The following is a 49,705-nucleotide window of genomic DNA, read 5'->3' on the forward strand; positions in this document are numbered from 1 at the left end:
TAGTTGGGGGATTCCCCCTGTGAGAGTAGGACGCTGCCAGGCAATCCAAAAGAACAGCAGACGCTGTTCTTTTTTTTGTTAAAAACATTCCTGATAATCGCTAGATTCGTATATTTTTAACCTATCAAGGCCATACTAGCTTTCAGGAGGTGGAGAAAATGGGGAATTTATTCAAAGGTAGTAAAACGTGCATCGTTTGTGAAAAAGAAAAAAATGAAGGGATGCATGTGTACACAGCATTTATTTGTTGGGAGTGTGAAAGAGAAATTGTCCAGACAGAGCCTGAATCTGAAAAGTATGCGGAATTTGTAAAAAAGTTGAACAAAATAAGAAAGCCCTCTGTTTTTTCGTGATCCCGTCGCTTTAGTGTGTTAGGCTAAGAGAAAAGTATAGAAAAGGCAGGATATTCATTGAAACAAACACGTACCCCACTCGTTGATGCATTACAACAGCATATTAAACGGCAGCCTTTGTCTTTTCACGTACCGGGCCATAAGAACGGCTCGTTGTGGAAGGAAGGGCTGCCTGCTGGTTTTCAAATTTTTTTAGCTTATGATGTGACCGAAATATCCGGGATGGATGATCTCCATTCACCCGAAGGCTGCATTTTAGAAGCCGAGCAGCTGTTAACGGATTTATACAATACAAGAAAGAGTTATTTTTTAATCAATGGGAGCACAGTTGGAAACTTGGCTATGGTTATGTCTACTTGTAAGGAAGGAGATACCGTTTTTGTCCAACGCAATTCTCACAAGTCTATTTTTCATGCATTGAAGCTGGCAAGATTAAATCCCGTCTTTCTAGATCCAGAGTATGATAGCTACGTACAGTCGGCAGGGCAAGTGAGTCTACATACATTGACCGAAGCATATAACCGTTTTCCTGCTGCAAAAGCGGTCATTTTAACGTATCCTACTTACTATGGCATGGCTAAGGAAATGGAAGAATTGATTCAACTGGCAAAGCATCATGGATCATTTGTTCTTGTCGATGAAGCCCATGGCCCTCATTTTATTCTGCAAGAACCCTTTCCGAAAACTTCTTTAAAGTCAGGGGCTGATATCGTTGTTCATTCAGCTCATAAAATGCTGCCTGCCATGACAATGGGTTCTTACCTTCATGTACAATCCGAAAACGTACTGCTGGAGAAGCTAGAATTTTACTTGCAGGCTCTTCAATCCAGCAGTCCTTCTTATCCAATCATGGCCTCATTAGATATGGCTCGCGCGTATTTAGCTAGCGTAACAGCAGAGGATCAGGCCTTTATCGTTCATATGAGAGAAAAGCTAGCTTTGCAGTTATATGAGAAAGGAATAGAAACGGTTTTTCCGGATGACCCTTTGAAAGTGCTGCTTAGAAAGCCAGGATACACTGGATATGAACTGCAGAAGAGACTGGAAGATGTGAATATTTACACAGAACTGGCTGATCCTGTACAGGTTTTATGTACGCTCCCTTTAGTTAAACAAGGAGATCATACTTTTTTAAACCATGCCGAAAAAAGGCTGTCAGAGATTATAATAGAAGAGAGACAATCGCATGCTTCTAACAGCATCCCTATTCTCCAACAGGAGAAAATATCTCCACTAGTCTTGCCCTACACAGCACAGGAGAAATGCCAAATAGAATGGATAGCTATCCAGGAATCGGCAGATAGAATAGCAGCTGAAACGGTTATTCCTTATCCTCCGGGGATTCCTTTGATTATAAGTGGGGAAAAGATATCCAAGGAACAAGCTGTGGCGATAGAGAAGTTACACGCCCAAGGGGTACATATACAAGGGGGACAGCGGTTGCGAGAAAATCAATTGGCTGTTTTTACAAAGGAAACGGCTACTAACTAACCAGGTGGAGGACTGTATGAGAAAAGGACTATTTATTACCATTGAAGGCCCAGAGGGAGCTGGCAAGACAAGCATTATCCAAATGCTTGCGCAAAGGCTTGAGGAAGAGGGGCAAGTCGTTATGGCCACACGTGAACCAGGCGGCATTTCTATAGCTGAGCAAATACGGAAGGTCATTTTAAATAAAGAAAACATCTCAATGGATGGGCGGACAGAAGCACTATTATATGCTGCAGCAAGAAGACAGCATCTCGTGGAAAAGGTGAGTCCTGCTCTTGAGGAAGGTCATATCGTGCTTTGTGACCGTTTCATCGATAGTTCTCTTGCTTATCAAGGATATGCGAGAGGATTAGGCGTGGAAGAGGTCTATGAAATCAACCGGTTCGCGATTGGAGAACTAATGCCTCATCTCACTTTATTATTTGATGTTCGTCCGGAAATTGGTCTGGATCGGATTAAAGCGCATAAAGAGCGGGAAGTGAACCGTTTAGATTTAGAAGCTTTATCTTTCCATAAAAAAGTAAGAGAAGGATATTTGCAGTTGGCGGACAAATTTCCAGACCGAATTGCCGTTATAAATGCAGAAGCTTCTATGGAATCTGTGTATCAGGAGAGTCTAAAGTTAATTTTGGCTAAGATTAAGGAGCGATCTCTTTGCCAGTAATGATGAAAGAATTCCTGAGAAAGGGGTTCTTTTTTCACAATATTGTTTGTACAATTCAAAAAAACAATCTTTTTCTTGGTATAATAGAAAAAAGAGGATAGAGGAGGAAGAGGAATGAAATTAATTTTGGCAGTGGTACAGGATCAGGATAGCCATCGTTTATCACAAGCTTTAATAGAGAATAATTTCCGTGCAACAAAACTTGCTACAACAGGCGGCTTTTTAAAAGCAGGAAATACTACATTTATCATCGGAACAGATGATATTCGGCTTGATCGGGCACTCGCTATTATTAAGGATAACTGCCAGTCACGTGATCAGATGGTAGCACCTGTTTCACCAATGGGAGGCAACGCTGATTCTTATGTTCCTTATCCTGTAGAAGTTCCGGTGGGTGGAGCCACAGTATTTGTCTTGCCAGTAGAGCAATTTCATCAATTTTAATAGGGGAATAGATGATGAAAATCAACAAAGATATAAACTTTAATATAGATAAGCTACGGACAGATCAGAAGCTAGAGCAGACAGGACAGTCGAAATTTGCAGGACTTGTGCAGCATCAGAGCCAGCAAATGAAAACAGAGCAGCTGACAAAATTGTTGGCTGATATTGAGGGAGCGGGAGAGAGATTGGCCCGCTCGCGAACCTTCCAGGATATGGCTAAATACAAGACGCTCGTACGACGGTTTATTAAAGAAGCAGTAGATTTTGGCATGAATTTGAAGAATTCGCATACGTGGAATCAATTCGGCGAAGGGCGCAAGTTAAAAACTGTTGAAACCATCGACGAGAAATTAATTCAATTAACAGAGGATGTAATGAAGCAGGAAAAGTCATCCGTTGATTTATTAGGCCAAATTGGCGAGATCAAGGGATTAATTATAAACTTATACACATAGGCGGGGATGAAAGTGTCCGATATATGGAAAGATTTAAATGAAATGCAGCCTATTGTGCTCAAAATGATTACAAACAGCCTGGCAAAAGACCGGGTGGCTCATGCTTACCTGTTTGAGGGGGATCCGGGGACAGGTAAGAAAAAGACCGCCTTTTATTTTGCCAAAAGTTTGCTTTGTAAAGAAGGGACCATGCCTTGCAATGAGTGCAGCAATTGCCGGCGGATTGACAGCGGCAACCATCCTGATGTTCATATGGTAGAGCCTGACGGCTTATCGATCAAAAAACAACAGATTGTATTCCTTCAACAAGAATTTAGCAAAACAGCTGTAGAAGCGAACAGGAAAATATACATTATCAACCACGCAGACAAGATGACTGCGAGCGCTGCTAATAGTTTGCTAAAGTTTTTAGAGGAACCAGCAGCAGACACAGTCGCCTTGCTTTTGACTGAACAGGCGCAGCGAATGCTTCCAACGATTATTTCTCGTTGTCAGCTCCTCTCTTTTAAACCGCTGCCCCCAGCTCTCCTAAAAAATAAACTCGTTGAAAAAGAAGTTTCCCTGCCAATGGCTGCACTGGTTTCAAGGCTGACAAACAACTTTGATGAGGCGTTTCGTCTGGGTACCGAGGAGTGGTTTGCACAGTCACGCAAGATAGTGTTAAAATTATACGAAGTCCTACTCAAAAATCCATTGGAAGCAATGGTAAAATTGCAGGAGGACTTTAATGGGCATTTTAAAGATAAACAACAAGTAAGTCTGGCACTCGATCTTTTACTGCTGCTTTTCAAAGATTTGTTGTCCATCCAAACAGGAGAAGAACAAGGTCTTGCTTATCCTGACCAGCTTGCCTTGCTTAAGAACACAGCTCTTCATTCTTCCATTGTAAATACAACAGAGCAGATAACTGCTATTTTAGAAGCAAAGCGGAAACTTGATGCTAATATGAATCCACAGCTGCTAATGGAGCAGCTTGTGCTAAAATTGCAGGGGGGAGCATCCTTTGTATGACGTAGTAGGAGTACGTTTTAAAAAAGCGGGTAAAATATATTATTTTGATCCAATGGATCTGGGCGTTGAAAAAAACGACCATGTAATTGTAGAAACAGCGAGAGGCGTAGAACACGGTGAAGTAGTAGTAGGGCCGAAAAAGGTAGAGGATGATGATATCGTCCTTCCTTTGAAGAAAGTCATCCGTAAAGCTGATCAGAAAGACCGCTTAATTGTTGAAGAAAACAAAACAGCTGCAGAAGAAGCTTTCGAGATCTGCTGTGAGAAAATTTCTGAACATAAGTTGGATATGAAGCTTGTTGATGTTGAATATACGTTTGATCGCAATAAGGTTATTTTTTATTTTACGGCAGACGGAAGAGTCGATTTCCGGGAGCTTGTAAAAGATCTCGCTGCCATTTTCCGAACAAGAATTGAACTTCGGCAAATCGGTGTTCGTGACGAAGCCAAAATGCTTGGCGGGATTGGTCCATGTGGCAGAATGCTTTGCTGCTCGACTTTTCTGGGAGATTTCGAGCCAGTTTCAATAAAAATGGCGAAGGATCAGAACCTCTCATTAAACCCGACTAAAATTTCAGGTTTGTGTGGTCGTTTAATGTGCTGCTTAAAATATGAGAACGATGAATATGAAGCAGCAAAAGAGATTCTTCCTGATATAGGTACAAAAGTAAACACCCCTCATGGTGCCGGAAAAGTTGTCGGTTTGAATATTTTAGAACGGGTGCTTCAAGTAGAAGTATTCAATCACGAGCGGATCCTTGAATTCACCATTGATGAAATTGGGGCGGAAGGTGCCGTGTCAGTACAAGCCACAGAGTAATGGGGTGGAACGGGTGAAAAAAAAAGAATTTCTTGATTCGGTCAGTGATATGGAAATGCAAATCAGCCAGTTGTATAAACAGCTTGGAGATTTGAAAAAGGGTTTAACAAAAATGATGGAAGAAAATCATTCATTACGGTTAGAGAATGATCATTTACGACGCCGGCTTGAAGAGATTGAGCTTTCGCATAATCAAGTTGGACAAGAGATGGACAAAGAGGCCAGCAGTAAAAACTTTTCAAAGCTGATGGATATAGGTGAAGGCTATGATAACCTTGCCAGACTTTATCAAGAAGGTTTTCATATTTGCAATATTCATTTTGGAAGTCCGCGTAAAGACGAAGATTGCTTGTTTTGTTTATCATTTTTAAATAAAAAGTAATAGAGCATGCTAATGAGGCTGTCCATGAAGGCTAATGCCGGAGCTGTCAATCATTTAAGGAGAGATGACATTCTTCCTAAGTGAAGTGACAGTCGGGCCTGCCTGGACAGTCTTTCTTTTTTGTAAAAACAGGAGGAAAGAAAGAATGGTACTATTAAAGGATGATGAAAGGCTCGATTATTTATTGGCGGAGGAGCTGCGAATTATTCAAAGTCCGTCTGTTTTTGCTTTTTCCCTTGATGCAGTCCTTCTCGCGAGGTTTGCCTATCTTCCAACTAAGAAGGGTTCCATTGTTGATTTATGTTCTGGAAATGGAGTCGTGCCACTATTAATGAGTGCGAAAACAAGCGTTCCAATCATCGGTGTAGAAATTCAAGAGCGGCTATATGATATGGCTGTCCGCAGCATTGCATACAATGGTCTCGAAGACAGAATCTCCATGGTACATGGAGATTTGAAAGAGGCACCAGCACAATTAGGATATGAAAAGCACAGCGTCGTGACCTGTAACCCTCCCTATTTTGTCACACCCTCTCATAAAGAATTAAATATGAATGAACATTTGGCCATTGCCCGTCATGAAATTCACTGTACACTAGAGGATTGTATCCGCTCAAGCAGTGAGCTCTTGAAACAAGGTGGAAAAGCAGCGTTCGTTCATCGCCCGGGAAGGTTATTGGATTTAGTGACGTTGATGAGGAAATATCGTCTAGAGCCTAAGCGACTTCGTTTTGTTTATCCGAAAATGGGAAAAGAGGCCAATACGGTTCTCATCGAGGGTACGAAAGATGGGGCGCCTGATTTGAAAATATTGTCGCCATTATTCGTATATGATGAGCAGGGTGAATATACAGCAGAAGTAAGAGAGATGTTATATGGAGAAAAACACTGATCATTTTTTCTACGTGTTGGAGTGCAAGGATCATTCGTTCTATGGAGGGTACACGACAGACTTAGAGAAAAGACTGAAGGCCCATAACTCTGGTAAAGGGGCAAAATATACACGAGGCAGAGGGCCGGTGCGACTGATTCATTGGGAAAAATTTCATACAGTAACAGAAGCCATGCAGGCGGAATATGCCTTTAAACAGCTGACACGAAAGCAAAAAATTAATTATTTGCAAAGGGAGGGCAGCCGCTATGATAGTTAAGCAAAAAAGTTTTATTGATGAGCAAGGAGCTCTTTACCTCGTTCCTACACCAATCGGTAATTTAGAGGATATGACTTTCCGGGCCATTCGAATCATGAAAGAAGCTGATGTCATTGCTGCCGAAGATACACGCAATACAAAAAAACTCTGTAATTACTTTGAGATCGCTACTCCGATAACAAGCTATCATGAACATAACAAAGAAACGAGTGGAAAGCAGCTTCTCGAACGCATCAGACAGGGGGAAAAAGTAGCCTTGGTCAGCGATGCGGGAATGCCATCTATTTCAGATCCGGGTTATGAGCTAACTTCCGCTGTTATAGCCGAGGGATTAACGGTAGTTCCTCTGCCTGGAGCAAATGCCGCACTAACAGCTCTCATTGCTTCAGGACTTGCTCCCCAGCCATTTTATTTCTATGGCTTTTTAAGCCGATACAAAAAAGAAAAGAAAGCACAGTTAGTCGAGTTGAATAAAATACGCAGCACATTTATTCTGTATGAATCCCCACACCGGTTAAAGGACACACTCGCTTTCATGGCTGAAATATTGGGAGAGGACCGAAAAATTGTATTGTGCCGGGAATTGACAAAGAAGTTTGAAGAGTTTTTGCGAGGTACGATAGCAGAGGCAATTGTCTGGTCAAAAGAAGAGGATATCCTTGGGGAATTTTGTTTAATCGTCGAAGGAAATGAAAAAGCAGAAGAAGAGGAAACTGAAGAATGGTGGTCTTCTTACTCTGTCGTTGACCATGTTCATTATTATATCAACGAAAAAAATTTCTCTACAAAAGAAGCTATTAAGCAGACGGCTGTTGATCGAAATATGGGAAAACGGGATGTGTATCAGGCTTATCACATAGAATAAAGGGAGTTTTTACAAATTTGGTTGCTATGAGGTATTGATTTCTATTTTCCAGAAAAGAGCCAAAATAAAAACGAGCCCGTTGGCTCGTTTTTATTTTGTAGAAGCAAATGACTCGGAAATTTCTTTCATCAATTGTTCTGCACCTTCGCGGCTAAGAATTAATTTTCCGCCTGCAAGCTTGATATTGTCATCAGAAACTTCTCCTGTAATGTGACAAGTCATGCTAGGTTTGTATTTTTTAAGAATGATTTTATCATCATCTACGTAAATTTCTAGAGCATCTTTCTCCGCAATACCTAATGTGCGGCGAAGTTCGATTGGAATAACCACCCGTCCTAATTCGTCAACTTTACGAACAATACCTGTTGATTTCATTTTTTTTGCTCCTTCCAAACTTGTTTATTTAAAAAATATAAAGTTTAATCGTCAATTTTCGACATATTTTTCACTTATGATCTTATCATACCAGCTATTCCCAACATCGTCAACAAGAAAATGTAATTTTACCAGGGAATGTAAAGCGCTTAAAATACTGATATATTAAGGTTTTTCAAAGATTAGTAACAAATTGGAAAAAGAGAAATAAAAAAAATGTCGAATGACCTAGTATTGATGTCGAATCCATTAAAAATCAAAGAGATAAGAGAGTTTAATATTTACAATTGCTACGGAATAAGAGAAAATAAAAGAAGTGGCTCTTTAACGGCGTCCTATGTATATTTTTTTTGTATAATAGTCATAATGTCAATAAAATTTAGTATGAATTGTCCGCTAGGGGCATGAATGTAAAAGAAAGCTCTCAACCGCCGGGTGAGGGCTTTTCTACATAAGAATCAGCGTTTCAAGGAGGGGTACAAGATGAATGATCAAAAAAACACATTTTATCTAACGACACCGATTTATTATCCGAGTGGAAATCTCCATATTGGACATGCTTATACAACGGTAGCAGGTGACGCTATGGCGCGTTATAAGAGACTGCGCGGATTTGATGTCATGTACTTAACAGGTACCGATGAACACGGACAAAAAATTCAACGGAAAGCAGAAGAAACAGGAGTAACTCCACAGCAGTATGTCGACAATATTGTCTCTGGCATTCAAGAGTTATGGGACAAGTTAGATATTTCTTATGATGATTTTATCCGTACAACGCAAACTCGTCATAAGGACATTGTTGAAAAAATCTTTAAACAGTTATTAGATCAAGGGGATATTTATCTAGACGAATATGAGGGCTGGTACTGTACACCTTGTGAATCTTTCTTTACAGAGCGCCAGTTGGAAAATGGCAACTGCCCGGACTGCGGTCGCCCTGTTGAGAAAGTAAAAGAACAGTCTTATTTCTTTAAGATGAGCAAATATGCTGACCGACTGCTTGAATATTATGAAGAGAACCCGGACTTTATCCAACCGGAATCCCGCAAAAATGAGATGATTAACAATTTTATTAAACCGGGACTAGAGGACTTGGCTGTCTCACGTACAACGTTTGATTGGGGCATTAAAGTACCGGGTGATCCTAAGCATGTTATTTACGTGTGGATCGATGCGCTCTCTAACTATATTACAGCCCTTGACTATGGCACCGATCATGATGAGAGATATCAAAAATATTGGCCGGCTAATGTCCATCTTGTCGGCAAGGAGATTGTCCGTTTCCATACGATTTACTGGCCAATTATGCTGATGGCGCTTGACTTGCCGCTTCCTAAAAAAGTATTTGCTCATGGATGGCTGCTCATGAAAGACGGGAAGATGTCGAAGTCAAAAGGTAATGTAGTAGATCCCGTTACGTTGATTGACCGTTATGGATTGGATGCCCTTCGTTATTATTTACTTCGTGAAGTACCATTTGGTTCAGACGGCGTCTTTACACCGGAAGGCTTTGTTGAACGGATTAATTACGATCTAGCCAACGATTTAGGCAACTTGCTAAACCGGACTGTTGCAATGATCAATAAATACTTTGACGGTGTCATTCCAACATATAAAGGATCGAATGGGGAATTTGACAAGCAGCTTCAACAGTTGAACATGGAAACAGTCAAGCAGTATGAAGAAGCGATGGAAAAAATGGAGTTTTCCGTTGCGTTGTCAGCTCTCTGGCAGCTCGTTAGCCGTACGAATAAGTACATTGATGAAACACAGCCATGGGTGCTTGCTAAAGAGGAAGAGAAAGATAAGCTTGGCGATGTCATGGCACACTTAGCAGAATCGCTCCGCCGAATGGCTGTTCTTTTGAAGCCATTTTTAACACAGACGCCAAAGAAGATTTTTGAGCAGCTGAATATTCAGGATGAAAAACTGCAATCATGGGATAGTCTGTCTCAATTTGGACTAATACCGGAAGGAACGACAGTAGTAAAAAAAGGAGAACCAATCTTCCCTCGTCTGGATATTGAGGAAGAAATCACTTATATTAAAGAAAAAATGCAAGGGACTCCTGAGAAAAAAGAAGAGCCGAAAGTAGAGTTAACAGAGGAAATAAAAATTGATGATTTCATGAATGTCGATCTGCGTTCAGCAACAGTTATTGCAGCGGAACCAGTTAAAAAAGCTGACAAATTGTTAAAGCTGCAGTTGGATCTCGGTTTTGAAAAGCGTCAGGTCGTTTCAGGTATCGCTGAATTTTACAAGCCAGAAGAGTTGGTCGGCCGCAAAGTAATCGTTGTCGCTAACTTAAAGCCTGTTAAATTGCGTGGAGAACTGTCACAAGGCATGATTCTTGCTGGTAAGGCTGATGGCGTATTATCATTAGTAAGTGTAGATGAAAGCTTGCCAAACGGTTCACGGATTAAATAAATGAGTCGATCGAAAAACATAGAATGTTTCACGTGGAACGATTATTCGACGGGAACGTCTATGTTTTTCTTTTAGAAAGGATGAAAAGAGTGCTATTCGATACGCATGTTCATTTAAATGCTGAACAGTATAATGAAGATATAGAAGAAGTAATTGAGCGGGCTAGAGCAGCTGGAGTAGAAACCATGGTCGTTGTTGGTTTTGACCGTCCAACGATTCAAAAAGCCCTTGAACTTATTGAAAAATATGAATTTCTGTATGCCAGTGTCGGATGGCATCCAGTAGACGCCATCGACATGGAAGAAGAGGATATTGCTTGGCTGGAAGAGCTGGCGGCACACCCGAAAGTCGTAGCCTTAGGAGAAATGGGGCTTGACTATCATTGGGACAAGTCGCCTAAGGATGTTCAGAAAGAAGTATTTCGTAAGCAAATCCAGCTCGCTAAAAAAGTAAAGCTTCCTATCATTATTCACAATCGGGAAGCCACACAAGACATCGTTGAGATTTTGAAGGAAGAAGGAGCCGAGGAAGTCGGTGGGATTATGCACTGTTTTAGCGGCAGTGTAGAAACCGCGCGTGAATGTGTAGCGATGAACTTTTATATTTCCCTTGGCGGCCCTGTTACATTTAAGAATGCTAAAAAGCCAAAAGAAGTAGCGGTTGATATTCCGCTTGATAATTTGCTCATCGAAACGGACTGTCCATATCTCGCTCCTCATCCTTATCGTGGCAAACGGAATGAACCGGCTTATGTAAAATTGGTTGCAGAGCAAATTGCTGAGCTAAAAGGGATGGATTACGAGGAAGTCGCACGCATAACAACTGAAAATGCCCATAAGCTTTTCTCTATTGAGCGGTGATCGATCATATGAAAATAAAAGAAATCATCGTAGTAGAAGGAAAAGATGACACAACAGCGATTAAGAGAGCGGTAAATGCGGATACGATTGAAACAAACGGCTCAGCCGTTTCAGAAGCTGTTATTGAGAGAATTAAATTGGCACAAGAAACAAGAGGCGTGATCGTCTTCACAGATCCCGATTATCCAGGAGAACGGATTAGACATATTGTTGCTGAACGTGTGCCGGATTGTAAGCATGCTTTTTTGCCGAAGCATGAAGCGATTGAGAAAAGAGGAAGAGGTGTCGGCGTGGAGCATGCTTCTATCGAGGCAATCCGCAAAGCATTAAAAGACGCCCAGACTGTTGAAAAAGAAGCAGTAGAGCAAATTTCCAAAGAGGATTTGGTCGATGCCGGATTAATTGGAGGAGCGCAAGCAAAGGAAAGAAGACAGAAGCTTGGTGAAAAGCTGCGAATTGGCTATACGAATGGAAAGCAGCTGTACAAACGGCTACTCATGTTCCAAATTACACGGGAACAATTTGCCCGTGCCTTAAAAGAAGTGTTGCAGGAGGAAAAGACATGAAAGATATTGCTACTCCTACGCGAACGAAAGAGATATTAGAAAAGTACGGTTTTTCTTTCAAAAAAAGCTTAGGACAGAATTTTTTAATTGACCCGAATATTTTACGCAGAATTACGGAAACAGCCGAGCTGACAAAGGAGACCGGAGCGATTGAAATCGGTCCGGGAATTGGTGCTTTAACGGAACATTTGGCCCGGAGTGCAGGAAAAGTGGTTGCATTTGAAATTGATCAGCGTCTTCTTCCCATTTTGTCGGATACGCTTTCTCCTTATGACAATGTAAAGGTCATTCACGAAGATGTTCTAAAAGCAGACGTTGCTCAAATAGCTGGACAGGAATTTGAAGGCTGTGAACAGTTAATGGTAGTGGCAAACTTGCCTTACTATGTGACAACGCCAATTATTATGAAGCTGCTTGAGGACAAGGTTCCTTTTAAGGGGATTGTTGTCATGCTTCAAAAAGAGGTAGCCGATCGTATCTCAGCCAAGCCTGGTACGAAAGACTACGGTTCTCTGTCAATTGCCATTCAATATTATATGGAAGCAGAAACAGCTTTTATTGTGCCTAAAACGGTCTTTATGCCGCAACCGAACGTTGATTCTGCTGTTATTAAATTGCTGAGACGAGAGCAGCCGGCTGTAGAAGTAATTAACGAAGAATTTTTCTTTACAGTGACACGTGCTTCTTTTGCCCAGCGACGAAAAACAATCTTAAATAATCTAACAAACCAGCTGCCTGCAGGGAAAGAAAAGAAAGACCAGATTATAGAGGCGCTTAGCCAAGCAGAAATCGAGCCTTCTAGAAGAGGAGAGTCTCTTTCCCTAGAGGAGTTTGCTCGGCTCGCCAATGCCCTTTGCCCAGTTTTTTGTTAACAGAGTATCCGCCTCAATTTGCAGGCGGATATTTTACTTTGAGAGTTTTTCTTTCATAAATATAGAAGTACATTCCCCAATTGGGCATTTCCTGCATAAGATAATCGGAAGAGTAAAAATTAACGGGGATGATCACATGGTGATTCGTATTAATTCTATTGTCAGCCGCCCGTCTTATGGGAACGACATTTTGTTTAGAGTAATGGAAATCAAAGATACGGAAGAAGGCAAAATAGCTATTTTGTCAGGAGAAGATTATCGGCTGATTGCAGACGCCCCGTTCTCCGATTTGTTAGAAGTAGACCCTGATGAACAAAAAAGAATGACACGCGCTACGAGAATGCGAGAAGAGCAGTCGCTGCACCTATTTAGACAAGAGCTAGAATTAATTAAAGAAAAGCAGGAGTACAGGGCAACAGATTGTTATCGGAATGAAAATGATGTTTTTCAAATACCAGGCAGAGTACTACACATGGATGGTGACCCCAATTATTTAAAAAAATGCTTGGCCGCTTATGAAAAAATCGGTCTTCCGGTTTATGGCATACACTGTCTGGAAGAAGAAATGCCCAAAAAAATCTCAGCATTAATCGACGAATATCGCCCCGATATCTTAGTCATAACGGGGCATGATTCATATTCAAAAACGAAAGGAAGCAAATCAGATATAAAGGCCTACCGACATTCAAAATATTTTGTACAAACGGTTCGATTGGCGAGAAAGAAAGTCCCTCACTTAGATCAATTGGTTATTTTTGCTGGAGCGTGCCAGTCACATTTTGAATCTTTAATACGGGCAGGAGCCAACTTTGCTAGTTCTCCCTTCCGTGTAAATATTCATGCACTGGATCCGGTCTACATCTCCTCTAAAATTGGCTTTACACCTTTCAATGAGCTTGTCGATGTCAGAGAAGTGTTGAGAAATACACTGACAGGTAATAAAGGGTTGGGGGGAGTTGAAACAAAAGGAGTGCTCCGCATTGGCATGCCGTTTAACCAGTCTGAGGAAGAATAAAGAAGGCGAAAAACAATTTTGTCATGGTTATTGGATTATTGGGAACGCTAAAAATATGATGAAAAAAGCAGGTTTTTGTAAAATAAAAAACGTTGACAAAAGGGGGCGCGGGTTGATAAAATATTTTATTTATTTGACTTGCTATTTAAATCATGTTATTATAAAAATAGTGAGGTGGAAGCGGATGCCAAAAACATTAGCCGACATTAAAAAATCCCTTGATTCAAATTTAGGAAAAAGACTCTTGTTGAAAGCGAACGGGGGACGCCGTAAAACTATTGAGCGATCTGGGGTTCTAGCTGAAACATATCAAGCAGTCTTTGTTGTAGAATTGGATCAAGATGAAAACGCATTTGAAAGAGTATCGTACAGCTATGCAGATGTGTTAACAGAAACAGTAGAATTAACGTTTGAAGACGCAGCAGGAAGCGCCGTTTAATTTTGCAGTAAACAATATTGTTTACTGCTTTTTTATTGGTTTAAAGTTAGTCACCTGGGAGACACTTAACTTTTCCCCGACCAAAAGAAAAGCAAACTTTTTAATAAATAGTATTTCATAGAGGCCAAACGAGCGCTCTCTGCTTTTGATGCTGTCCAGCTCCAAGCGCTAACACGTACGGCAGTTTCGGCCTGTCTGCAGAGCCAAAGAACGGGCTCTTTCAGTCAGCCCTCCAACTGCCTATCGTGCTAAACGAGCGCTCTCTGCTTTTGAAGGCTTCCCTTCATTTTCCGCTAATCGTTTTAAATAGGCTGGTTAAGCTATAAATGGCGGCAAAAGGAGGGCAACTAATGGGCAGAAGAAGAGGAATTATGTCTGACCAATTGAAAGAAGAGCTTGCGAAGGAGTTAGGGTTTTATGACACTGTTCAACGGGAAGGCTGGGGCGGAATTACAGCCCGTGACGCGGGTAACATGGTCAAACGAGCAATTGAACTGGCAGAAAACCAGCTCGTCAACAAGCGCTGACACTTTTAGCTAACTTCTAATTAAAAAGCCGCTAAGGGATCGGGGAAACCCCGATCCTTTTTTACATAGAAAATTGCTCCATCACACATCATATTTACAACTCCTAATCGACTTTATGATAAAATAAGCTAAACTGTAATGTGCACAAAGTAGGTGGCCTATTGTGAAAATAATGATGAAAGCACCGGCGAAGATTAATTTAACGCTCGATGTGCTACATAAACGTGCGGATGGATATCATGAGGTAGAGATGATCATGACAACAGTAGATCTGGCAGACCGAATTGAATTGGAACCACTCGCAAAAGATGAAATTAAAATTATATCCCATAACCGTTTTGTTCCGGATGATAAACGTAACTTAGCTTACCAGGCAGCGATGCTGCTTAAAGAAAGGTACGGCATTCGTTCAGGTGTAGCGATTGGCATTGAAAAGGTGATCCCGGTAGCTGCTGGTCTAGCAGGCGGCAGCAGTGACGCCGCTGCTACATTGAAGGGGCTAAACAAGCTATGGGATCTAGGGTTAAGTCTAGACGAACTAGCGACTCTCGGAGCGGAGATTGGTTCCGATGTTTCTTTTTGTGTATACGGCGGCACCGCTTTAGCCAAGGGACGGGGAGAAAAAATACAGCACCTTCCAGCTCCCCCGAATTGCTGGGTGGTTCTTGCTAAACCGACAATCGGTGTGTCCACAGCTGAAGTGTACAAAAATTTAAAGATTGACGGCTTGCGGCATCCTAATACACAGGCAATGATGTCTGCCATTGAAACGAAGGATTATCATAAAATGTGCGCTCATCTTGGCAATGTTCTGGAGTCTGTGACATTAAAGCTCTATCCGGAAGTGGCTCAAATTAAAGAACAGATGGAACGATTTGGAGCAGATGCTGTGCTGATGAGTGGAAGCGGACCAACCGTTTTTGGACTAATGCAGCATGATTCTAGAATGCACCGGGTTTGCAACGGCTTAAGAGGCTTTTGCGACCAGGTATACGCAGTCAGAATGCTAGGAGAAGGGATTCCTGTTGATTGAACCCGTATGTTAAGATATATTTAAAATTAAATATTCGGATTTACTCCTTAGGAGGGTCGAACAGAACATGAAGTTTCGTCGAAGTGAACGGTTAATTGACATGACACATTATTTACTGGAGCATCCACAGCAGCTTGTTTCACTTACTTTTTTTGCCGAACGGTACGGATCGGCAAAATCATCTATTAGTGAAGACTTGTCTATTGTGAAGGAAACGTTTGAACAGCGCGGCATTGGCTCTCTTCAAACCATTCCGGGAGCTGCTGGTGGGGTTAAATATTTCTCAAAAGTTAGTGAGATAGAAGCACGAAAATTTATCGCAAATCTTTGCGAACAAATTGAAAGCCCCGAGAGACTTCTTCCTGGCGGCTATTTATACATGATGGACCTGCTTGGTCATCCGCAAGTTATTCATCAAGTCGGCAAACTTCTTGCCTCTGCTTATGCAGGCATGGAGATTGATGCCATCATGACAGTAGCAACAAAAGGCATTCCCATCGCCCATGCCATTGCCTCACATTTGAATGTTCCGGTTGTTGTCGTTCGTCGGGACAGCAAAGTAACAGAGGGCCCGACTGTCAGCATTAATTATGTATCGGGTTCTACAAAGCGCATACAAACGATGGTGCTCGCAAAGCGCAGTTTGAAAGAAGGATCCAAGGTGTTGCTTGTAGATGATTTTATGAAGGCTGGCGGGACGATAAATGGAATGATCAGTCTGTTAGCAGAGTTTAATGCTTCTGTAGCAGGAATTGCTGTCCTCGTTGAAGCAGAACATGACGAGGAAAGACTCGTAGAGGATTACATATCACTTGTTAAGCTGCAAGATGTAAATGTTCGCACGTCTGCTATTTCTGTAGTAGAAGGAAATTATTTTTCCAAAAACATACAGTTTTCATAAGGAGAGGTTAAAATGAAAGTAGTAGCGACAAATCAAGCACCAGCGGCCATTGGCCCATATTCTCAGGGGATTATTGTAAATAACATGTTTTATAGTTCTGGTCAAATCCCATTAACACCTGCAGGGGAATTAGTAAATGGAGATGTAACCGAGCAAACTCATCAAGTATTTAAAAATCTTCAGGCTGTTTTAGCTGAAGCTGGAGCTTCCTTGGATACAGTCGTGAAGGCTACAGTCTTCATCGCTGACATGGAAGAATTCGGGGCAGTGAATGACGTGTACAGCCAATACTTTGGTGAACATAAACCAGCCCGTTCCTGCGTGGAAGTGGCAAGGCTGCCTAAAGATGTGAAAGTCGAAATTGAAGTAATTGCCCTCGTAAAATAATACGAGTAACCAAGAGTTGGAAACGCTTTTCTTCGCCAGCATGTTGATTGGTAGAAATGGTGGTTTTGACTGGCATATCCATCTCTAAAATCAGTTTTTTCCGTTTCGAAACACTCGTGAAATCATCACGGGTGTTTTTTTATACAAAATAAAGTAAAATTTTTTCAAAAAAAAGAAGGAATATTTGAAATATTATTGAATAGTTAGTTTAAGCTTTTTATATAGGGGAAAAAGGGGTGAACAGAGTGGAAGTAACTGATGTGAGACTAAGACGCGTAAATACGGATGGCCGCATGAGAGCGATTGCATCAATTACGTTGGACAATGAATTTGTTATTCATGATATCCGTGTAATTGACGGCAACAATGGTTTGTTTGTTGCTATGCCAAGCAAACGTACGCCAGATGGCGAGTTTCGTGATATTGCCCATCCAATCAACTCCAACACACGCGGTAAAATCCAAGATGCTGTTTTAGCTGAGTATCACCGTCTGGGAGAATTGGAAGAAGTGGAATTAGAAGAAGCAGGAGCTTCATAAATTTACATGCAACAAGAGCCTACTTCAAATGTATGGCTCTTTTTTCATTGAAAAAAACACCTCCATTTCCACTCATATTTCCCTTTTGGCATCTTCTTTCTTACATTCCTTTAAAAATCCGAATATTCATTGACAAAAATTTGTCGTTTTTTAAGCTGTCTTGAAATAAGAGCCCTTTTAAGATATAGTCAATAAGGATAAAAAGTTATAGGGGGACCCTCAATGACGAATATTTATGCTGTCATTCTTGCGGCAGGAAAAGGCACACGGATGAAGTCTAAGCTTTATAAAGTGCTTCACCCTGTCTGTGGTAAACCGATGGTAGAGCATGTGATTGATCAAATATCTGATTTACATACAAATAAAATTGTTACAATTGTTGGCCATGGAGCAGAAAAAGTAAAAGGCTATCTTGGTGAAAAGAGTGAATTTGCTTTGCAGGAAGAGCAGCTTGGTACTGCTCATGCAGTCATGCAGGCAGAAGCTATTCTTGGAGAAGAAGAGGGCTGCACACTCGTTGTTTGCGGTGATACACCACTTATTAAGTCTTCTACTATGGAGCAGCTTGTTCATTATCATACAGAACAGCAGGCGAAGGCAACAATTTTAACAGCTTATACAGAGCAGCCAGACGGCTATGGACGGATCATTCGAAACGAGCAAGGAATGGTCGAGAAGATCGTTGAGCATAAAGATGCAACAGACGAAGAACGGCAAGTAAAGGAAATCAATACAGGCACTTATTGCTTCGATAACCGCTATCTATTTGATACGTTGAAAAAAGTATCGAATGATAATGCTCAAGGTGAATACTATTTGCCAGATGTAATTGAAATTCTTAAGAAAGCTGGAGAAAAAGTAGCAGCTTATCAAACAGAGGATTTTAATGAAACATTAGGTGTAAATGATCGCGTGGCTTTAAGTCAGGCAGAGAAGATTATGCGTGAACGTATTAATGAGCAGCATATGCGCAATGGTGTCACGCTCATCAGTCCAGAAAACACATTTATCGGTCCGGATGTTGTCATCGGTTCGGATACAGTGCTTTACCCTGGAACCGTCTTATCGGGAAATACAGTGATCGGTGCTGACTGTGAAATTGGACCAAATAGTGAAATCACTAATTGCCAAGTCGGAGATCATACTGTTGTTCGCCATTCTGTAGCGGCCGATAGTGAAATTGGTTCTCGCGTGGCTATTGGGCCATTTGCACACATTCGCCCGGCTTCTCAAATCAGTGATGAAGCAAAGATCGGTAATTTTGTTGAAATTAAAAAAACTGTCTTTGGCAAAGGCAGCAAAGCTTCCCATTTAAGTTATATCGGGGACGCGGAAGTAGGAAGCGGAGTAAACATCGGCTGTGGTTCCATTACAGTTAACTATGATGGAAAAAATAAGTTTTTAACAAAGATTGAAGATGATGCATTCATCGGCTGCAATTCTAATCTTGTAGCCCCAGTTACAGTAGGCAAGGGAGCATATGTAGCAGCAGGCTCTACGATTACAAACGACGTACCTGGTGAAGCTTTATCTATTGCTCGTGCCCGTCAAGTAAACAAAGAAAATTATGTAGAAAAATTAAATCTTAAAAAATAAAGGCGGAGGTCCACCCATGCATAATCAGTATTTAGATCCGAAGTTGAAAATCTTTTCTCTTAATTCTAACCGCAAACTTGCTGAAGAAATTGCTGAAACGATCGGCGTAGAATTAGGGAAATGCTCCGTGAAGCGTTTTAGTGACGGAGAGATACAAATTAATATTGAAGAGAGTATTCGCGGCTGTGACGTATACGTTGTTCAATCAACAAGCGCACCGGTCAATGAAAATCTAATGGAATTACTCATTATGATTGATGCTCTAAAAAGAGCCTCTGCTAAAACGATTAATATTGTCATTCCTTACTATGGTTATGCACGTCAGGACCGCAAAGCCCGCGCTCGTGAGCCAATCACAGCTAAGTTGGTAGCAAACTTACTTGAAACGGCTGGAGCTACTCGCGTGATTACGCTTGATCTACATGCACCGCAAATTCAAGGATTCTTTGATATACCAATCGATCATCTAATGGGTGTACCAATCTTATCTGATTACTTTAAAGGAAAGAACTTCAGCGGAGATGATGTCGTTATTGTTTCTCCAGATCATGGCGGAGTAACACGCGCACGTAAAATGGCTGATCGCTTAAAAGCACCGATTGCTATTATCGATAAGCGTCGCCCAAGACCAAACGTAGCTGAAGTGATGAATATTGTTGGTAACATTGATGGAAAGATTGCCATCTTGATCGATGATATCATCGATACAGCTGGCACAATTACACTTGCAGCAAATGCTCTTATCGAAAATGGAGCAAAAGAAGTATACGCTTCTTGTACGCATCCTGTACTTTCAGGTCCAGCGATCGAGCGCATTCAAAACTCTAACATTAAAGAACTGGTTATTACTAACTCCATTGCCCTGCCTGAAGAGAAGAAGACTGATAAAATTGTAGAGCTATCGATTGCACCATTGATCAGCGAAGCCATTATTCGCGTTCACGAAGAGCAATCTGTCAGCACTCTATTTGATTAATAGAAAAGCGGAGGGCGCTTGTTCAGCGGCGTAGGGACTGGACGGTTCTGCATGAGATAAAGGAAACACGAAGAGCGTTAGCGATTCGATGTTGATTTATCGCAAGAAAGGGCAGGGAGTCAACTAGCCGCTAAGCGCCTCCAGCTGGACAATAGAAAAGCGGAAGGCGCTCGATTAGCGACGACAAGCATAGGTCAAGCCGTCTGGAAGGTTGTTCTTTAACCTTCTGGGCGGCTTAGCTTATGACCTTGGGTCCCAAGGAGGCGCAGTTGAGCAAAGAAAAACAGAAGGTGCTCAATTCGCGTGATAGAAGGTTGGAGGGATTTCTGTTAGAGTCACTCTTAGCTCGAGCGAGATTTTCCAAACCGCCAGCCCCTTAATAAAATAGCCTTTTCCCAAAAAGCTGTTTTTTCAGTTTTAGAGGGAAGGGCTTTTTTATTTAGGCAGGCAGACACTGGTTGCTATAAAGTGACTATGAGCAAGTCGGCGGGTCTTTCATTCAGAGATAAAAAGAAGTCATTCTGCCCTTTTATGTTTAAGTATGACGAAATCAGGGAATAGATGATTTAGGACAAAAATTTTAAACAGAGATCATAATACAGGAAGGTGAGTTTCTCTAATGAATTCAGTACTTGAAGCAAAAAAGCGTCAAGAATTTCAACGTTCTGCTAAAACTGAGCTTCGTGAGGAAGGAAATTTCCCTGCTGTCGTTTATGGAAAAGATATGGAAGCAGAATCCGTCTTCGTCAATGAAGGAGATTTCATTAAAGTCATTAAAGAAGTTGGCCGCAATGGTGTGATTTCTTTAGCAGTGGATGGAAAAGAACATAACGTTATTCTGCATGACTATCAACAAGATCCCATTAAAAATTACATTGTCCATGCGGACTTCCTTGCGGTAGATTTATCATCCGAGATCACTTCAAATGTCCGGATAGATTTAGAGGGAGAAGCAGCTGGAGCGAAAGAAGGCGGAGTTGTCCAACAACCGCTATTTGAGCTTTCAGTGACAGCCAAAGTTAGTGAATTCCCTGAAAATCTTACAGTCGATGTTTCCCACTTAAACATCGGTGATAGTTTGTCTGTTGGAGAAATCCGTGGTAATCATCCGTTTATCATTAATCATGAAGATGATGAGGTCGTTGTATCTATTCTTGCTCCGCGTGTGGAGGAAGCCGCCGAGGATAGCAATCCTGAAGCAGCAGAAGAAGGCAGAGAGGCAGAAACAAATACAGCGCAAGAATAATATAATTAAAGAGGCCAGCCCAGTTTTTACTGGAGCCGGCCTCTTTTTTATGGGAGAAAGAAGTGATGGAATAGAATTAGGCGTATAATTTCTTATGCATGTGCGTTATACTTAAATTAATTTATTGAAGAAAAATTTGAGGTGCAAAACATGAAGCTAGTTGTTGGTCTCGGCAATCCGGGGGCAAAATATGCAGGTACGAGGCATAATATCGGTTTTGATGTGATTGAGGAGTTAGCTGAACGTTTCAATTCCCCCCTCACAGAGGCAAAGCACAAAGGGGTTTATACGATTGTGCGAAAGGGAACAGAGAAAGCGATTTTGCTTAAGCCGCTTACATACATGAACCTGTCCGGAGAAAGCATCGGGGAGGTTATGCGCTATTATGATGTGGCAACAGAGGATGTTGTTGTGATTTATGATGATCTAGACTTGCCAACCGGCCGTATCCGCCTTCGACAAAAAGGCAGTGCAGGCGGGCATAATGGAATAAAGTCAACTATTGCTCATCTTGGTACGCAAAACTTTAATCGCATCCGTATTGGGATTGACCGCCCAGTTCCTCCGATGAAGGTGGTTGATTACGTATTAGGCAAATTTACGGAGGATGAGCAGGAAAAAATGAAACAGGCTGTTTCAAAGAGTGCGGATGCAGTAGAAGCATGGTTGGAAAAGCCGTTTCTTGAAGTAATGAACGAATATAACATTCAAACGTGAATAAATGCTTTCTTCTTTGCCTATACTAACGTTAACTACATAGTAGAGGTTAGCAGCAAAGGAGGAGGCACATGGCCATTCATTACGTTTGCCGCCATTGCGGAACGACAGTTGGGAGTCTTAAACAGCCAGTTGTTTCAAGCCGGCAGCTTGGCATTCACGCACTGACGGAAGACGAGAGAATAGAGATGGTTCAATACGATTCTGAAGGTAACGTGACAATAACAACAATATGTGAAGATTGTGAGGAGTCTCTTCAAAGAAACCCTGATTTTCACCAATACGATTATTTTATACATTAAAGCAGCTTTGGACAGCGATCCAAAGCATTTTTCTGTTTTCCACCAGGGCAATACACAGACAGCCTTGGCTGAACGGACAGCAAAGCGTCCATTTAAGGGGAGGAAGAAAGTGTGAATAGTTTACAGAAAATTCTCTTACAAAATAATGATATTCAATCTATTTTTGATGGGGTAACAGGAGGGCTGAAGGAGCAACTGGCCGCAGGTCTTTCGGGATCATCAAGAGCCCTTTTTATTTCGGCTGCCTATGAAAAAACAAGCAAGCCGATCATTGTAGTAACATACAACTTACTGCAAGCTCAAAAGTTATATGATGATTTGCTGCAATTTGTAGACGATCAAGAAGTGTATTTATACGCGGCTAATGAGTTAATAGCAGCAGAAATTAGCGTGGCCAGCCCTGAATTGCGTGCCCAGCGGATTGAAGTGCTGAATCATATGGTCCATGAGGCAAAGGGGATTTATATCGTTCCTGTTGCCGGATTGCGAAAGCTGCTTCCGCCTAAAGAAGTATGGGCTGGCTTGCAAAAAACCATTAAAGTTGGAGAAGAAATCGATCTAGACAATATGATTCATCAGTTTGTGCAAATGGGCTATCAACGTACAGATATGGTGTATGCTCCGGGGGAATTCAGCTTACGTGGTGGCATTATCGATATTTATCCGTTAACAATCGAACATCCTGTGCGAATCGAACTATTTGATACAGAGGTAGATTCGATTCGTACCTTCTCCATGGAGAATCAGCGTTCTATTGAAAATAAGTCTGCTATTGAAATCAGTCCAGTAACAGAAACACCTTGTTCTTCTGAGCAGCTCGTCATCCTATCGCGGCGGCTGGAGGAAGCTTTACAAGACTCACTAAAGAAGGTAAAGAAGGCTGAAACGAAACAGTTGATGAAAGAAAATATCAGCTTCGAGATCGATCGACTAAAGCAAGGGATAGCAATAGACGGGTTATCCAAATATACAGCTTTACTGTATGAGAACCCAATGAATTTAACGGACTATTTACCGGAGAATGGCCTTGTCTTTTTTGATGAAATCAGTCGGATCAATGAAATGAATGATTCTTTGCAGCAGGAGGAAGCTGAATGGTATGTTGCCTTGCTCGAAGAGGGGAAAATTATTCATGATATTAAGCTCTCCTATCATTTTACAGAGACACTATCAGCTATCCGACAGCCCATCATTTACCTTGCGCTGTTTTTGCGTCAGGTCGCTCATACGAGACCCGAAAACATTGTGAATTTCTCTTCACGGCCAATGCAAGATTTTCACGGGCAGATGAACGTGCTTCATGCAGAGGTGGAACGGTGGAGAAAGCTTGGCATGACAGTTGTATTTCTCGGTGAAAGCGAAGAGCGAATAGCTAAAATTCAGCGAGTTCTAGCAGATTATGAGATTGAAGCCACTAGTTCACTAGAAAAAAATAATATTATCGAACGAGTGGTACAAGTCGCTCGAGGCTCTTTGACAGCAGGATTTGAATTTCCTGCCCTGCATCTAGCGGTTATTACAGAACAGGAGCTTTTCAATAAGAAGCCAAAAAGAAGCAAGCGACGACAGAAACTGTCTAATGCAGAGAGAATTAAGAGCTATTCTGAATTGAAGCCGGGCGATTACGTGGTGCATGTGAACCATGGGATTGGGAAATATTTAGGAATTGAAACGCTCCAAATTAAAGGAGTGCACAAAGACTACTTAAATATTAAATACCAGGGAACAGACCAACTTTATGTTCCGGTCGAACAAATCGAACTCGTGCAAAAATATGTAGGTTCAGAAGGCAAAGAACCTAAAGTATATAAATTAGGTGGCAGTGAGTGGAAGCGCGTAAAAAGTAAAGTTCAATCTTCTGTCCAGGATATTGCCGATGATCTGATCAAGCTTTATGCAGAAAGGGAAGCAGCTAAAGGGTATGCATTCTCACCTGATGGGGAAATGCAACGAGAATTTGAAGCCGCTTTCCCATATGAAGAAACGGAAGACCAGGTTCGTTCTATTAATGAAATCAAAATAGATATGGAAAAAGAACGGCCGATGGATCGTTTATTGTGTGGAGACGTCGGTTATGGAAAGACGGAAGTCGCGATTCGGGCAGCTTTCAAAGCGATTGCTGATGAAAAACAAGTAGCGTTTCTTGTGCCGACCACTATTCTTGCTCAGCAGCATTTTGAAACAATGAGCGAGCGCTTTCGGGACTTTCCTGTAGAGATTGGATTGTTAAGTCGCTTTCGTTCTAGAAAGCAACAGACAGAGACGATTAAAGGCCTTAAAAATGGCACGGTAGATATTGTTGTTGGAACCCATCGCCTTTTGTCGAAAGATATTCAGTACAACGATCTAGGGTTGCTAATCGTGGATGAAGAGCAGCGTTTCGGGGTAACACATAAAGAAAAAATTAAACAGCTGAAAACAAATATAGACGTTTTAACGCTAACGGCGACTCCGATCCCGCGAACTCTTCATATGTCGATGCTCGGTGTAAGAGATTTATCTGTTATTGAAACGCCACCGGAAAATCGTTTTCCAGTGCAAACATATGTGGCAGAACTCAATCCGGCTTTAATTCGGGAAGCTATTGAACGAGAACTGGCCCGTGAAGGACAAGTGTTTTATCTGTATAACCGTGTAGAAGATATTGAGCGGAAAGCGGACGAAATTGCCATGCTTGTGCCGGATGCGAAAGTTGCTTATGCCCATGGCCAAATGACGGAACGAGAGCTCGAAAATGTGATCTTAGGCTTTCTGGAAGGAGAATTTGATGTTCTTGTCACGACAACGATCATCGAAACGGGTGTCGATATTCCAAATGTAAATACACTCATTGTCCACGATGCCGACCGGATGGGCTTGTCCCAGCTTTATCAAATCCGTGGCCGTGTCGGACGTTCTAACCGAGTAGCCTACGCTTATTTTATGTATCGCAAGGATAAGGTATTGTCAGAACAAGCAGAAAAGCGCTTGCAGGCGATCAAGGAATTTACCGAGTTGGGCTCTGGCTTTAAAATTGCCATGCGAGACTTATCCATTCGCGGGGCAGGAAATCTGCTTGGTTCTCAGCAGCATGGGTTTATTGATTCTGTCGGTTTTGACTTGTATTCTCAAATGCTGAAGGAAGCAATCGAGCAAAAACAAGGAACGGACAAACAAGAAACAGGCCCTTCGTTTGAAGCAGAAATTTCTATTGATGCTTACATTCCGGATACGTATATTAAAGACAGCCGCCAGAAAATTGAGATGTATAAGCGTTTTAGAAGTATAGAATCATTAGAAGAAGTGGAAGAACTTAAAGAGGAAATGGTTGACCGGTTCGGTGATTATCCACATGAGGTAGCAGATCTGTTTAAGGTAGCAGAGATGAAGGTATATGCCATAGCTGCTCAATTGGAGTTAATCAAGCAGGAAAAAGAGTCGGTATATATATTGATGAATGAAGCTGGAACAAAACAAATCGATGGCTCAAAAGTGTTCAATATCTGTAATAAACATGGCCGTTCAGTGGGTCTGGGCATGGAGGACAACAAACTCAAACTCACCATTGATATTAAGAACATGGCCACTAATACATGGTTCGAAATTGCCTTTGATATTATAAAGAACTTGGAGACGGCGAAAAAATAAAGGGAAAAACACAACAAAATGTATAGAACTTCCCAGATGATAAATAATAACAATCACAGGGGCAATATCATCGAGCTTGCATCGTTGAACTATTGTCAATTAATCATCTGAGGAAAGTGAGGCAACATGAGATGAAAGCAACTGGTATCGTTCGTCGAATTGACGATTTAGGTCGGGTTGTCATTCCAAAGGAAATCCGCCGTACGTTAAGAATTAGAGAAGGAGATCCATTAGAGATTTTTGTCGATCGTGATGGAGAAGTCATTTTAAAAAAATATTCCCCGATTAGCGAGTTAGGAGACTTTGCTGACGAGTATGCAGAGGCATTGAATGACAGTTTAAACACGGCTGTCTTGATTTGTGACCGCGATGCCATTATTGCTTCTGCCGGAGTATCTAAGAAAGAGTACGTTAATAAAAGTATTGGGGAAGTCATTGAAAAAGCGATGGATGACCGGCAGAGTGTTTTACATCACCCACAATCAAAGATCTCATTCGTGGATGGCCGTGAAGAAAAGGTGCAATCCTATACGCTAGCCCCTATTGTGGCAGGTGGCGATCCAATCGGTGTAGTTGTCATTTTCTCTGATGAACGCTCCATAGGAGAAGTGGAGAGAAAATCAGCAGAAACCGCCGCCAGCTTTTTAGCTAAACAAATGGAAAGCTAATCAGACAAGGAAGCAGAGGCAAAACTGCTTCCTTTTTTGATGGATCAAACATTTGTTTGTATATAGATGAAGAGGGACTTTTTATTAAATTTCTTGCGCTTTTCTATGCAAATATATTAAGTTGGAAGCAGTATGTTTAGAAGGGCAGAGTGTTATATGTTGCCATTAAGGAAGAAAAATTCATTGATACAAGGAGCCGCCATTTTAACGATTGCCGCTATTTTCGTAAAAATCTTAAGTGCTGTATATAGAGTTCCCTTTCAAAATATAGTCGGGGATATCGGCTTTTATATTTATCAGCAAATATATCCTTTTTACGGAATTGCTAATGCATTAGCTACATATGGGTTTCCGGTCGTTATTTCAAAATTAATCGCGGAATCAGCAGGTGATGGGCAGCGCAGGCAGGAAGTGGTTCGACTTTCTTACTATGTAACAAGCTGCACGGGCATTTTGCTCTGGGCCGCTGTCTTTTTCGGAGCTGGATGGATAGCAGACAAAATGGAGGATCCTTCTTTGCGGCCACTCCTTCAGATTGTAGCTTTTTCTTTTTTACTGATTCCGTTTTTAACTGTATGGCGCGGTACATTCCAGGGTGAAGGAAATATGGTCCCGACAGCGGTTTCTCAGACAGTGGAGCAATCTGTCCGGGTTGGAGCTATTTTATTATTCTCTTATATTTTAATTGGAAAGGGAGCCTCTCTTTATACGGCCGGTGCAGGAGCATTTGCAGGATCAATAGCCGGCAGCCTTGCTGCACTGGCAGTTTTATTTTACTTTATAAAGAAGAGTGTTTCTATCTCTGAAAAAAAGGTGAAGAGGGGAAACACATTGGCTGGAAAAGAAATCCGAATGCTCTTTATCCAGGCAGCGGCTATTTGTCTGTCTAGCATAGGAATTGTATTGTTCCAGCTTGTCGATTCATTTAACCTATATAGTGGATTAATTCAATCGGGTATGGGCGAATGGGAAGCTAAAATGGCCAAAGGAATTTATGACCGTGGCCAGCCCCTCTTGCAGCTTGGCACTACAGCGGCTGCTTCTCTTGCTTTAACGGTTGTGCCACTCGTAACCTCTGTTTATCGCAGAGGGTTGTATCAGGAGCTAGATAGCTGTATCCAGCTGGCGCTGAAGGTTAGTTTTACATTTGGACTGGCAGCAACAGTGGGGTTAATCAATATTATGGGAGAAGTAAACACGATGCTGTTCGAAAATGGAAGTGGGTCGTTTGTTCTTTCGATTTTTTGTGCATCGATTCTATTTAGTTCACTTGCTCTGACATTGACGGGTATTCTGCAAGGGTTTGACAAGGATTTCATTCCAGCTCTCGCTGTGTTAACAGGCATTCTTTTTAAGTACATGGGGAACATTCTCTTTATTCCTCGTTTTGGAACAGCAGGGGCTGCAGCGGCTACGTTGCTCTCATTTGTTTGGATGGCGCTTTTTTTAGCCGCCTTTCTTCGAAAACATTGGAAGACAGCTTTCCTGAAAAAGGAGGCTGCTGGTAAAGCAGTATTTGCCGTTCTTTGTATGACAGGTGTATTGCAGGTTTGGAAATTACTCATAGGATATATCTTGTTTAAGGAAGCTCACAGCCGGCTTATTATGGCCGGGACGGCATTAAGTAGTGTCATTATTGGCGCATTTGTTTTTATTTATCTCATTTTTAAGCTAAAAGTGTTCACAGAAGAAGAGTTGCAGCAGATCCCTTTTGGCAGCCGGCTGAGCAAGAAACTTAGTTAGGTTGCCTATTTAAAAATCATAGTAGAAAGAGAGAGGGAACATGATACCATCTATTACTATTGCCGGTCTCGGAGCCGGAGATATTAACCAACTGCCGCTTGGCATATACAGATTGTTGTTACAGTCGAAGCACGTATTCACCCGTACCCTTGATCACCCGGTCATTAATGATCTTCAACGGGAGGGTGTCCGCTTCGAAAGTTTTGATTCTATTTATGAAAAACATGATCAATTTGAAGCGGTCTATGAAGAAATTGTTTCCTTGTTAATAGAGAAAGCCAAAGATCACGGTGCGCTCATTTACACAGTTCCCGGCCATCCTATTGTCGCAGAGAAAACAGTTCAGCTTTTGCTTGAGGCAGCACAGCCAGGCAAATTGGAGGTAACGATCGCTGGCGGTCACAGTTTTCTTGACGATCTGTTTGCCGCTGTTGGGGCAGACCCGATAGAAGGCTTTCAATTTCTTGATGGAACATCCTTAAGAAAAGATGATATTAACATTTTCCAACACATTGTCATTGCACAAGTATACGATGCCTTCGTCGCCTCTGATGTGAAATTGACACTAATGGAGAAGTATCCGGATGACTATGAGGTAACTATCGTTACGGCAGCAGGGAGTGGAAACCAGCACACCGTAAAGCTGCCTTTATATGAATTGGATAGACAAGTAACACTGAACAATCTAACATCTTTATATGTGCCGCCTGTACGGAAAGAAGAAGATACATATAAAGAATTTGCTGTTCTGCGACAAATTATCGCAACGTTGAGAGGGCCGGGGGGCTGTCCTTGGGATCGTGAGCAAACGCACGAATCGTTAAAGAAATATTTAATTGAAGAAGCCTATGAGTTACTTGACGCTATTGATCAGCAAGATGATGATCACATCGTGGAGGAGCTGGGGGACGTGCTGTTGCAAGTGATGCTTCATGCGCAAATTGGCGAAGACGAAGGAATGTTCTCCATTGAAGATGTCATTGAATCGATTTCTAGTAAAATGATTCGCCGCCATCCGCACGTATTTGGCGATGCAACAGCTGAAAATGCAGAAGCAGTTATTTCAAATTGGCAAAAGATTAAGAGCGAAGAAAAAGGAGAAAGACAAGCTTTCCGGCTTGATGAAGTAGCGAAAGGATTGCCCGCGTTGTTGCGCGCCTATGAATTTCAAAAGAAAGCAGCAAAGCTGGGCTTTGATTGGGATGATGCCAATGGGGCCATGGAAAAGGTGCTGGAAGAGTGGCAGGAATTTCTAGAAGAAGTGAAGAATGAAGATAGCAGCAAACAGCTTGATGAATTCGGTGATGTTCTTTTTGCACTCATCAATGTTGCCCGCTTTTATCACCTTCACCCCGAAGAAGCGCTGGCTAAAGTAAATGAAAAATTTTACCGCCGTTTTTCTCATGTCGAAAAACGGGTAAAAGAGAGCGGCCGGCCATTTAATGATTTCACACTAGATGAGTTAGATGCATTCTGGGACGAAGCGAAAAATATAGGTTTATAAAGGGAGAGAGAAACATGTCGACAATGAGACTCGATAAGTTTTTAAAAGTATCACGTTTAATTAAACGGAGAACACTGGCAAAGGAGGTAGCGGATCAAGGAAGAATCACCATTAATGGAGTAACTGCGAAAGCGAGCTCTAACGTAAAAGAGGGCGATGAGTTATCTATTCGGCTTGGCCAGCGCATTCTTACTGTGAAAGTGGAAAAGCTGCAGGAAACGACAAAAAAAGAAGAAGCAGCTGGCATGTATCAGTTGCTGAAAGAAGAGAGAGTGAACGAATAAAAGAGAGAGTCAATGAATGAACGTTTAATGCCTATTTAGAAAGTGCTCAAAAGCTATGCTTTTTGAGCACTTTTTTATAAGATCTAATGCTTCCTCTATCTTTATTAACATCCGTCTAGGGTCTTTGAAACGTGTGTGCGTCTTTTAAATTTTTGGCTTCTCCTCATAGTTTTGCTATTGCTCGCATACATTTAGTGGCAAAGCTTGTACTTTGCAGTGAGGGGGAGAAAGATGAATCAGATGCATGATTCTACTAATAGTCGCTCAGCTGACGGTCATGATATTGTTATGCAAGGTAGAAAGATAATGGAAATTACTGGTGTCAAGCAGGTGGAAAGTTTCGACAGCGAGGAATTTTTGCTGCTCACTGTGATGGGAATGCTCGTTATTAAAGGTGAAAACCTGCAAATGAAAAATTTGGATGTAGATCGCGGCTTGGTAGCGATTAAAGGCCGCATCTCCAGCCTTATTTATACTGACCAATCCGCCGGGGACAAATCAAAAGGATTATTCAGTAAGTTGTTCAAATGACATTAACTGTTCAATTTGAAACGTTGTTGTCAATGATAGCTATGGGAATAACATTTGGAGCCTTCCTCGACACCTACCAAAGGTTTTTAAAACGGCAGACCCGGCCGCGAGCCGTTTCTTTTTTCACTGACATTATATTTTGGTGTCTATTTGGATTGCTCATCTTTTATTGCTTATACCGGGTTAATTACGGTGAAATCCGTCTCTATCTTTTCCTCGCCTTACTTTGTGGTTACTCGGCTTATCAAGCCTTATTTAAGCGGCTTTACCTTCGGCTTCTTGAGCAAATGATTTTAGCGGTTGTAAATATTTTCTTATTTTTAAAGAAGTGCGGTTATTTTCTTATTATCCTCCCAATTAAGTTAATTATAAAGGCGATAGTAATTGTTATAGGTTTAATCGGGAAGACTTTGCTAGTCCTTGCCAAAAGTACCCTTTACCTATTATTATGGATAGGAAAGATTGTTTTTTCGCCTATTCTCTTAATTTGGCGCTTTTTTCCTGACAGCATAAGGAAAAGAGCAACCGCCTTAAAAGAGAAGCTGGCAGGATTTTTCTTATTAATCAAGAATAAAATTATGGATAGAGCAAATCGCTGGAAAAAATGAGCCGGGAGGAAGGGAAATGAGCGGTGTAAACAAACGGAAAGTAACTGCCTTGAAAAACGCCTTTGTCTTCAGCCGTGCGAGAAAAGATATGTTTTTAGCGAGACATAAAACAAAGCTGTACAGAAGGCTAGGTGCTTTCGTAGTTGTGGCCCTTATTCTTTCTGTCGGTTTGGGATCAACTCTTTTTTCACGAACGGCCCATCTTGAAGAACAAAAGCTTGAAAAGAAAAAAGCTGAGGCAGCTCTTGTAGAATTGAAGCAGCAACAAAAGCAGTATGAAGAAGAATTGAAGAGATTGGAAGACGATGAATATATCGCAGAGCTCGCCAGGAAAAAGTATTTTTTATCGGATGATGGAGAGATTATATTTAATATTCCTGAGTCAAGTGAAAGCAAAGGGAAAAGTAAAGAATAAGAAGGGGTATATTGACACCTCTTTTTTTCGTAATATAATAAAGGGTAAAGTTTGATCATTTCTAAGGAGGAACATTTTTTTTATGTCAATCGAAGTAGGCAGCAAGTTACAAGGTAAAGTGACAGGGATCACTAAATTCGGAGCGTTTGTTGAACTGCCAGAAGGCTCAACTGGATTAGTACACATTAGTGAAGTTGCAGACAATTATGTAAAAGACATCAATGATCACCTAAAGGTTGGTGATGAAGTAGAAGTAAAAGTCATTAATGTGGAAAGTGATGGAAAGATCGGTTTGTCCATCCGCAAGGCGAAAGACCAGCCGCAGCAACAGCAGTCCTATCGTCCCCGTCCAAGAAATAATGATTACCGCTCTAAAGGTCCAAGAGGAGGAGGAGGCTATTCGACTCCGAAAGAAAACTTTGAACAAAAAATGGCCCGCTTTCTCAAGGAAAGTGAAGATCGTCTGTCTACCTTGAAACGCCAAACAGAATCGCGCCGTGGCGGTAGAGGAGCGAAACGGGGTTAATTGCTGTCTATTTAACTATAACTATGAACTGATCGGAAACGTTCAGCAGCTAAAAAAAACAGCCTTGCAAGATATCATAAATCTTGCAAGGCTGTTTTTTATTGATTGGGGCAATCTAGTTGCCAAACTATGCCGAATTTGTCTTGAAGTTTTGCGTAAGTAGAGCCCCAAAATGTAGTCTGTAATTCCATATGAATAGTTCCCTCTTGTTGCAGCTTCCCGTATACAGATTGGATATCTTCTTTGCTTTCAAAGGTCAGGGCAAGGGAAATTTGATTTCCTGTCTTTATCTCTTGTCCGGGAAACGTGTCTGAAACCATAAGGAGGAAATGTCCCTTTGCCAAACGGGCATGCATAATACGGTTGGCTGCTTCGGGAGGAGTGGGATAATCGGCTTCGCCAAATGTCTGAAGTCCTTGTATCTCAGCTTGAAAAGCCTCGGCATAAAAATTCAGTGCTTCTTTTGCATTTCCATTAAAAGTTAGATAAGGTGTAGTTTGTCCTTTCACATCGATCCCCCTTTTTTATCAATATTGAAACTATGGCTGTACGATGGCTGGCTGTCAATGCTAAATGGTAGGTAGAAAAACAATATAAAAAACCAGATTTTCAACAGACCGCTTGGATCTGTGAAAACCTGGTTTTTTTGCCGATGACCCGTACGGGATTCGAACCCGTGTTACCGCCGTGAAAGGGCGGTGTCTTAACCGCTTGACCAACGGGCCTTTATAATTAGTGATTCATTCATACTGCTAATAGATTTTGACTGCCTATTCCTTTGCAGAATACCAAAGCTATTCTCTAAAAGGTTCCTGTTGTATTCAAGTTTCATAGAGAGCAAAGTGAGTAGGGATTGCCAAAGAACGTGGCAATTAGTCTGCATTCCTTTAGAAACGACTGCTTTCGCTTTTTTAGTAGCGGCGGAGGGGATCGAACCCCCGACCTCACGGGTATGAACCGTACGCTCTAGCCAGCTGAGCTACACCGCCATGGGAAGTGAAAATTCAAGCACAATGACTATAATACTTAGGTTATAAGCTGTTGTCAATTAGTTTTTTTAGGGTTTATAAAAAAAGTGACTGTTCCTGTTGTCGAACGGTTTTTAGACAAGCCTTCTCTTTTTGACAAACTTTGAAAGGGTGGTTTTGTATAATGGCAGCAAAGAAACGTGGATGGGAGTTGTTAATATGGAGAAAGCGGAAAGAAGTTTGGCAGAGCCGGTCAATCATGTGGGATTGGAAGAAACAAAAGTGGAAGTGTTCAAGGGGCTTAAACAGTTTCTTACCCATTTGCAAGTGCTGTTGCTTGAAAAAGGGTTTATTTTGCTGCTCATTGGATTTTTGTTAGGCCGGGCATTGATACTGTCTCATTTAACGCCGTTTGGCCTGCCTTTTTTCGCTGCTGCTTTTATGCTAAGGCGTGATTGTGCGCCACTTGCTCTAATCGGTTTGCTTGCAGGGTCTTTAACCTTGTCCATTGAGCAAATGAGCTATTCCTTTTTTACAATTGCCGTGTTTCTCGTCGTCTACCGACTGCTAAAGAATTTTCATAAGGAAGATGCCGTATCACTGCCATTCTTTGTTTTCTTTACAGTCATGGCAGTAAAATCGGGATTTTCCTATTTTCAAAGCGGTCAGCAATTTGCACCCTATGATCTGTTAATGGCCGCGATTGAATCCTCATTAGCCTTTGTGCTTACACTTATCTTTATGCAGAGCATTCCCTTTTTATCACTCAAAAAACGGATAAAAGCGTTAAAGACTGAAGAGATTGTCAGCTTAATCATTATGCTTGCTTCCATTACATCGGGCACGATCGGCTGGTCGGTTTATGGTTTATCAATTGAACATATCTTCTCCAGATACTTGGTCTTAATTTTTTCTTTTATCTCTGGGGCGGCTGTTGGTTCCACTGTTGGTGTTGTCACTGGGTTAATATTTAGTCTTGCGAGTGTGTCCAGCTTCTTTCAGATGAGCTTGCTTGCTTTTGCTGGTTTACTTGGCGGATTATTAAAAGAGTGGCGAAAAGCAGGAGCGGCAGGCGGGCTGATTATCGCTACCTTGCTTGCTGGAATGTATGGAGAACAAGGGGTACCGCTCATGCAAACCTTATATGAATCCCTAGCAGCAGTAGCCCTTTTATTCTTAACGCCTAAAATCTTTACCGACCAGTTGGCTAAGCTCATACCCGGCACTGTAGAGCATTCAAATGAGCAGCAACAATATTTACGGAAGATGAGAGATGTGACAGCCAATAGAGTAGAACAATTTTCTGAAGTGTTCCAAGCACTATCAAAAAGCTTTTCCCAATATAACATTGAAGCACTGGATAATTACGAAGAGCGGGAACTAGACATGTTTTTAAGTCATGTTACTGAAAAAACATGTCAAACATGCTTTAAAAAAGAACAGTGCTGGACGAAAAACTTTCATCAAACCTACCATCTAATGAAAGATGTGCTTTATGAATTAGATGAGGGACAAGCAGGGTTAAGTCAAAGATTGTCGAGGGAGTTGGATACCCACTGCTTCCGCCCGGCGAGGGTAGAGGAAGCTATTAAACAGCAATTAACATACTACCAAGCAAACCAAAAGTTAAAAAAACAGGTGCAGGATAGCCGGAAGCTGGTGGCAGAGCAGCTGCGAGGCGTTTCTGAGGTAATGAGTGACTTTGCTGAAGAAATTCAGAGAGAACGGGAAAATCACTATAATCAGGAAGAGCAGATATTAGAAGCGATTGAAGCATTCGGTTTGGAGATTGACTATGTAGATATATACAGTTTGCAAAAAAGCAACGTTGACATTGAAATGAGTATTCCTTTTATTTATAACAGTCACGGGGAATGTCAGAAGATTATAGCTCCTATGCTTTCTGATATTTTAGGTGATAACGTGATTGTTCATAAGGAAGAATGTGAGGGAGGCCCTGCAGGTGTTTGTCATGTGATCTTTCGCTCTGCTAAAGCGTTTGCTGTTACAACAGGAGCGGCACATGCTGCTAAAGGCGGTGGATTAGTGTCAGGAGACAGTTACTCTACGATTGAGTTGGGGGCAGGAAAGTATGCCGTAGCGATTAGTGATGGGATGGGAAATGGAGAAAGGGCTCATTATGAAAGCCATGAAACTCTTCGCCTGCTACAGCAAATTTTAAAGTCAGGCATTGAAGAAAAAGTCGCCATTAAATCTGTTAACTCTATTCTTTCTTTGCGAACGACAGACGAGATCTTCTCGACTCTTGATCTGGTCATTATTGATTTGCAGGATGCGGTAGCAAACTTTTTGAAAGTGGGCTCGACACCAAGCTTTATTAAACGAGGCAGCAAAATAATGAAAATTGAAGCAAGCAACTTACCGATCGGTATTTTACAGGAATTTGAAGTGGATGTAGTGAGTGAACAATTGAAATCGGGCGATTTAATTATCATGATGAGTGACGGGATTTTTGAAGGCCCAAAGAATGTCGAGAACAAGGATCTTTGGATGAAAAGGAAAATACAGGAAATGGAAACAGAGGACCCACAAACGATTGCTGATTTACTTATTGAGGAAGTCATAAGAACAAGATCAGGAGAAATTGAAGATGATATGACAGTTGTAGTGGCCAAGGTAGAACACAACCTACCAAAGTGGACATCTATTCCAATGCAATTCGGTTTTTCAAAAAAGAAAAAGAAAATTTCTTAAAGCACTGAATTTATTTACAGAGAAGTATAAATTCCCCTCTTTCTGGCGAGGCTGAGGATAACTCGTAAAGGTTGGAGGGGTTACCATGAAACAAGGGACGATTAAGCAAATCTTACTGCTGACAGACGGCTGCTCGAATCACGGGGAAGATCCAGTTGCTATGGCTGCTCTCGCCCGGGAGCAGGGAATTACAGTTAATGTTATTGGAATTATAGATGATCATGCTACGGATCAGCGGGGACTTCAGGAAATTGATCAAATTGCTCTTTCGGGAGGAGGGATTAGCCAAACTGTTTGCACGAAGCAGCTTTCCCATACTGTTCAAATGGTCACGAGACAAGCGATGACCCAAACACTTCAAGGGGTGGTAAATGAACAATTAAAGAAGATCTTGCATAAGGAAACAGCGATGGAGGCTTTGCCGCCAGAAACTCGCGGTGAGGTAATGGAAGTAGTAGATGAGCTTGGAGAAACTGCTAACTTGGAGGTGTTAGTCTTAGTTGATACAAGTGCAAGTATGAAGAGCAAGCTTCCAACCGTGAAGGAGGCGCTCCTTGATTTATCGCTGAGTATGAACGCAAGAATGGGAAGCAGTCTCTTTTCCTTGTTTATATTTCCCGGGAAAAGAAAAGATACGGAGCAGCTGCTTGACTGGACACCAAAGCTTGAATCCTTAACATCGATGTTTTCAAAGCTGTCCCCTGGCGGTTTAACACCAACTGGCCCTGCTATTCGCGAAGCTATTTCCCGCTTTAAAACAAAACGAAGCCGGAAAGGCTGGTTATCAGATGGCGATGAATACATCGAAAAATCAGTTTAATATTCGCCGGGGAGCCGTCATACATGGTAAATGGCACAAGCAAGCCTATCTGGTGGAGCGAACGCTCGGCCAGGGAGCTACCGGTACAGTTTATTTAGTGAACGGAATGGATGGAGCAGCAGCGTTAAAGTTCAGTAATCCATTATCGATCACGGCTGAAATGAACGTTTTGAAGGCGTTTGCTAAGGTCCAGGGGTCTTCCCTTGGGCCTTCTTTATTAGATGCAGATGATTGGGAGAACAGTTATGGTGTGCACCCTTTTTATGTCATGGAATATATACAGGGGCCAACCCTTTCTGCTTTTATCCAGGCAAGAGGATCATCATGGATTGGTGTTTTGCTGTTACAGCTGCTGGAAAACTTACAGGCACTTCATGAAGCTGGCTGGATTTTCGGGGATATTAAACCGGATAATTTGATTGTGTCAGGACCGCCATATGCGCTCCGCTGCGTTGACGTTGGCGGGACGACTAAAATGGGGCGGGCTGTTAAAGAGTATACAGAGTTTTTTGATAGAGGCTACTGGCGTGCTGGTTCAAGAAAAGCAGAGCCCTCCTACGATTTATTTGCTACTGCAATGGTAGCGATTAATCTTGTTTACCCTGAAAGATTTTCCCGGAATGAAGAGGGCATAAAACAATTGGAAGCTAAAGTCAGACAAAAAAAAGAATTGCAAGCTATCGCGCCGGTATTAATTAAAGCCCTGCAGGGAAGGTATTCTGCAGCCCAGGCTATGCGTAAAGAGCTGCTGGCTGCTTTAAGCTATGAAAAGAAAAAAAGCGAGCAAGGTCACATGCGATCTGCTGTCCGCAAAACCAGCGGAAGGGTTTCGCTTAAACAAAAGAAAAGGAAAGAGCGTGGGCTGTATACACTGACTGTTGTCTTGTTTGTCGCAGTTATCTATGTTTTATACGTACTGACGGAACTGCTCATTTAAACATTAGTCTTTTCTTTTTGTTTGTTTTCTTTAGAAAGTGTTAATATAGTCAGTAAAAAGAGCAGGAAGAGGAACAAATGCTGGCATATGAAGAGAACGTCAAACAATTTATTACTCGTCATCGGTTAATCAGCAAGGGCGACAGAATTGCTGTCGGCATATCAGGAGGGCCAGATTCATTATCGATGCTTTCGTATTTGGAAAGCAGACGTAAAAAGTTAAATATCCAAGTATTCGCTCTTCATCTGGATCATATGTTCAGAGGAGAAGAGTCTTATGAGGAGCTAAAGTTTGTTGAGCAATTCTGCAAGGATAAAGACATTCCTTTTTATGCGGAAAGGATCAATATTGGACAGGAAATGAAAGAAACAGGTGGAGGATTACAGGAAGTATCACGCCGGGTACGCTACGAATTTTTTGAAAGGGGAATGAGAAAGTTTGCTGCTAACAAATTAGCGCTTGCCCATCACGGTGATGATCAGATAGAAACGGTTCTGATGCAGCTCGTGAAGGGAACTAGCAATCGCACAGGCATCCCTATTCGAAGAGCGCTAGGAGAAGGAGAAATTATTCGTCCACTTCTTTATGTGAATAAAGAAATGATTGAGGAATACTGCCTGCATTATCAACTTAACCCGCGCCGAGATCCGAGCAATGAAAAGCCTGTGTATACCCGCAATCGGTTTCGTCTTGAACTGCTTCCTTTTTTAAAGGAAGAAAATCGAAAAGTTCATGAGCATTTTCAAAGATTTAGTGAAGAGTTGAATGAAGACAACAGAATGTTGGAAGAATTAACAAAGGAGAAACTAAAGAATATATGGCAAAAGAATGACAGTAATTGCTCCTTGGAAATTGAGGGCTTTCTGATGATGCCTTTGCCTTTACAAAAAAGAGCGATTCATCTAATATTAAACTATCTTTATAAAGGAAAAAAGCCCTTCTCCTTCATACATATTCAACAGATTTTACAGCTTTTAAAGGAAGACAAATCCTCATGGAAATTGGACTTGCCGCATGGGCTGAAAGTCTGCCGGGAATATCAAGTGTGTGTCTTTGGATTTAACACTTCTGAAAAAAGGGAATATGTGTTTAAACTGACTTATGAAAACAAGGTTTCCTGGCCATATGGAGGTCAATTTATACTGACTGACAACATTCCCAAAGTAACGGGCGAATATGAGTATATGATTCTTGATGAGAAGGTCAAACTTCCACTTTATATCCGTACAAGGAAACAAGGCGACAAAATTCAGCCAAAGGGCATGAACGGTTCAAAAAAATTGAAAGACCTGTTTATTGATGAGAAAGTGGTCCTTGCAAGGCGCGATCAATGGCCAATTGTGACAGACAGCGAGGGGAAACTGCTCTGGGTGCCCGGATTAAAGAAGTCTAGGCATGAAAAAGCCGACTCCACTGGTAACCATTTAATATTAATTTATATACGCAATCACTTCTAGGAGGCTAACAAATTGCTAAATCAGGATATTGAGAAAGTACTCATTACCGAGGAAGAAATTCAAGAGAAAGTTAAGGAGCTCGGTCTTGAACTTACAGAAGAGTATAAAGACAAGTTTCCCCTCGTTATTGGAGTTTTAAAAGGAGCCATGCCTTTCATGTCTGATTTAATTAAGCGCATGGATACTTATTTAGAAATGGATTTCATGGATGTTTCCAGCTATGGCCGTTCGACAACTTCATCAGGGGAAGTCAAGATTGTTAAGGATTTGGATACATCAGTGGAAGGCAGGGACATACTCATTATTGAGGATATTATCGATAGCGGTTTAACGCTGAGCTATCTAGTGGAGCTTTTCCGATATAGAAAAGCAAAATCCATTAAGATTGTAACGCTTTTAGATAAGCCAACGGGCAGAAAGGCGAAAATTAAAGCCGACATGGTCGGGTTTAAAGTGCCTGATGAATTCGTTGTCGGTTATGGCCTTGACTTTGCAGAAAAATATCGGAACCTTCCTTACATCGGCGTTTTGAAACCAAAAATATATACAGAAGCGGATAACGATTAAGAAAGGTTGATCAGCATATATGAATAGGCCGATCCGCATGTCAAATAGTTGTAATGCCAAGATTTTCTATGATAGTATTGAATACAGTATTTTTACCGTGGGAGGAGGTAAGGGATGAGCCGGATTTTTCGTTATACCATATTTTATTTACTAGTTTTCCTTGTCATTATTGGGGTTGTCAGTTATTTCAATAACAATAATGAACCGAATAAGAATATAACGTACAATGAATTTGTTTCTTATCTGGAAAAAGATCAGGTGGAAACGTTCTCCATGCAGCCGGAGAGAGGGGTCTACGAGGTTCGTGGACAACTGAAGGGTGCGCAAGAAGGTGAATTTTTTCTTACTTACGTAATGAATAGTGAGAATATGCTGAACCGCATTGATGAAGCGGCAAAAGATTCTAAAGTAGAAATCTTACCTGCCAAAGAGACAAGCGGCTGGGTATCTTTCTTCACGACAATCATTCCTTTCTTAATTATTTTCCTTTTATTCTTCTTCTTATTGAACCAGGCACAGGGCGGCGGCAGCCGAGTGATGAATTTCGGAAAAAGCAAAGCCCGCTTGTACAATGATGAAAAGAAAAAAGTGCGCTTTAAGGATGTAGCGGGAGCCGACGAAGAAAAACAAGAGCTAGTAGAGGTTGTTGAATTCTTAAAGGACCCGCGCAAGTTCTCTGAGTTAGGTGCAAGAATTCCGAAGGGGGTTCTTTTAGTCGGACCTCCGGGAACCGGTAAAACATTGCTTGCGAGAGCGGCAGCAGGAGAAGCGGGCGTACCATTCTTCTCCATTAGTGGTTCTGACTTTGTGGAAATGTTTGTTGGGGTCGGGGCTTCTCGTGTACGCGATTTGTTTGAAAATGCAAAAAAGAATGCTCCATGTATCATCTTCATCGATGAGATTGACGCAGTGGGTCGTCAACGTGGTGCCGGTCTTGGCGGCGGACATGACGAACGTGAACAGACATTGAACCAGCTATTAGTTGAAATGGATGGATTTAGTGCCAATGAAGGAATCATTATTATTGCCGCAACAAACCGTCCTGACATTCTAGACCCTGCCTTATTGCGTCCAGGCCGTTTCGACCGTCAAATCACAGTTGATCGCCCGGATGTAAATGGCCGTGAAGCGGTACTCCGCGTTCATGCACGTAACAAGCCGCTTGATGATTCGATTGATTTAAAAGCGATTGCGATGAGAACGCCAGGCTTCTCTGGTGCCGATCTCGAAAACTTATTAAACGAAGCAGCGCTTGTAGCTGCACGCCGTAATAAAAAGAAAATTGATATGCGTGATATCGATGAAGCAACAGATCGAGTGATCGCTGGTCCTGCAAAGAAGAGCCGCGTTATTTCTCAGAAAGAGAGAAAAATTGTTGCTTTCCACGAAGCGGGACATACTGTGATCGGTCTTGTGCTTGATGAAGCCGACATGGTTCATAAGGTAACCATCGTTCCGCGTGGTCAAGCTGGCGGTTATGCCGTTATGCTACCAAGAGAGGATCGTTACTTTATGACGAAGCCAGAGCTTCTTGATAAAATCACCGGTTTGTTAGGTGGTCGTGTGTCTGAAGATCTCATCTTTGGTGAAGTATCAACTGGTGCACACAATGACTTCCAGCGTGCGACAGGCATTGCCCGCCGTATGGTGACGGAATTTGGAATGAGTGACAAACTAGGACCGCTTCAATTTGGTCAGAGTTCTGGTGGTCAGGTATTCCTTGGACGCGACTTTAATAATGAACAAAATTATTCAGATGCGATTGCATACGAGATTGATTTGGAAATCCAAAGAATTATCAAGGAATGCTATGAGCGTGCGAAGAATATCTTAACGGAAAATCGCGAGAAGCTGGAATTAATTGCGAATACTCTTCTTGAAGTAGAAACACTTGACGCCGCTCAAATTAAACATCTCGTTGATCATGGCACATTGCCAGAGCGCAAGTATGAAGCAGATGAAGGAACAGAAACGCTGAAGCTTTCTAAAGATGAACAGGTTGTTGTCAATGTACAGAAGAAGGAAGAGCCTTCTCAAACGGACAACACAGCGCCTGCTTCTGGTGAAAAGGAACAGCAGCCAATTGATCAGGAAGATGATCCAAAAGCATAATAGAAAACGCCGATGAAAATCGGCGTTTTTTTTGCTTTATAGGAAATGATAAATTGAAACTCCCTCTATTTTTCTGTTTGTCGTCCGGCTTATGTATCTTTTGTTAAATAAGAAAAAAGGATGCAGTCAGCAACAGGCTTTTTTAAAAAAATCCTTTATTTTGGAATGCGTGACATAATGATGTTACCGCTTTTATGTGATATGATGAATGGCAGCAATAAAAGTTTAAATGAGTGTGGTGAGAGTCTTGATATTTGTGTTGGATGTAGGGAATACAAATACTGTGCTAGGCGTTTATGAAGAAGACGAGTTGAAATTTCACTGGCGGATCGAAACGAGCCGCAATAAAACGGAAGACGAGTACGGCATGGTCATTAAAAGCCTTTTTCAGCATGTCGGAATTACTTTCGATCAAATTGAAGGGATTATCATCTCTTCCGTAGTGCCGCCAATTATGTTTTCGTTGGAGCAAATGTGTCAAAAATACTTTAATATAAAGCCAATGATCGTCGGTCCTGGTATGAAAACCGGTTTAAATATTAAATATGAAAATCCGAGGGAAGTAGGGGCAGACCGGATTGTTAATGCGGTAGCTGCTATTCATGAATACGGCAGTCCTTTAATCATTGTAGATTTTGGAACAGCTACAACGTACTGTTATATTGATGAGGACGGGCATTACATGGGTGGTGCCATCGCTCCAGGCATTACGATTTCTACCGAGGCTCTTTATTCAAGAGCAGCCAAGCTGCCTCGTATAGAAATCATTAGACCCGACCATATTGTTGGGAAAAATACAGTTTCCGCTATGCAGGCTGGGATATTGTATGGATATGTAGGGCAAGTAGACGGTATTGTCAACCGGATGAAGGAGCAAAGCAAAAAACAGCCGACTGTAGTAGCAACTGGGGGGCTTGCTCCTTTGATTGGAGAAGAAGCGCAATCAATTGATATTATTGATCCGCTATTAACGCTTAAAGGGTTATGTCTGATTTATAAACGCAACCTTTAAGAAGAAAGGAGTTTTCCTGTGAAAGATTATTTAGTAAAAGCATTAGCATATGAGGGACAAGTTCGTGCGTATGCGGTGGATACAACGGAGACGATAAATGAAGCGCAAAGAAGGCACTACACGTGGCCGACTGCTTCTGCAGCGATGGGCCGGGCGATGACGGCTGGCGTTATGATGGGAGCTATGCTTAAAGGTGAAGAAAAAATTACAATTAAAATAGAGGGAGGCGGACCAATTGGAGCTATTCTGGTTGACGCCAACTCAAAAGGGAAAGTTCGAGGCTACGTTACCAATCCACAAACCCATTTTGATTTAAATGAACACGGCAAGCTAGATGTTCGTCGTGCTGTTGGTACAGAGGGAATGCTGACGGTTGTGAAAGATCTTGGGCTTCGCGAACACTTTACTGGTCAAACTCCAATTGTTTCTGGAGAGCTGGGAGAGGACTTTACCTACTACTTCGTGGCATCCGAACAAGTTCCGTCATCTGTAGGGGTTGGAGTATTGGTTAATCCGGATAACTCGATCTTAGCGGCTGGGGGGTTTGTAATTCAAATTATGCCTGGAGCTGAGGAAGAGGTAATCTCTACGATTGAGAAAAAGATTTCGAGCATGACCCCGATTTCTAAATTGATCGAAAAGGGACTGTCTCCTGAAGAGATCCTTTATTATATTTTAGGAGAAGAAAATGTAAAAATCCTTGATCATATGCCAGTTGGCTTTGAGTGCACTTGCTCAAAAGAGCGGTTTGGCAATGCCATTATCAGCCTTGGAAAAGAGGAAATCCAGGAAATGATCGATGAGGATGGTCAAGCAGAAGCACAATGCCATTTTTGTAACGAAAAATATCTTTTCACAAAAGATGAGCTTGAGGAATTAAAAGCAGCAGCTTCTATTTAATTGAATCAAATTGAAAAAACCTGCTGACAAAAAAGTTTTGCAGGTTTTTTTATAATTAATACGTATATTAAAAAGTAAAACGATTGACTTTTAATAAAAAGATTGGTAAATTCTATATAACCAATAAAAATACTTGGTATTGAGGTGGATAAAATGGTACGTGTAGCAAATTCAGTAGCTGAATTAGTCGGTCAAACTCCAATTGTTAAATTGAATAACGTAGTAAATGAAAACAGTGCAGATGTATATTTAAAGCTGGAATATATGAATCCTGGAAGCAGTGTAAAAGATCGGATTGCCCTTGCAATGATTACGGAGGCAGAGGAGAGCGGTAATCTTCAAGAAGGCGGAACAATCATTGAGCCAACGAGCGGTAACACTGGAATAGGATTGGCAATGATCGCAGCGGCAAAAGGGTATCGTGCTATCCTTGTTATGCCAGAAACTATGAGTATGGAGCGTCGCAATCTGCTTCGTGCTTATGGTGCTGAACTTGTATTAACGCCTGGCTCTGAAGGAATGAACGGAGCTATTCGCAAAGCAAAAGAACTGGCTGAAGAGAATGGCTACTTTATGCCTCAACAATTTGAAAATGAAGCAAATCCAGAGATTCACCGAAAAACAACAGGAAAAGAAATTGTTGAGCAAATGGATCAAGTGGATGCTTTCATTTCTGGTATCGGTACAGGTGGAACGATTACTGGAGCCGGTCAAGTGCTGAAAGAAAAGTTCCCTGAAGTAAAAGTGTATGCAGTAGAGCCAGCGGATTCTCCAGTTCTCTCTGGAGGAAAGCCGGGACCTCACAAAATACAAGGAATTGGAGCAGGCTTTGTTCCAAAAGTACTGGATACAGACGTATATGATGAAGTCATTAAAATTACAAATGATGAAGCCTTTGAAACGGCCCGAAAAGTAGCTCGTGAAGAAGGGATTTTAGGTGGAATATCATCTGGAGCAGCCGTTGCTGCCGCCTTGCAAGTAGCGGAAAAGCTTGGGAAAGGTAAGAAAGTGCTGGCAATCATTCCCAGTAACGGAGAACGCTATTTAAGTACCCCGTTGTATAACTTTGAAGAAAATTAATTAAATGAATTGAAAAGCAGACTGAGAAATCAGTCTGTTTTTATTTTTGTATCGTTTAGGCATGTTAAAATAAAAGAAGAGCAGAAAGATGAAAGGAGCAAAAAAATGAAAGTTTCCGCAGGACCATATGAATTAGATTTCACGAAAAAAACATACATTATGGGGATTTTAAATACAACGCCAGATTCATTTTCTGATGGCGGGCGTTATAACGAGATAGAGACAGCTGTTCAGCATGCAGAAGAGATGGTGAGTGAAGGAGCAGACATCATCGATATTGGTGGAGAGTCGACGCGGCCAGGGTATGCTGCTGTGTCAGCAGAGGAAGAGTTGAAGAGAGTGTTGCCAATTATCCAGGCCGTATCTGCTAGTGTGGACGTGCCGCTTTCGATTGATACATATAAAGCGGAAACGGCAAGACAATCGATAGAAGCTGGTGCTCATATTATTAATGATATTTGGGGAGCAAAAAGAGACCCCGAGATTGCGGTGGTAGCTGCTGAGAAAAATGTGCCAATTATTCTCACGCATAATCGAGACAACATGGATTATGGTTCCTTTATCCGAGATGTATTGCTTGATTTGTATGAAAGTATTGAGATTGCCATGAAAGCGGGCGTTCCCGAAGAAAAGATTATTCTTGATCCTGGGATTGGATTCGCCAAGGATATGGAACAGCATCTACTTATGCTGAGAAACATGGACAAAGTAGCTGCTCTTGGATTCCCGGTGTTGCTTGGTGCTTCGCGAAAAAGAATTGTCGGGCATGTACTCGATCTGCCAGTAGGAGAAAGAATGGAAGGAACAGGGGCTATTTGCTGTTACGGTATTGAAAGTGGCTGCCATATTCTTCGTATTCATGATGTAAAGCCGATCAGCCGAATGGCGAAAATGATGGACGCTTTAGTTGGAAAGGGAGGAGGAAATGGATAAAATTTACGTAACCGGTATGGAGTTTTATGGTTATCATGGTGTGTTCCCAGAAGAGAACAAACTTGGCCAACGCTTTCGAGTCGACGCTGTACTTGAGGTTTCCTTGCGAAAGGCAGGACAGTCGGATAACCTTGAGGATTCTGTAAATTACGGGGAAGTTTATCAAGTCTGCAAAGAGATTGTAGAGAACCGTACTTTTAAATTGGTAGAAGCAGTTGCTGAGCATATCTCCCTGGCTCTTTTAGAAAGTTTCCCTAAAGTGACTGCTTGCACGATAAAGGTTATTAAGCCTGATCCACCTATTCCAGGTCATTACAATCATGTAGCTGTTGAAATAATGAGGAGAAGAATAGAAAATGAATAATAGAGCTTTCTTATCATTAGGAACAAATATAGGGGACAGGTTGGCCAATCTGCAAATGGCAATTCATCTGCTACATTCACAGGATGTTATTACTATAGAGAAACTCTCTTCTATTTATGAAACAGAACCGGTTGGTTATACGGATCAGCCTGCTTTTTTAAATATGGTTATTCAAATAAGCACCTCTCTGTCTGCGGAAGAGCTGCTGGAATTATGTTTATCTGTTGAACAAAAACTTGGAAGGGTTAGGGAATTCAGATGGGGGCCGCGAATAATAGACCTTGACATTTTATTGTATAATCAAGACAATATTGAATCAGAGAAACTTATCGTTCCGCACCCAAGAATGCATGAACGCGCTTTTGTTCTCGTTCCTTTAATAGAGATAGATCCAATCATTTGTTTTCCAGGGAGTGATAGGCCTCTTGAAAAAGTACTTTCAAGTATGCAGGAAAGGGAAGGGGTGCGCCTATGGAAACCGAACAGTGGGGAAGAAGGATTCGGGCTTTCAGAAAGTTGAAGGGATTTACTCAAGAACGCCTTGCCCATCAGCTCGGCATATCTGTTTCTGTGCTTGGTGAAGTGGAAAGAGGCAGCCGCCCGCTAACTGATGAGCTGTTAAGGGAAATATCGAAAGCTTTGCATATATCAATTGATGAACTTTGTCCGCCGGAAAAGAAGTAGAAAGGTGATGAATATGTTAAAGATCGGAAACATCGAGATGAAAAACCCGGTGGTACTTGCTCCGATGGCAGGAATTTGTAATTCTGCTTTTCGTCTGACAGTAAAAGAATTTGGTGCCGGTCTTGTATGTGCTGAAATGGTCAGCGACAAAGGAATTGTTTTTCAGAATGAAAAAACAATGAATATGCTCTATATTGATGAGAGAGAAAAACCGCTTAGCCTGCAAATTTTTGGAGGTAAAAAAGAATCGCTCGTACAAGCTGCAAGCTTTGTCGACAAACATACAAATGCCGATATTATTGATATTAATATGGGTTGTCCAGTTCCTAAAATTACAAAGTGTGACGCGGGAGCTAAATGGCTGCTTGATCCGAACAAGATTTATGAAATGGTATCGGCTGTAGTGGATGCTGTTGATAAGCCGGTCACAGTAAAAATGCGTATGGGTTGGGATGAAGAGCATATTTATGCGGTGGAAAATGCCCGAGCTGTAGAGAGAGCAGGTGGACAGGCGATAGCCCTTCACGGCCGGACTCGTGTACAAATGTATGAAGGGACAGCGAACTGGGATATCATTAAAGAAGTAAAACAGTCAGTCAACATCCCGATCATTGGAAATGGAGATGTCCAAACTCCACAGGATGCTAAGCGGATGCTTGAAGAAACAGGTGTTGATGGAGTGATGATTGGTCGTGCTGCCCTAGGAAATCCATGGATGATTTATCGCACGGTAAAATATTTAGAAACAGGCGAATTAATTGAAGAACCTACAGCGCGTGAAAAAATCGATGTTTGTTTATTGCACCTTGACCGTCTTATTGCTTTGAAAAACGAGAACATTGCTGTACGTGAAATGCGAAAGCATGCTGCTTGGTATTTAAAGGGTATCCGTGGCAATGCTGGCGTACGTAAAGAAATTAACTACTGTGAGACGAGAGAGCAATTAGTTAGCTTGCTGTCTACTTTCGTTCAAGAGGTAGAAGAAAAAGAAGCGGCTGTCCAAGCCGGATAACTTGTAAGGGTGACCATAGGAATAGGAGTGAATGGAATGAGTGAGGAATTAAACGATCAGCTGCTGGTCAGAAGAGAAAAAATGCAGGCGTTAAGAGATAAAGGGCTCGATCCTTTTGGCAAACGCTTCGAACGCACACATACAGCTCAAGGCATTTTGGCTGCATATGAGGAGCTTTCCAAGGAAGAATTAGAAGAAAAAGAAATAGAAGTAAAAATTGCTGGACGTATTATGACAAAGCGTGGAAAAGGAAAAGCTGGATTTGCCCATGTGCAAGATTTAACAGGACAGATTCAAATTTACGTGCGCAAAGACGCAGTCGGGGACGAAGCTTACGAATTATTTAATATGACAGATCTAGGTGACATTGTTGGCATTACTGGTACAATCTTTAAAACAAAAGTGGGAGAGCTTTCAATTAAAGTTAATCATTATGAGTTCTTAACGAAAGCTTTGCGTCCGCTTCCTGATAAGTTTCATGGGTTGAAAGACATTGAACAGCGTTACCGTCAGCGTTATTTGGATTTGATTACGAGTCCGGATAGTCAACAGACGTTTATTACACGCAGCCGTATTATTCAGTCGATGAGACGCTATTTGGATGACCATGGCTATTTAGAGGTAGAGACGCCGATGATGCATTCAATTGCGGGAGGAGCTTCTGCTCGTCCATTTATTACACATCACAATGCGCTTGATATGGAATTGTATATGCGTATTGCTATCGAACTTCATTTAAAACGCCTGATTGTAGGAGGCATGGAAAAAGTATATGAAATCGGTCGCGTATTCCGTAATGAAGGAGTTTCTACTCGCCACAATCCGGAATTTACGATGATTGAATTGTATGAAGCCTATGCAGACTATGAAGATATCATGCGCTTAACAGAAAACTTAATTGCTCATATTGCTCGTGAAGTGCATGGCACCACAACAATCGCGTATGGGGAATATGAAGTGAATTTAGAACCACAATGGCGTCGTTTACACATGGTTGATGCCGTTAAAGAATATACAGGTGTCGATTTCTGGCAAGAAATGACGGACGAACAAGCCCGTGCGCTGGCTAAAGAACATGGGATTGAATATAAAGAAACAATGCAATATGGGCATATTGTTAATGAGTTCTTTGAGCAAAAAGTAGAGGAAAAATTGATTCAACCTACTTTCATCTATGGTCACCCGGTTGAAATCTCTCCACTTGCTAAGAAAAACGATGAAGATCCACGCTTTACAGATCGTTTTGAATTATTTATCGTTGGTCGTGAACACGCGAATGCATTTACAGAGTTAAATGATCCAATTGATCAACGTGAACGCTTTGAGGCACAGCTGAAAGAGCGTGAGCAAGGAAATGACGAAGCGCATGAAATGGATGATGACTTTGTTGAGGCGTTGGAATATGGAATGCCGCCAACAGGAGGATTAGGTATTGGGATTGACCGTCTTGTGATGCTATTAACGAATTCCCCTTCAATTCGGGATGTGTTACTTTTCCCATTGATGAGACACAAGGAATAATAATAAAGGGCCGCTCAAAGCGGCCCTTTATTATTATATGTAGAGCTTAGGGGATTAAAATAAACTATTTTAAAAAAATACTTGCATGGGAGAAAAGGAGATGGTATATTTATATTCGTTGTTAACAACGGTCACTTGTTGATTTAAAAATATTTTAAAAAAGTTGTTGACAGCAAGGTTGATAAATGATATATTTAAGAGGTCGCCAAAAACGACTGAAGCGAAATTGATCTTTGAAAACTGAACAAAATACATGCCAGTAAGTTAATTCTTATTTTTAAATTATGAGCAAGTCAAACA

The 49,705-nt window shown here is 41.6% G+C and carries 53 protein-coding genes and 2 tRNA genes; 51 read left to right on the forward strand and 4 right to left on the reverse strand.

Features of this window, described 5'->3' with window-relative positions; all coding sequences use genetic code 11:
* Window positions 1-158 precede the first annotated feature (158 nt).
* The 11 genes from ACH0BF_RS21820 (at window position 159) to rsmI (ending at window position 7,636) form a co-directional block, all read left to right on the forward strand.
* Window positions 159-353 carry a sigma factor G inhibitor Gin gene (locus tag ACH0BF_RS21820; RefSeq protein ID WP_120035794.1) on the forward strand — a complete coding sequence of 65 codons (195 nt, stop codon included), beginning with the start codon at window positions 159-161 and terminating at the stop codon, window positions 351-353.
* Between the two features lie 57 nt (window positions 354-410).
* A complete protein-coding gene (locus tag ACH0BF_RS21825) occupies window positions 411-1,844 on the forward strand; it encodes an aminotransferase class I/II-fold pyridoxal phosphate-dependent enzyme (protein ID WP_340851666.1) in 1,434 nt (477 codons plus the stop codon).
* A gap of 16 nt (window positions 1,845-1,860) precedes the next feature.
* A complete protein-coding gene (gene tmk / locus ACH0BF_RS21830) occupies window positions 1,861-2,508 on the forward strand; it encodes a dTMP kinase (protein WP_340851664.1) in 648 nt (215 codons plus the stop codon).
* Window positions 2,509-2,622: 114 nt separating this feature from the next.
* Entirely contained in the window at window positions 2,623-2,952 is a 330-nt protein-coding gene (locus ACH0BF_RS21835) for a cyclic-di-AMP receptor (RefSeq protein ID WP_049665996.1), read from the forward strand.
* A 14-nt stretch (window positions 2,953-2,966) separates the two neighbouring features.
* Window positions 2,967-3,407: a YaaR family protein gene (locus ACH0BF_RS21840; protein ID WP_120035797.1), complete on the forward strand. Its 441-nt coding sequence runs from the start codon at window positions 2,967-2,969 to the stop codon at window positions 3,405-3,407.
* A 12-nt stretch (window positions 3,408-3,419) separates the two neighbouring features.
* Window positions 3,420-4,418: a DNA polymerase III subunit delta' gene (gene holB / locus ACH0BF_RS21845; RefSeq protein ID WP_340851658.1), complete on the forward strand. Its 999-nt coding sequence runs from the start codon at window positions 3,420-3,422 to the stop codon at window positions 4,416-4,418.
* Entirely contained in the window at window positions 4,411-5,238 is an 828-nt protein-coding gene (locus tag ACH0BF_RS21850) for a PSP1 domain-containing protein (protein WP_120038033.1), read from the forward strand. The genes holB and ACH0BF_RS21850 overlap by 8 nt, the downstream gene beginning before the upstream one ends.
* A 13-nt stretch (window positions 5,239-5,251) precedes the next feature.
* Window positions 5,252-5,620, forward strand: coding sequence for a DNA replication initiation control protein YabA (gene yabA, locus ACH0BF_RS21855; protein ID WP_120035798.1), 369 nt, complete (start codon window positions 5,252-5,254; stop codon window positions 5,618-5,620).
* 145 nt (window positions 5,621-5,765) lie between these two features.
* Complete coding sequence (locus ACH0BF_RS21860) at window positions 5,766-6,512, forward strand: tRNA1(Val) (adenine(37)-N6)-methyltransferase (RefSeq protein WP_120035799.1); 747 nt, start codon at window positions 5,766-5,768, stop codon at window positions 6,510-6,512.
* Window positions 6,496-6,771: a GIY-YIG nuclease family protein gene (locus ACH0BF_RS21865; RefSeq protein WP_120035800.1), complete on the forward strand. Its 276-nt coding sequence runs from the start codon at window positions 6,496-6,498 to the stop codon at window positions 6,769-6,771. The genes ACH0BF_RS21860 and ACH0BF_RS21865 overlap by 17 nt, the downstream gene beginning before the upstream one ends.
* On the forward strand, window positions 6,764-7,636 hold the full coding sequence (rsmI, locus tag ACH0BF_RS21870; protein WP_120038035.1) for a 16S rRNA (cytidine(1402)-2'-O)-methyltransferase: 873 nt from the start codon (window positions 6,764-6,766) through the stop codon (window positions 7,634-7,636). Before ACH0BF_RS21865 ends, rsmI begins: the two co-directional genes overlap by 8 nt.
* A gap of 90 nt (window positions 7,637-7,726) precedes the next feature.
* Here the strand turns inward: rsmI and ACH0BF_RS21875 are convergent, their stop codons facing one another.
* Window positions 7,727-8,011 carry a transition state genes transcriptional regulator AbrB gene (locus tag ACH0BF_RS21875; RefSeq protein WP_049666009.1) on the reverse strand — a complete coding sequence of 95 codons (285 nt, stop codon included), beginning with the start codon at window positions 8,009-8,011 and terminating at the stop codon, window positions 7,727-7,729.
* Window positions 8,012-8,446: 435 nt separating this feature from the next.
* Between ACH0BF_RS21875 and metG the strand changes: the two genes are divergently transcribed.
* From metG to ACH0BF_RS22000, 25 genes are all read left to right on the forward strand, one after another.
* On the forward strand, window positions 8,447-10,441 hold the full coding sequence (gene metG, locus ACH0BF_RS21880) for a methionine--tRNA ligase (protein WP_406910295.1): 1,995 nt from the start codon (window positions 8,447-8,449) through the stop codon (window positions 10,439-10,441).
* 89 nt (window positions 10,442-10,530) lie between these two features.
* Window positions 10,531-11,301: a TatD family hydrolase gene (locus ACH0BF_RS21885; RefSeq protein WP_406910296.1), complete on the forward strand. Its 771-nt coding sequence runs from the start codon at window positions 10,531-10,533 to the stop codon at window positions 11,299-11,301.
* 8 nt (window positions 11,302-11,309) lie between these two features.
* Window positions 11,310-11,867, forward strand: coding sequence for a ribonuclease M5 (rnmV, locus tag ACH0BF_RS21890; RefSeq protein ID WP_120035803.1), 558 nt, complete (start codon window positions 11,310-11,312; stop codon window positions 11,865-11,867).
* A complete protein-coding gene (gene rsmA, locus ACH0BF_RS21895; RefSeq protein ID WP_120035804.1) occupies window positions 11,864-12,739 on the forward strand; it encodes a 16S rRNA (adenine(1518)-N(6)/adenine(1519)-N(6))-dimethyltransferase RsmA in 876 nt (291 codons plus the stop codon). The genes rnmV and rsmA overlap by 4 nt, the downstream gene beginning before the upstream one ends.
* A gap of 136 nt (window positions 12,740-12,875) precedes the next feature.
* Window positions 12,876-13,754: a sporulation peptidase YabG gene (gene yabG, locus ACH0BF_RS21900; RefSeq protein ID WP_120035805.1), complete on the forward strand. Its 879-nt coding sequence runs from the start codon at window positions 12,876-12,878 to the stop codon at window positions 13,752-13,754.
* 184 nt (window positions 13,755-13,938) lie between these two features.
* Window positions 13,939-14,193, forward strand: coding sequence for a biofilm formation stimulator Veg (veg, locus tag ACH0BF_RS21905; RefSeq protein WP_049666021.1), 255 nt, complete (start codon window positions 13,939-13,941; stop codon window positions 14,191-14,193).
* A 350-nt stretch (window positions 14,194-14,543) separates the two neighbouring features.
* Window positions 14,544-14,720: a small, acid-soluble spore protein, alpha/beta type gene (locus ACH0BF_RS21910; RefSeq protein ID WP_039234758.1), complete on the forward strand. Its 177-nt coding sequence runs from the start codon at window positions 14,544-14,546 to the stop codon at window positions 14,718-14,720.
* A gap of 163 nt (window positions 14,721-14,883) precedes the next feature.
* The gene (gene ispE, locus ACH0BF_RS21915) at window positions 14,884-15,753 is read left to right on the forward strand and encodes a 4-(cytidine 5'-diphospho)-2-C-methyl-D-erythritol kinase (protein ID WP_120035806.1); all 870 of its coding nucleotides are present in this window, start codon (window positions 14,884-14,886) and stop codon (window positions 15,751-15,753) included.
* Between the two features lie 67 nt (window positions 15,754-15,820).
* Window positions 15,821-16,654, forward strand: a complete 834-nt coding sequence (gene purR, locus ACH0BF_RS21920) for a pur operon repressor (protein WP_120035807.1) — start codon at window positions 15,821-15,823, stop codon at window positions 16,652-16,654.
* Between the two features lie 12 nt (window positions 16,655-16,666).
* On the forward strand, window positions 16,667-17,041 hold the full coding sequence (gene ridA / locus ACH0BF_RS21925) for a 2-iminobutanoate/2-iminopropanoate deaminase (protein ID WP_120035808.1): 375 nt from the start codon (window positions 16,667-16,669) through the stop codon (window positions 17,039-17,041).
* 245 nt (window positions 17,042-17,286) lie between these two features.
* Entirely contained in the window at window positions 17,287-17,580 is a 294-nt protein-coding gene (spoVG, locus tag ACH0BF_RS21930) for a septation regulator SpoVG (RefSeq protein WP_041101893.1), read from the forward strand.
* A gap of 222 nt (window positions 17,581-17,802) precedes the next feature.
* Complete coding sequence (gene glmU, locus ACH0BF_RS21935) at window positions 17,803-19,176, forward strand: bifunctional UDP-N-acetylglucosamine diphosphorylase/glucosamine-1-phosphate N-acetyltransferase GlmU (protein WP_120035809.1); 1,374 nt, start codon at window positions 17,803-17,805, stop codon at window positions 19,174-19,176.
* Between the two features lie 16 nt (window positions 19,177-19,192).
* Entirely contained in the window at window positions 19,193-20,152 is a 960-nt protein-coding gene (locus ACH0BF_RS21940) for a ribose-phosphate diphosphokinase (protein WP_120035810.1), read from the forward strand.
* Between the two features lie 619 nt (window positions 20,153-20,771).
* A complete protein-coding gene (locus ACH0BF_RS21945) occupies window positions 20,772-21,398 on the forward strand; it encodes a 50S ribosomal protein L25/general stress protein Ctc (RefSeq protein WP_406910297.1) in 627 nt (208 codons plus the stop codon).
* A gap of 150 nt (window positions 21,399-21,548) precedes the next feature.
* The gene (gene pth / locus ACH0BF_RS21950) at window positions 21,549-22,115 is read left to right on the forward strand and encodes an aminoacyl-tRNA hydrolase (RefSeq protein WP_120035812.1); all 567 of its coding nucleotides are present in this window, start codon (window positions 21,549-21,551) and stop codon (window positions 22,113-22,115) included.
* 71 nt (window positions 22,116-22,186) lie between these two features.
* Window positions 22,187-22,417, forward strand: a complete 231-nt coding sequence (gene fin / locus ACH0BF_RS21955) for an anti-sigma-F factor Fin (RefSeq protein WP_120035813.1) — start codon at window positions 22,187-22,189, stop codon at window positions 22,415-22,417.
* A gap of 111 nt (window positions 22,418-22,528) precedes the next feature.
* Window positions 22,529-26,044, forward strand: coding sequence for a transcription-repair coupling factor (mfd, locus tag ACH0BF_RS21960; RefSeq protein ID WP_340851634.1), 3,516 nt, complete (start codon window positions 22,529-22,531; stop codon window positions 26,042-26,044).
* A 131-nt stretch (window positions 26,045-26,175) separates the two neighbouring features.
* On the forward strand, window positions 26,176-26,712 hold the full coding sequence (gene spoVT / locus ACH0BF_RS21965) for a stage V sporulation protein T (RefSeq protein WP_120035815.1): 537 nt from the start codon (window positions 26,176-26,178) through the stop codon (window positions 26,710-26,712).
* A 183-nt stretch (window positions 26,713-26,895) separates the two neighbouring features.
* Window positions 26,896-28,455, forward strand: a complete 1,560-nt coding sequence (locus ACH0BF_RS21970) for a putative polysaccharide biosynthesis protein (RefSeq protein WP_340851633.1) — start codon at window positions 26,896-26,898, stop codon at window positions 28,453-28,455.
* Between the two features lie 40 nt (window positions 28,456-28,495).
* A complete protein-coding gene (gene yabN, locus ACH0BF_RS21975; protein ID WP_406910298.1) occupies window positions 28,496-29,959 on the forward strand; it encodes a bifunctional methyltransferase/pyrophosphohydrolase YabN in 1,464 nt (487 codons plus the stop codon).
* A 23-nt stretch (window positions 29,960-29,982) separates the two neighbouring features.
* On the forward strand, window positions 29,983-30,243 hold the full coding sequence (locus tag ACH0BF_RS21980; RefSeq protein WP_120038038.1) for an RNA-binding S4 domain-containing protein: 261 nt from the start codon (window positions 29,983-29,985) through the stop codon (window positions 30,241-30,243).
* Between the two features lie 231 nt (window positions 30,244-30,474).
* Window positions 30,475-30,774 carry a sporulation protein YabP gene (gene yabP, locus ACH0BF_RS21985; protein WP_340851630.1) on the forward strand — a complete coding sequence of 100 codons (300 nt, stop codon included), beginning with the start codon at window positions 30,475-30,477 and terminating at the stop codon, window positions 30,772-30,774.
* Window positions 30,771-31,382 carry a spore cortex biosynthesis protein YabQ gene (yabQ, locus tag ACH0BF_RS21990; protein ID WP_120035817.1) on the forward strand — a complete coding sequence of 204 codons (612 nt, stop codon included), beginning with the start codon at window positions 30,771-30,773 and terminating at the stop codon, window positions 31,380-31,382. The genes yabP and yabQ overlap by 4 nt, the downstream gene beginning before the upstream one ends.
* Window positions 31,383-31,398: 16 nt before the next feature.
* Window positions 31,399-31,797 carry an FtsB family cell division protein gene (locus ACH0BF_RS21995; RefSeq protein ID WP_120035818.1) on the forward strand — a complete coding sequence of 133 codons (399 nt, stop codon included), beginning with the start codon at window positions 31,399-31,401 and terminating at the stop codon, window positions 31,795-31,797.
* A gap of 82 nt (window positions 31,798-31,879) precedes the next feature.
* Window positions 31,880-32,323: a S1 domain-containing RNA-binding protein gene (locus ACH0BF_RS22000; RefSeq protein ID WP_120035819.1), complete on the forward strand. Its 444-nt coding sequence runs from the start codon at window positions 31,880-31,882 to the stop codon at window positions 32,321-32,323.
* A gap of 98 nt (window positions 32,324-32,421) precedes the next feature.
* On the opposite strand, the gene ACH0BF_RS22005 is transcribed toward ACH0BF_RS22000, so the two are convergent.
* The 3 genes from ACH0BF_RS22005 to ACH0BF_RS22015 form a co-directional block, all read right to left on the reverse strand.
* A complete protein-coding gene (locus ACH0BF_RS22005; protein ID WP_340851625.1) occupies window positions 32,422-32,832 on the reverse strand; it encodes a VOC family protein in 411 nt (136 codons plus the stop codon).
* A gap of 144 nt (window positions 32,833-32,976) precedes the next feature.
* Window positions 32,977-33,048 (reverse strand) — tRNA-Glu (locus ACH0BF_RS22010).
* Between the two features lie 190 nt (window positions 33,049-33,238).
* Window positions 33,239-33,312: transfer RNA gene (locus ACH0BF_RS22015), tRNA-Met, on the reverse strand.
* 198 nt (window positions 33,313-33,510) lie between these two features.
* On the opposite strand from ACH0BF_RS22015, the gene spoIIE reads away from it, so the two are divergent.
* From spoIIE to lysS, 15 genes are all read left to right on the forward strand, one after another.
* Window positions 33,511-36,006 (forward strand): stage II sporulation protein E, encoded by a 2,496-nt coding sequence (gene spoIIE, locus ACH0BF_RS22020; RefSeq protein WP_120035821.1) that lies wholly within the window; start codon window positions 33,511-33,513, stop codon window positions 36,004-36,006.
* An 85-nt stretch (window positions 36,007-36,091) separates the two neighbouring features.
* A complete protein-coding gene (locus ACH0BF_RS22025; RefSeq protein ID WP_120035822.1) occupies window positions 36,092-36,826 on the forward strand; it encodes a VWA domain-containing protein in 735 nt (244 codons plus the stop codon).
* The gene (locus tag ACH0BF_RS22030) at window positions 36,795-37,763 is read left to right on the forward strand and encodes a protein kinase domain-containing protein (RefSeq protein ID WP_340851621.1); all 969 of its coding nucleotides are present in this window, start codon (window positions 36,795-36,797) and stop codon (window positions 37,761-37,763) included. Before ACH0BF_RS22025 ends, ACH0BF_RS22030 begins: the two co-directional genes overlap by 32 nt.
* A gap of 77 nt (window positions 37,764-37,840) precedes the next feature.
* Window positions 37,841-39,220, forward strand: coding sequence for a tRNA lysidine(34) synthetase TilS (gene tilS, locus ACH0BF_RS22035; RefSeq protein ID WP_120035823.1), 1,380 nt, complete (start codon window positions 37,841-37,843; stop codon window positions 39,218-39,220).
* Between the two features lie 12 nt (window positions 39,221-39,232).
* A complete protein-coding gene (gene hpt, locus ACH0BF_RS22040) occupies window positions 39,233-39,787 on the forward strand; it encodes a hypoxanthine phosphoribosyltransferase (RefSeq protein WP_120035824.1) in 555 nt (184 codons plus the stop codon).
* Window positions 39,788-39,901: 114 nt separating this feature from the next.
* Entirely contained in the window at window positions 39,902-41,899 is a 1,998-nt protein-coding gene (gene ftsH, locus ACH0BF_RS22045; RefSeq protein WP_120035825.1) for an ATP-dependent zinc metalloprotease FtsH, read from the forward strand.
* 247 nt (window positions 41,900-42,146) lie between these two features.
* A complete protein-coding gene (locus ACH0BF_RS22050; protein WP_120035826.1) occupies window positions 42,147-42,911 on the forward strand; it encodes a type III pantothenate kinase in 765 nt (254 codons plus the stop codon).
* A gap of 18 nt (window positions 42,912-42,929) precedes the next feature.
* Window positions 42,930-43,811, forward strand: a complete 882-nt coding sequence (hslO, locus tag ACH0BF_RS22055; protein WP_406910299.1) for an Hsp33 family molecular chaperone HslO — start codon at window positions 42,930-42,932, stop codon at window positions 43,809-43,811.
* A 153-nt stretch (window positions 43,812-43,964) separates the two neighbouring features.
* On the forward strand, window positions 43,965-44,891 hold the full coding sequence (gene cysK, locus ACH0BF_RS22060) for a cysteine synthase A (RefSeq protein ID WP_120035827.1): 927 nt from the start codon (window positions 43,965-43,967) through the stop codon (window positions 44,889-44,891).
* A 105-nt stretch (window positions 44,892-44,996) separates the two neighbouring features.
* On the forward strand, window positions 44,997-45,824 hold the full coding sequence (gene folP / locus ACH0BF_RS22065) for a dihydropteroate synthase (protein ID WP_120035828.1): 828 nt from the start codon (window positions 44,997-44,999) through the stop codon (window positions 45,822-45,824).
* Window positions 45,817-46,188 (forward strand): dihydroneopterin aldolase, encoded by a 372-nt coding sequence (folB, locus tag ACH0BF_RS22070; RefSeq protein WP_120035829.1) that lies wholly within the window; start codon window positions 45,817-45,819, stop codon window positions 46,186-46,188. Before folP ends, folB begins: the two co-directional genes overlap by 8 nt.
* Entirely contained in the window at window positions 46,181-46,708 is a 528-nt protein-coding gene (gene folK / locus ACH0BF_RS22075; RefSeq protein WP_406910300.1) for a 2-amino-4-hydroxy-6-hydroxymethyldihydropteridine diphosphokinase, read from the forward strand. The genes folB and folK overlap by 8 nt, the downstream gene beginning before the upstream one ends.
* Window positions 46,660-46,872, forward strand: a complete 213-nt coding sequence (locus tag ACH0BF_RS22080) for a helix-turn-helix domain-containing protein (RefSeq protein WP_120035831.1) — start codon at window positions 46,660-46,662, stop codon at window positions 46,870-46,872. Before folK ends, ACH0BF_RS22080 begins: the two co-directional genes overlap by 49 nt.
* A gap of 13 nt (window positions 46,873-46,885) precedes the next feature.
* On the forward strand, window positions 46,886-47,884 hold the full coding sequence (gene dusB / locus ACH0BF_RS22085) for a tRNA dihydrouridine synthase DusB (RefSeq protein ID WP_120035832.1): 999 nt from the start codon (window positions 46,886-46,888) through the stop codon (window positions 47,882-47,884).
* A gap of 36 nt (window positions 47,885-47,920) precedes the next feature.
* Complete coding sequence (gene lysS / locus ACH0BF_RS22090; protein WP_120035833.1) at window positions 47,921-49,405, forward strand: lysine--tRNA ligase; 1,485 nt, start codon at window positions 47,921-47,923, stop codon at window positions 49,403-49,405.
* The last annotated feature ends 300 nt before the right edge of the window (window positions 49,406-49,705 follow it).

Source organism: Pseudobacillus sp. 179-B 2D1 NHS (assembly GCF_045370945.1).
In the GTDB taxonomy this organism is placed as follows: Bacteria; Bacillota; Bacilli; order Bacillales; family Domibacillaceae; genus Pseudobacillus.

Bases quoted from the DNA above. Each gene is read 5' to 3' on its own strand.
- cysK (WP_120035827.1), top strand. From the start codon at position 43,965: ATGGTACGTGTAGCAAATTCAGTAGCTGAATTAGTCGGTCAAACTCCA.
- ACH0BF_RS22080 (WP_120035831.1), top strand. From the start codon at position 46,660: ATGGAAACCGAACAGTGGGGAAGAAGGATTCGGGCTTTCAGAAAGTTG.
- yabN (WP_406910298.1), top strand. From the start codon at position 28,496: ATGATACCATCTATTACTATTGCCGGTCTCGGAGCCGGAGATATTAAC.
- ridA (WP_120035808.1), top strand. From the start codon at position 16,667: ATGAAAGTAGTAGCGACAAATCAAGCACCAGCGGCCATTGGCCCATAT.
- ACH0BF_RS21840 (WP_120035797.1), top strand. From the start codon at position 2,967: ATGAAAATCAACAAAGATATAAACTTTAATATAGATAAGCTACGGACA.
- ACH0BF_RS21860 (WP_120035799.1), top strand. From the start codon at position 5,766: ATGGTACTATTAAAGGATGATGAAAGGCTCGATTATTTATTGGCGGAG.
- yabQ (WP_120035817.1), top strand. From the start codon at position 30,771: ATGACATTAACTGTTCAATTTGAAACGTTGTTGTCAATGATAGCTATG.
- veg (WP_049666021.1), top strand. From the start codon at position 13,939: ATGCCAAAAACATTAGCCGACATTAAAAAATCCCTTGATTCAAATTTA.
- spoIIE (WP_120035821.1), top strand. From the start codon at position 33,511: ATGGAGAAAGCGGAAAGAAGTTTGGCAGAGCCGGTCAATCATGTGGGA.
- folK (WP_406910300.1), top strand. From the start codon at position 46,181: ATGAATAATAGAGCTTTCTTATCATTAGGAACAAATATAGGGGACAGG.
- ACH0BF_RS21820 (WP_120035794.1), top strand. From the start codon at position 159: ATGGGGAATTTATTCAAAGGTAGTAAAACGTGCATCGTTTGTGAAAAA.
- yabP (WP_340851630.1), top strand. From the start codon at position 30,475: ATGAATCAGATGCATGATTCTACTAATAGTCGCTCAGCTGACGGTCAT.
- fin (WP_120035813.1), top strand. From the start codon at position 22,187: ATGGCCATTCATTACGTTTGCCGCCATTGCGGAACGACAGTTGGGAGT.
- ACH0BF_RS22030 (WP_340851621.1), top strand. From the start codon at position 36,795: ATGGCGATGAATACATCGAAAAATCAGTTTAATATTCGCCGGGGAGCC.
- rsmA (WP_120035804.1), top strand. From the start codon at position 11,864: ATGAAAGATATTGCTACTCCTACGCGAACGAAAGAGATATTAGAAAAG.
- spoVT (WP_120035815.1), top strand. From the start codon at position 26,176: ATGAAAGCAACTGGTATCGTTCGTCGAATTGACGATTTAGGTCGGGTT.
- ACH0BF_RS21910 (WP_039234758.1), top strand. From the start codon at position 14,544: ATGGGCAGAAGAAGAGGAATTATGTCTGACCAATTGAAAGAAGAGCTT.
- folB (WP_120035829.1), top strand. From the start codon at position 45,817: ATGGATAAAATTTACGTAACCGGTATGGAGTTTTATGGTTATCATGGT.
- pth (WP_120035812.1), top strand. From the start codon at position 21,549: ATGAAGCTAGTTGTTGGTCTCGGCAATCCGGGGGCAAAATATGCAGGT.
- ACH0BF_RS21865 (WP_120035800.1), top strand. From the start codon at position 6,496: ATGGAGAAAAACACTGATCATTTTTTCTACGTGTTGGAGTGCAAGGAT.
- tmk (WP_340851664.1), top strand. From the start codon at position 1,861: ATGAGAAAAGGACTATTTATTACCATTGAAGGCCCAGAGGGAGCTGGC.
- folP (WP_120035828.1), top strand. From the start codon at position 44,997: ATGAAAGTTTCCGCAGGACCATATGAATTAGATTTCACGAAAAAAACA.
- rnmV (WP_120035803.1), top strand. From the start codon at position 11,310: ATGAAAATAAAAGAAATCATCGTAGTAGAAGGAAAAGATGACACAACA.
- tilS (WP_120035823.1), top strand. From the start codon at position 37,841: ATGCTGGCATATGAAGAGAACGTCAAACAATTTATTACTCGTCATCGG.
- ACH0BF_RS21995 (WP_120035818.1), top strand. From the start codon at position 31,399: ATGAGCGGTGTAAACAAACGGAAAGTAACTGCCTTGAAAAACGCCTTT.
- ACH0BF_RS21980 (WP_120038038.1), top strand. From the start codon at position 29,983: ATGAGACTCGATAAGTTTTTAAAAGTATCACGTTTAATTAAACGGAGA.
- ACH0BF_RS21945 (WP_406910297.1), top strand. From the start codon at position 20,772: ATGAATTCAGTACTTGAAGCAAAAAAGCGTCAAGAATTTCAACGTTCT.
- ACH0BF_RS21875 (WP_049666009.1), bottom strand. From the start codon at position 8,011: ATGAAATCAACAGGTATTGTTCGTAAAGTTGACGAATTAGGACGGGTG.
- purR (WP_120035807.1), top strand. From the start codon at position 15,821: ATGAAGTTTCGTCGAAGTGAACGGTTAATTGACATGACACATTATTTA.
- ACH0BF_RS21835 (WP_049665996.1), top strand. From the start codon at position 2,623: ATGAAATTAATTTTGGCAGTGGTACAGGATCAGGATAGCCATCGTTTA.
- ACH0BF_RS22000 (WP_120035819.1), top strand. From the start codon at position 31,880: ATGTCAATCGAAGTAGGCAGCAAGTTACAAGGTAAAGTGACAGGGATC.
- glmU (WP_120035809.1), top strand. From the start codon at position 17,803: ATGACGAATATTTATGCTGTCATTCTTGCGGCAGGAAAAGGCACACGG.
- ftsH (WP_120035825.1), top strand. From the start codon at position 39,902: ATGAGCCGGATTTTTCGTTATACCATATTTTATTTACTAGTTTTCCTT.
- yabG (WP_120035805.1), top strand. From the start codon at position 12,876: ATGGTGATTCGTATTAATTCTATTGTCAGCCGCCCGTCTTATGGGAAC.
- lysS (WP_120035833.1), top strand. From the start codon at position 47,921: ATGAGTGAGGAATTAAACGATCAGCTGCTGGTCAGAAGAGAAAAAATG.
- dusB (WP_120035832.1), top strand. From the start codon at position 46,886: ATGTTAAAGATCGGAAACATCGAGATGAAAAACCCGGTGGTACTTGCT.
- ACH0BF_RS21940 (WP_120035810.1), top strand. From the start codon at position 19,193: ATGCATAATCAGTATTTAGATCCGAAGTTGAAAATCTTTTCTCTTAAT.
- ACH0BF_RS22025 (WP_120035822.1), top strand. From the start codon at position 36,092: ATGAAACAAGGGACGATTAAGCAAATCTTACTGCTGACAGACGGCTGC.